Origin of the sequence: Achromobacter agilis (genome assembly GCF_900496965.1) — a bacterium.
GTDB lineage: Bacteria > Pseudomonadota > Gammaproteobacteria > Burkholderiales > Burkholderiaceae_B > Achromobacter > Achromobacter agilis.
The window spans coordinates 1-55,181 of sequence record NZ_UFQB01000019.1 but is presented as its reverse complement, the minus strand read 5'-3'; the positions used below and the strand labels follow the sequence as shown (position 1 = coordinate 55,181).

General features: G+C 68.1%; 55 protein-coding genes and 2 pseudogenes (1 of these 57 running past the window's edge). 28 read left to right on the top strand and 29 right to left on the bottom strand.

The annotated features are described in order from the left end of the window. The 8 genes in view from AGI3411_RS20610 to AGI3411_RS20575 are tightly spaced (at most 16 nt apart) and all read right to left on the bottom strand, a layout consistent with a single transcriptional unit that may run on beyond the window. Positions 1-545, bottom strand: the 5' portion of a protein-coding gene (locus AGI3411_RS20610) for an LpxL/LpxP family acyltransferase (protein WP_208748147.1). Its footprint begins 379 nt before the window's first position; 545 of the gene's 924 nt are visible here — the first part of the coding sequence; it begins with the start codon at positions 543-545; the stop codon falls past the left edge of the window. Further along, positions 542-1,294, bottom strand: coding sequence for a glycosyltransferase family 2 protein (locus tag AGI3411_RS20605; protein WP_129529195.1), 753 nt, complete (start codon positions 1,292-1,294; stop codon positions 542-544). Before AGI3411_RS20605 ends, AGI3411_RS20610 begins: the two co-directional genes overlap by 4 nt. Then, positions 1,291-2,982, bottom strand: coding sequence for an ApeI family dehydratase (locus AGI3411_RS20600; protein ID WP_129529194.1), 1,692 nt, complete (start codon positions 2,980-2,982; stop codon positions 1,291-1,293). Before AGI3411_RS20600 ends, AGI3411_RS20605 begins: the two co-directional genes overlap by 4 nt. 3 nt (positions 2,983-2,985) lie before the next feature. Further along, entirely contained in the window at positions 2,986-3,534 is a 549-nt protein-coding gene (locus AGI3411_RS20595; RefSeq protein ID WP_129529193.1) for a COG4648 family protein, read from the bottom strand. Next, positions 3,531-3,785, bottom strand: a complete 255-nt coding sequence (locus AGI3411_RS20590; protein WP_129529192.1) for an acyl carrier protein — start codon at positions 3,783-3,785, stop codon at positions 3,531-3,533. Before AGI3411_RS20590 ends, AGI3411_RS20595 begins: the two co-directional genes overlap by 4 nt. Positions 3,786-3,801: 16 nt before the next feature. Next, positions 3,802-4,062 (bottom strand): phosphopantetheine-binding protein, encoded by a 261-nt coding sequence (locus tag AGI3411_RS20585; RefSeq protein WP_129529191.1) that lies wholly within the window; start codon positions 4,060-4,062, stop codon positions 3,802-3,804. After that, complete coding sequence (locus tag AGI3411_RS20580; protein ID WP_129529190.1) at positions 4,043-4,906, bottom strand: lysophospholipid acyltransferase family protein; 864 nt, start codon at positions 4,904-4,906, stop codon at positions 4,043-4,045. Before AGI3411_RS20580 ends, AGI3411_RS20585 begins: the two co-directional genes overlap by 20 nt. Further along, entirely contained in the window at positions 4,903-5,520 is a 618-nt protein-coding gene (locus AGI3411_RS20575; protein ID WP_244240402.1) for a beta-ketoacyl synthase chain length factor, read from the bottom strand. Before AGI3411_RS20575 ends, AGI3411_RS20580 begins: the two co-directional genes overlap by 4 nt. A gap of 242 nt (positions 5,521-5,762) precedes the next feature. Between AGI3411_RS20575 and AGI3411_RS20570 the strand changes: the two genes are divergently transcribed. The 12 genes and pseudogenes from AGI3411_RS20570 to AGI3411_RS20515 all read left to right on the top strand — a co-directional run bounded on the left by AGI3411_RS20570 (position 5,763) and on the right by AGI3411_RS20515 (position 15,129). Further along, a complete protein-coding gene (locus tag AGI3411_RS20570; RefSeq protein ID WP_244240401.1) occupies positions 5,763-6,398 on the top strand; it encodes a 4'-phosphopantetheinyl transferase family protein in 636 nt (211 codons plus the stop codon). A 91-nt stretch (positions 6,399-6,489) separates the two neighbouring features. Beyond that, positions 6,490-6,663 (top strand): annotated as a pseudogene (locus AGI3411_RS20565) (nitric oxide dioxygenase); the annotation flags it as partial. Continuing rightward, positions 6,662-7,042, top strand: a pseudogene (locus tag AGI3411_RS20560) (LysR substrate-binding domain-containing protein); the annotation flags it as partial. The pseudogenes AGI3411_RS20565 and AGI3411_RS20560, both read left to right, overlap by 2 nt. Continuing rightward, positions 7,039-8,082 (top strand): AraC family transcriptional regulator, encoded by a 1,044-nt coding sequence (locus tag AGI3411_RS20555; protein WP_129529188.1) that lies wholly within the window; start codon positions 7,039-7,041, stop codon positions 8,080-8,082. The pseudogene AGI3411_RS20560 and the gene AGI3411_RS20555, both read left to right, overlap by 4 nt. A gap of 124 nt (positions 8,083-8,206) precedes the next feature. Beyond that, the gene (locus AGI3411_RS20550; protein WP_129529187.1) at positions 8,207-9,175 is read left to right on the top strand and encodes a Bug family tripartite tricarboxylate transporter substrate binding protein; all 969 of its coding nucleotides are present in this window, start codon (positions 8,207-8,209) and stop codon (positions 9,173-9,175) included. A gap of 147 nt (positions 9,176-9,322) precedes the next feature. After that, positions 9,323-10,378 (top strand): beta-keto acid cleavage family enzyme, encoded by a 1,056-nt coding sequence (locus AGI3411_RS20545; protein WP_129529186.1) that lies wholly within the window; start codon positions 9,323-9,325, stop codon positions 10,376-10,378. Between the two features lie 118 nt (positions 10,379-10,496). Continuing rightward, positions 10,497-11,486, top strand: a complete 990-nt coding sequence (locus tag AGI3411_RS20540; RefSeq protein ID WP_129529185.1) for a Bug family tripartite tricarboxylate transporter substrate binding protein — start codon at positions 10,497-10,499, stop codon at positions 11,484-11,486. Positions 11,487-11,498: 12 nt separating this feature from the next. After that, positions 11,499-11,957 carry a hypothetical protein gene (locus AGI3411_RS20535; protein ID WP_129529184.1) on the top strand — a complete coding sequence of 153 codons (459 nt, stop codon included), beginning with the start codon at positions 11,499-11,501 and terminating at the stop codon, positions 11,955-11,957. After that, positions 11,954-12,319, top strand: a complete 366-nt coding sequence (locus AGI3411_RS20530; protein WP_129529183.1) for a hypothetical protein — start codon at positions 11,954-11,956, stop codon at positions 12,317-12,319. Before AGI3411_RS20535 ends, AGI3411_RS20530 begins: the two co-directional genes overlap by 4 nt. A gap of 107 nt (positions 12,320-12,426) precedes the next feature. Beyond that, complete coding sequence (locus AGI3411_RS20525) at positions 12,427-13,314, top strand: LysR family transcriptional regulator (RefSeq protein WP_129529260.1); 888 nt, start codon at positions 12,427-12,429, stop codon at positions 13,312-13,314. A gap of 145 nt (positions 13,315-13,459) precedes the next feature. After that, positions 13,460-14,098 carry a glutathione S-transferase family protein gene (locus AGI3411_RS20520; RefSeq protein WP_129529182.1) on the top strand — a complete coding sequence of 213 codons (639 nt, stop codon included), beginning with the start codon at positions 13,460-13,462 and terminating at the stop codon, positions 14,096-14,098. 32 nt (positions 14,099-14,130) lie between these two features. Continuing rightward, positions 14,131-15,129: a pyridoxamine 5'-phosphate oxidase family protein gene (locus AGI3411_RS20515; RefSeq protein ID WP_129529181.1), complete on the top strand. Its 999-nt coding sequence runs from the start codon at positions 14,131-14,133 to the stop codon at positions 15,127-15,129. On the opposite strand, the gene AGI3411_RS20510 is transcribed toward AGI3411_RS20515, so the two are convergent. Beyond that, positions 15,126-15,581, bottom strand: a complete 456-nt coding sequence (locus AGI3411_RS20510) for a winged helix-turn-helix transcriptional regulator (protein WP_129529180.1) — start codon at positions 15,579-15,581, stop codon at positions 15,126-15,128. The genes AGI3411_RS20515 and AGI3411_RS20510 overlap by 4 nt on opposite strands. A 125-nt stretch (positions 15,582-15,706) precedes the next feature. Here AGI3411_RS20510 and AGI3411_RS20505 point away from each other — a divergent pair, with 125 nt between their 5' ends. Beyond that, entirely contained in the window at positions 15,707-16,942 is a 1,236-nt protein-coding gene (locus tag AGI3411_RS20505; protein WP_129529179.1) for an MFS transporter, read from the top strand. Here the strand turns inward: AGI3411_RS20505 and AGI3411_RS20500 are convergent. Next, positions 16,939-18,708, bottom strand: coding sequence for an acyl-CoA dehydrogenase (locus AGI3411_RS20500; protein ID WP_129529178.1), 1,770 nt, complete (start codon positions 18,706-18,708; stop codon positions 16,939-16,941). The two genes, AGI3411_RS20505 and AGI3411_RS20500, sit on opposite strands and share 4 nt — an antisense overlap. Before the next feature lie 43 nt (positions 18,709-18,751). Next, on the bottom strand, positions 18,752-20,407 hold the full coding sequence (locus AGI3411_RS20495; protein WP_129529177.1) for an acyl-CoA synthetase: 1,656 nt from the start codon (positions 20,405-20,407) through the stop codon (positions 18,752-18,754). 173 nt (positions 20,408-20,580) lie between these two features. Here AGI3411_RS20495 and AGI3411_RS20490 point away from each other — a divergent pair, with 173 nt between their 5' ends. Beyond that, a complete protein-coding gene (locus AGI3411_RS20490; protein WP_129529176.1) occupies positions 20,581-21,291 on the top strand; it encodes a Crp/Fnr family transcriptional regulator in 711 nt (236 codons plus the stop codon). 10 nt (positions 21,292-21,301) lie between these two features. Here AGI3411_RS20490 and AGI3411_RS20485 read toward each other — a convergent pair whose 3' ends face one another. Together AGI3411_RS20485 and AGI3411_RS20480 are read right to left on the bottom strand one after the other, a co-directional pair. Continuing rightward, a complete protein-coding gene (locus tag AGI3411_RS20485) occupies positions 21,302-22,006 on the bottom strand; it encodes an aspartate/glutamate racemase family protein (protein ID WP_129529175.1) in 705 nt (234 codons plus the stop codon). Next, entirely contained in the window at positions 22,003-22,461 is a 459-nt protein-coding gene (locus AGI3411_RS20480; protein ID WP_129529174.1) for a MarR family winged helix-turn-helix transcriptional regulator, read from the bottom strand. The genes AGI3411_RS20485 and AGI3411_RS20480 overlap by 4 nt, the downstream gene beginning before the upstream one ends. A 229-nt stretch (positions 22,462-22,690) precedes the next feature. Between AGI3411_RS20480 and AGI3411_RS20475 the strand changes: the two genes are divergently transcribed. Together AGI3411_RS20475 and AGI3411_RS20470 are read left to right on the top strand one after the other, a co-directional pair. Then, the gene (locus AGI3411_RS20475; RefSeq protein WP_129529173.1) at positions 22,691-24,976 is read left to right on the top strand and encodes a nitric-oxide reductase large subunit; all 2,286 of its coding nucleotides are present in this window, start codon (positions 22,691-22,693) and stop codon (positions 24,974-24,976) included. A 111-nt stretch (positions 24,977-25,087) separates the two neighbouring features. Next, positions 25,088-25,882, top strand: a complete 795-nt coding sequence (locus tag AGI3411_RS20470) for a formylglycine-generating enzyme family protein (protein WP_129529172.1) — start codon at positions 25,088-25,090, stop codon at positions 25,880-25,882. Between the two features lie 7 nt (positions 25,883-25,889). Here AGI3411_RS20470 and AGI3411_RS20465 read toward each other — a convergent pair whose 3' ends face one another. Further along, positions 25,890-26,711: a Crp/Fnr family transcriptional regulator gene (locus AGI3411_RS20465; protein WP_129529171.1), complete on the bottom strand. Its 822-nt coding sequence runs from the start codon at positions 26,709-26,711 to the stop codon at positions 25,890-25,892. Positions 26,712-26,898: 187 nt separating this feature from the next. Here AGI3411_RS20465 and nirK point away from each other — a divergent pair, with 187 nt between their 5' ends. The 3 genes from nirK to aceE all read left to right on the top strand — a co-directional run bounded on the left by nirK (position 26,899) and on the right by aceE (position 31,222). Next, complete coding sequence (nirK, locus tag AGI3411_RS20460; protein WP_129529170.1) at positions 26,899-27,981, top strand: copper-containing nitrite reductase; 1,083 nt, start codon at positions 26,899-26,901, stop codon at positions 27,979-27,981. Positions 27,982-28,054: 73 nt separating this feature from the next. Continuing rightward, on the top strand, positions 28,055-28,381 hold the full coding sequence (locus tag AGI3411_RS20455; protein ID WP_129529169.1) for a c-type cytochrome: 327 nt from the start codon (positions 28,055-28,057) through the stop codon (positions 28,379-28,381). A 177-nt stretch (positions 28,382-28,558) separates the two neighbouring features. Beyond that, the gene (gene aceE, locus AGI3411_RS20450; protein WP_129529168.1) at positions 28,559-31,222 is read left to right on the top strand and encodes a pyruvate dehydrogenase (acetyl-transferring), homodimeric type; all 2,664 of its coding nucleotides are present in this window, start codon (positions 28,559-28,561) and stop codon (positions 31,220-31,222) included. 8 nt (positions 31,223-31,230) lie between these two features. Here the strand turns inward: aceE and AGI3411_RS20445 are convergent, their stop codons facing one another. Continuing rightward, complete coding sequence (locus AGI3411_RS20445; RefSeq protein WP_129529167.1) at positions 31,231-31,854, bottom strand: LysE family translocator; 624 nt, start codon at positions 31,852-31,854, stop codon at positions 31,231-31,233. A gap of 172 nt (positions 31,855-32,026) precedes the next feature. On the opposite strand from AGI3411_RS20445, the gene gorA reads away from it, so the two are divergent. Next, on the top strand, positions 32,027-33,385 hold the full coding sequence (gorA, locus tag AGI3411_RS20440) for a glutathione-disulfide reductase (RefSeq protein WP_129529166.1): 1,359 nt from the start codon (positions 32,027-32,029) through the stop codon (positions 33,383-33,385). A gap of 1 nt (position 33,386) precedes the next feature. Here the strand turns inward: gorA and AGI3411_RS20435 are convergent, their stop codons facing one another. Beyond that, the gene (locus tag AGI3411_RS20435; protein ID WP_129529165.1) at positions 33,387-34,208 is read right to left on the bottom strand and encodes a DUF72 domain-containing protein; all 822 of its coding nucleotides are present in this window, start codon (positions 34,206-34,208) and stop codon (positions 33,387-33,389) included. A 151-nt stretch (positions 34,209-34,359) separates the two neighbouring features. Between AGI3411_RS20435 and AGI3411_RS20430 the strand changes: the two genes are divergently transcribed. Then, a complete protein-coding gene (locus AGI3411_RS20430) occupies positions 34,360-34,992 on the top strand; it encodes a LysE family translocator (RefSeq protein ID WP_129529164.1) in 633 nt (210 codons plus the stop codon). Next, on the top strand, positions 34,992-35,288 hold the full coding sequence (locus AGI3411_RS20425; protein WP_129529163.1) for a hypothetical protein: 297 nt from the start codon (positions 34,992-34,994) through the stop codon (positions 35,286-35,288). The genes AGI3411_RS20430 and AGI3411_RS20425 overlap by 1 nt, the downstream gene beginning before the upstream one ends. Positions 35,289-35,454: 166 nt before the next feature. Here AGI3411_RS20425 and pdxR read toward each other — a convergent pair whose 3' ends face one another. Beyond that, the gene (pdxR, locus tag AGI3411_RS20415; protein WP_425265362.1) at positions 35,455-36,972 is read right to left on the bottom strand and encodes a MocR-like pyridoxine biosynthesis transcription factor PdxR; all 1,518 of its coding nucleotides are present in this window, start codon (positions 36,970-36,972) and stop codon (positions 35,455-35,457) included. Between the two features lie 82 nt (positions 36,973-37,054). On the opposite strand from pdxR, the gene AGI3411_RS20410 reads away from it, so the two are divergent. Further along, positions 37,055-37,783 (top strand): GNAT family N-acetyltransferase, encoded by a 729-nt coding sequence (locus tag AGI3411_RS20410; RefSeq protein WP_129529162.1) that lies wholly within the window; start codon positions 37,055-37,057, stop codon positions 37,781-37,783. Next, positions 37,774-38,670 (top strand): DMT family transporter, encoded by an 897-nt coding sequence (locus AGI3411_RS20405; protein WP_129529161.1) that lies wholly within the window; start codon positions 37,774-37,776, stop codon positions 38,668-38,670. Before AGI3411_RS20410 ends, AGI3411_RS20405 begins: the two co-directional genes overlap by 10 nt. Here AGI3411_RS20405 and AGI3411_RS20400 read toward each other — a convergent pair whose 3' ends face one another. The 4 genes from AGI3411_RS20400 to AGI3411_RS20385 form a co-directional block, all read right to left on the bottom strand. Next, the gene (locus AGI3411_RS20400; protein ID WP_244240411.1) at positions 38,671-39,555 is read right to left on the bottom strand and encodes a DMT family transporter; all 885 of its coding nucleotides are present in this window, start codon (positions 39,553-39,555) and stop codon (positions 38,671-38,673) included. It lies immediately after the preceding gene. A gap of 56 nt (positions 39,556-39,611) precedes the next feature. Beyond that, complete coding sequence (locus AGI3411_RS20395) at positions 39,612-39,947, bottom strand: thioredoxin family protein (RefSeq protein WP_129529159.1); 336 nt, start codon at positions 39,945-39,947, stop codon at positions 39,612-39,614. 13 nt (positions 39,948-39,960) lie between these two features. After that, a complete protein-coding gene (locus tag AGI3411_RS20390; RefSeq protein ID WP_129529158.1) occupies positions 39,961-41,238 on the bottom strand; it encodes a Zn-dependent hydrolase in 1,278 nt (425 codons plus the stop codon). A gap of 102 nt (positions 41,239-41,340) precedes the next feature. Next, positions 41,341-42,135 (bottom strand): enoyl-CoA hydratase/isomerase family protein, encoded by a 795-nt coding sequence (locus tag AGI3411_RS20385; RefSeq protein WP_129529157.1) that lies wholly within the window; start codon positions 42,133-42,135, stop codon positions 41,341-41,343. A 137-nt stretch (positions 42,136-42,272) separates the two neighbouring features. Here AGI3411_RS20385 and AGI3411_RS20380 point away from each other — a divergent pair, with 137 nt between their 5' ends. Further along, positions 42,273-43,184 (top strand): SDR family oxidoreductase, encoded by a 912-nt coding sequence (locus AGI3411_RS20380; protein WP_129529156.1) that lies wholly within the window; start codon positions 42,273-42,275, stop codon positions 43,182-43,184. Here the strand turns inward: AGI3411_RS20380 and AGI3411_RS20375 are convergent. Further along, complete coding sequence (locus tag AGI3411_RS20375) at positions 43,148-43,873, bottom strand: TetR/AcrR family transcriptional regulator (protein ID WP_129529155.1); 726 nt, start codon at positions 43,871-43,873, stop codon at positions 43,148-43,150. The genes AGI3411_RS20380 and AGI3411_RS20375 overlap by 37 nt on opposite strands. Positions 43,874-43,986: 113 nt before the next feature. Between AGI3411_RS20375 and AGI3411_RS20370 the strand changes: the two genes are divergently transcribed. From AGI3411_RS20370 to AGI3411_RS20360, 3 genes are all read left to right on the top strand, one after another. Next, positions 43,987-45,609, top strand: a complete 1,623-nt coding sequence (locus AGI3411_RS20370) for an acyl-CoA synthetase (protein WP_129529154.1) — start codon at positions 43,987-43,989, stop codon at positions 45,607-45,609. Positions 45,610-45,753: 144 nt separating this feature from the next. Beyond that, positions 45,754-47,610 carry a phosphoenolpyruvate carboxykinase (GTP) gene (locus tag AGI3411_RS20365; RefSeq protein ID WP_129529153.1) on the top strand — a complete coding sequence of 619 codons (1,857 nt, stop codon included), beginning with the start codon at positions 45,754-45,756 and terminating at the stop codon, positions 47,608-47,610. Positions 47,611-47,856: 246 nt separating this feature from the next. Beyond that, positions 47,857-48,486 carry a class I SAM-dependent DNA methyltransferase gene (locus AGI3411_RS20360; RefSeq protein ID WP_129529152.1) on the top strand — a complete coding sequence of 210 codons (630 nt, stop codon included), beginning with the start codon at positions 47,857-47,859 and terminating at the stop codon, positions 48,484-48,486. A 7-nt stretch (positions 48,487-48,493) separates the two neighbouring features. On the opposite strand, the gene AGI3411_RS20355 is transcribed toward AGI3411_RS20360, so the two are convergent. The 7 genes from AGI3411_RS20355 to AGI3411_RS20325 form a co-directional block, all read right to left on the bottom strand. Continuing rightward, positions 48,494-48,991 carry an ureidoglycolate lyase gene (locus AGI3411_RS20355; RefSeq protein ID WP_129529151.1) on the bottom strand — a complete coding sequence of 166 codons (498 nt, stop codon included), beginning with the start codon at positions 48,989-48,991 and terminating at the stop codon, positions 48,494-48,496. After that, positions 48,991-49,725, bottom strand: coding sequence for an ABC transporter ATP-binding protein (locus AGI3411_RS20350; protein ID WP_129529150.1), 735 nt, complete (start codon positions 49,723-49,725; stop codon positions 48,991-48,993). Before AGI3411_RS20350 ends, AGI3411_RS20355 begins: the two co-directional genes overlap by 1 nt. Next, positions 49,718-50,455 (bottom strand): ABC transporter ATP-binding protein, encoded by a 738-nt coding sequence (locus AGI3411_RS20345; RefSeq protein ID WP_129529149.1) that lies wholly within the window; start codon positions 50,453-50,455, stop codon positions 49,718-49,720. Before AGI3411_RS20345 ends, AGI3411_RS20350 begins: the two co-directional genes overlap by 8 nt. After that, positions 50,455-51,423, bottom strand: coding sequence for a branched-chain amino acid ABC transporter permease (locus AGI3411_RS20340; RefSeq protein WP_129529148.1), 969 nt, complete (start codon positions 51,421-51,423; stop codon positions 50,455-50,457). The genes AGI3411_RS20345 and AGI3411_RS20340 overlap by 1 nt, the downstream gene beginning before the upstream one ends. A gap of 2 nt (positions 51,424-51,425) precedes the next feature. Then, entirely contained in the window at positions 51,426-52,316 is an 891-nt protein-coding gene (locus tag AGI3411_RS20335; protein ID WP_129529147.1) for a branched-chain amino acid ABC transporter permease, read from the bottom strand. Positions 52,317-52,572: 256 nt separating this feature from the next. Beyond that, positions 52,573-53,781: an ABC transporter substrate-binding protein gene (locus AGI3411_RS20330; protein WP_129529146.1), complete on the bottom strand. Its 1,209-nt coding sequence runs from the start codon at positions 53,779-53,781 to the stop codon at positions 52,573-52,575. A 133-nt stretch (positions 53,782-53,914) separates the two neighbouring features. Then, a partial coding sequence (locus tag AGI3411_RS20325; RefSeq protein WP_165359228.1) for an amidase occupies positions 53,915-55,181 on the bottom strand: 1,267 nt, incomplete at its 5' end.

The window sequence follows — 55,181 nt, the reverse complement described above, 5'->3', positions numbered from 1 at the left end:
TCCAGTTCGCTCACCTGGATCATGCGCAGCCCGCCGCCGGCCTCGTTGAGCAGGCGGTTGAAGTGGGCCGCGTGCTTGTCGTGCACCAGCACGTTGAGCTTCAGGGCGCCGGTCCGTTGCGCCAGCGCGCGGCATACTTCGATATTGCCCAGGTGCGAACCGACCAGGATCTGGCCGCGGCCCTCGCCCATTTGCCCGTGCAGGCCGTCCGGGTCGGCGATGTCCAGATCGGCCAGGGTGATCTTGCCCTGCCACACGTCGAGTTTGTCCAGAATCGCGTGGGCGAATGCCAGGTACTGGCGATAGACGGGCATGCTGCGCGGCAGCGCGACGGGCATGTCGTCGGATTGCGCCAGCCGGCGTTGGTATTCGGCAATGGCCCGCCGTGCGCGAGCGCCGGAAACATAGAAATACAGGACCACCGCCCAGACCACGGGCGCCACGGTGCGCCGGCCCAGGTTGCGCGCGGCCCAGGCCGTCAGGCGCATGAATACGAGGCTGCCGCGTTCGGGCTGGTCCGCCCAGTGCCGATCCATGGCGCTCATGGCCGCGAACCTTTCGCCAGCCGGCGCCACAGCAGCGCGGGCGAGCGGGCAAGCATGCCGAAGAATAGGCGCGCGTGCATGCGGCTGATCAGCACGTTGTCCCGCACGCCTTTGAAGTGCGAGATACCGCCTTCCGGGTAGGCCACGCGCGTCGGCAGCCAGACCATGGCGACGCCGCGCCAATGCAACCGCACCAGGATGGCGATGTCGAAGTCCATGCGTTGGCCGACGTGCGTATCGTCGATCACGGGCAGTGCCTGGGACAGGGGGTAGACGCGGAAGCCGCACATTGCATCGGGGATATCGGCCGAGAGCGTATTGATCCAGACCCAGATGCGGGTCAGCCAGCGGCCATACAGGCGGCTGCGCGGCACGTCGTCGCCGTATACGGGCAGGCCGCAGATGACGGCTTGCGGCCTGGCGCGAGAGGCGTCCGCGAAGGCGGCTGCGTCGGGCAGGGCATGCTGCCCGTCCGCATCCACCTGCAGGGCGTGCGTGTAACCCAGGGCGGCCGCGGTGCGCAGCCCGTCTTGCACCGCCGCGCCTTTGCCGCCGTTGGACGCGCGCCGCAGCAGGTGCGTGCGGGGCTGCGCCGCCAGCGCATCGAGCGCGGCCGCGCAGCCAGGCTCCGATCCGTCGTCCACCAGCACGCAAGGCAGTCCTTGCGCGGCGAGCTGCGCATGCACGGCGCCCACCGTGGCGCCGTGGTTGTACACGGGAATGACCGCGCAGAGCCGATACGTGGTCATGGCTGGCCACCCTCCAGAATGCGGCCCGATGAGCAGGGCGCGCCGTCGACCGTGAAGGCGAAATGCAGCTTGCGTTTGGCGGCGTCCCATTTGAGCGCCAGGGTGGCAACGTCGCCAGGACGGAGCAGCCGCTGGAACTTCAGGACCTCCATGCCGGCAAAGCGCAGGCCGGGGCAGAGATCCCGTTGCGCCAGCGACATCGCCCAGCTGATTTGCGCCACCCCGGGAACCACGGGGGCGGAAGGGAAATGGCCGGTGAAATAGGCGAGATCGTAAGGAATTTCGAGCGTGTAGCGGCGCTCGCCGTCCGCCTGGCCGGGCAGCGCCAGCGCATCCGGGACCAGCGGGCGGGGGCCCGCAGCGGCTTCGAATTCCCGCCGGGGCAGTTTGCCCTGTGCATTGGCGGGCAATTGCGGAAAGAAGCGCCAGGTGCGGGGAATGGCCAGCGATTCGAAGCCCGCGGCCAGATGCGCCCGCAATTCGCTGGTCAGCGCTTTGCGACCCTGGTTGCGCAGGGCGTGCAAGCCTTTGGCCGACAACGCGATCAGGGCGGCAAGGCGCGGCGCGCCCGCGATCCCGCCCAGGCGGGCTTCCGTGACGTAAGGGTGCCGCGACAGCGCCTGCTCGAGCATCGGCAGCGAGATGCGCTTCTCTTCGATCTTGACGATGCGGTCCAGGCGGCCGAGCAGCCGGAATCCGCCAGCGGCGAGTTCCGCGCCATCCGCGGTTTGTTCTTCGGCGGCGTCGACCCAGGGGGATTGCACGCGCAGCGCGCCTTCGGCGCTCAGGCTGACGGCGACGCCCGGCAGCGGACGCCAATCCTCGGCGCCCTGGCGCCAAGCGACGGCGCCCGTCTCGGAACTGCCGTAGATCTCCGTGGGGCGCAGGCCCAGGTGCCGCTCGATATGGTCGGATATCTCGGCGGGCAGTTCACCGCCCGAGGAGTGGATGCGGACCAGCCTGCCGCGCAACGCCGCCCAGTTCAGCCGTTCTCCCAGGCGCCGCAGCAGCGCGGGGCTAGCTATCCAGGTAAAGGAGGGATGGCGCAGGCTGGCTTGCTGCAGGTCTTCCGGGTAGATGCGTTGGACGCGGTCGAGCATGCGTCCCGCGGAAAGCGGCCACAGCACCCTGAAGGGCAGGCCGTACATATGCTGCGCCGATACGCTGCCCAGCACGGGCGTGCGCGCGTCGGGCCACTGCTCCTGCAGCGCGCGGACTTCGTTCATCAACTGCCGCCAGGTCTTGGCAATGTGCTTGGGCTGGCCGCTGGAACCGGAGGTGCACAGCACCAGCTCCTGCGAGGGATCCAGTTCGGCGGGCGCCAGCGGCGCATGGCCTTGGAGGTCCGCCAGCCGCCATTGCCGTTGCATCGGCACGGGGAGGTCGGTATCGGTCAGCCAGGCATCCACCGTGGCGTCAAGCACGGCGCAGGTATGTGCCTGGGCATCGCCGGGGAGCACCGCGGCCACGCCCGCGCGCCAGCAGGCAAGAAGCGCGATCGCCATCTGGGCGGCATCTTCGAACCAGAGCGCGACCCGACGCAGCGGTTTGGCTTGCAAGGCGCCAGCCGCCAAGAGGCAGGCATGCGCGAAGGCGCTGCGCGCCAGGAGCGGCTCGTCGGCGACGGGAATGTCGGCGTCACCGGGCGGGGCCGGTAGCAGGAGATGCGTCAGGGGAATCCAGGCCATGGTTCAAGCCGCTTTGGCGGCGGCGGGGCGCAGAATCCGTTCGCCGGCAAACAACAGGCCCATCAGTCCGTAGCTGATGGCGCCGTTGTAGGCGACCCACCAGCTCCAGGGCGCCCAGGCCGCCAGCGCCGCGGCCATGGCGCCGTTCAAGGCGAAGAAAGCGCACCACACGCGCGTGACGTTGCGGGTATAGCGCACGCCCTCGGGCGGCAGGTCGGGATGCCGCAGGCGGGCCAGTTGCTCGATCACGGGCCGGCCCGCCTTCAGGCTGGCGCCGAAGATTGCCAGCATCATGCCGTTGACCAATACCGGGTACCAGCGCAGCCCGGCTTCCGAATCCCAGATCGCCAGGACCAGGCAGAACACGACCGCCACGGCGGGCAGCAGGCGCGAACCGGGCTGCGCGGCGCTTGCGGTCAGGCCGCGCGCCAGCCATAGGAGCGCCAGGGGTAGGGCCACCCAGGCCACGCTCGCGCGCCCCAACGCCGCATGGACGACGAAGGGGTAGGCGATGCCGGCCAAGGCCAGGACGGCTGCCACGCCGCGTTTCATGCGGCAGGGTCCTGCTTTTGCCACATGGCTTCCACCACGTCCTCGATGGTGCGCACCGAGCGGAAGTCGTTGGCGTCGAGCTTGCGGCCGGTCTGGCGGCGGACCTGGTCGATGAGATCGATGGCGTCGATGCTGTCGATTTCCAGATCGGTGTACAGGTTTGCTTCGAGCGTGATGCGTTCTGGTTCGATCTCGAACAGTTCGATCAGCACGCCGCGCAGCGTATTGAAGATTTCCTCGCGGGTATGCATCGTGACTCCGTATGCGTTAATCGTGGCGCTGCGCGCTGACAAAAGACGCCAATTTGGCGATGCTGGTGAAATGTTCGCGCATGTTCCTCGTTTCCGGATCGATGGTGATGCGGTAGCGCTTTTGCAGCGCAAGGCCCAGCTCGAGCGCGTCTACGGAATCCAGTCCGAGTCCGTCGCCGAACAGATGGGCGTCGCGGTCGATGTCCTCGGGCGTGATGTCTTCCAGCCCCAGGGATTCGATGACGAGGGTTTTCAGTTCAAGTTCCAGTTGATTCATCCTGCTTGGACTCCGCATTCACCGCTATGGGTGATTGTTTGTTCATTGAGGCGCCAGGGGGCGCGGTGCGAGCCAGTTCGGTATCGAAATAGGCGTGCAGGTAATCGTTCATCCTGCGTCCGGCGATCGGCAGCGGGTGCGCATCGAGCCAGGTGGCGGGATCGATGTCTTCGCCGACATGAATGACATAGCGCATCCGGCAAGGCGGAATCCGGTACCAGGGTTCGCCTTTGGTCAGGCTGCGCGGATTCATGCTGATCACGACCGGCGTCACGACGCGCGCGCCGCGCAGCGCGATGGCGCAGGCGCCGCGATGGAACCGCGGCATGGTGTCGCGCGGCGTGCGGGTGCCTTCGGGAAAGACGATCAGGGTTTCGCCGTTGCGCAGCACGTCGGCGGCGCGGTCGAACATGTCGAAGCTTTCGTCGTTGGTGATGTAGCGGGCGTTGGCGATCGGCCCGCGGGTAAAGGGGTTCGTGGCCAGGCTGTGCTTGACGATGCAGTTGGCATTCTTGACGTGGCCCACCAGAAAGACCACGTCCAGCAGCGAGGGGTGGTTGGCCAGTATCATCTGCCCGGGTTGGCCCAGGCGCTCGGCGCCCCTGAATTCCACGGTCAGAATGCCAACGCGCACCATGAAGCGGATGAACAGGCGGAACGTCCGGTTCAAGGTCCAGCGGGCGCGGCGCTGGCGGTCCAGCGTGTCGCCGGGCAGCAGGCGCTGCGACGGGAAAACGAATGCGCGCAGCAGAACGCCGCCCAGCCCGAACAGGGTGAACGCCATGCCAGTGGCGACGAGCCGCCAGAGCCAGAAGTCCTGCCGGTGATGCGTGGTGCTCGTCATGCCATGCGTGTCCAGGTCCACTGGCGGGCAGGGTTCGCGTGCCGCCAGGCGTGCGTGCGCAGCAACAGATGGCGCAGCAGGTTCAGGGGATTGGGCCAGATCTGGGATTCATCGGCGGCCGGGGCTGCCTGCGGCGCATCCATGGCCAGCGTCCAGCCGGTGCCGGCGCGCAGGCGGAGCGCGACCGCATAGGAGCACGGCACGTCCGGCGTCCAGGGAGAATAGGGAACTGGAGGCAGTTCTTCCGCCAGCACCACGAGCACGTCTTCATGGCCCTGGGCCAAGAGCATGGAGGCTTCGACAATGGCGTGTTCGAGGCCGTCATCTTCCACGGACAGGGCGACGGATTCGGCCGTTTCACGGCGTATGATCGACCACTGCGCGGCGATGGCGTTATGCACGGACAAGCCGAACGCGGTAGGGGAAAGCGGCTCGTCCGCCGCCAGCGATTGCAGGAGCCCGAAGTTCCGGCTGGTTTCGCCATGCCGGGACGCGTAAACGAGCGGCATGCCCGGACGTTCTTCGGCCATGGGCCACGCGCACGCAAAGACGCCGCGCGCCAAGGCGCTCAGGCGGCGGCGTTGCAGGGGGGGCAAGAAATCCAGGGTGGGCACGTTCTGATTCCCGAAGGGGCAGAACGGATGTTCCGCCCAGTCCAACCAACTTTCGGGGCTATCGATTCCTGGTGTCCAACCTTGCCATTGCGCGATTGAAAACGTCAACATAGCGCGCGATTCTACTACGGCAAAATAGTGCGATTTTGATTTATATAGTTACACAAGATGCATTTTTACCGAGTAACTGTATTTATATTTACTTAATTTTACTCTTTTGCATGAGAATTCAGGAACTTTTAATGTGGTGGGCCGATAGGCGGGCCGCGGAGCAATATCGAATACACGACTTGTCCGAGGACGATCTCCGGCGGGCGCGGGCGATACGAAGCTCGAAAGCGCTGGACGATTGGCAGGTCAGCCGCGCCCTGCTGCGCGATATCCGGATGGAACTCGCCCCGGGCGGCGTCACCTCGCTCAGCCACAGCGGCGGCCATGCGGTCTGCGCGTCAGGTCCGGCGGCAAGCGCGCTGGGCGCCGACCTGGAGCGGATCCGCTTGCGCGATGTGCTGAGGCTGGCGGAGTGGGTCTGCTCGCCCGCCGAACAGGAAGTGCTTGCCCGCCTGGAAGGACCGGGCCGGCTCGAGCACTTCTATTTGTTGTGGACCCTGAAGGAAGCCTTCATCAAGGCGGCGGCGCTGGATTTTCCGGCAGATATGGCAGCGGTTGGCCTGGCCGGCCCGGAGGGCAAATGGCGCCTGCGCGCACCGCCCGGGCAGTGGCAAGCCTGTTCGTACCGGCTGGGCGCGGAATGGGTCGCCTCGGTAGTGTGGCACGCCGCGGCGGATCGGGCTATCCGTCCGGCCTGGCGAACTGCAACCGGCTGTGTGTTGCCGGCAGTTACCGTTTTGGGAGAGTGGGCGTCGGACGAGGCTTGAATTCTTGTCCGGGTTTTCCATTAGGATTTTAAAAGATGTATTATAAATATATGTTTAATGGCGAACACGATCGCACCACAAGGAGCAGTAGATGTTGAGTCCCCAAATCCGCGCCCTGGTCAAGGGCACGGCTCCCGTCCTCAAGACGCATGGCGTCGCCTTGACCCGGCACTTCTATGCCCGCATGTTCCAGCACAATCCGGAGCTCAAGCACGTCTTCAACCAGGGCCACCAGGCAGGTGGCGAGCAGCAGCAGGCGCTGGCCGGCCCAGGCGGCCCGGCAGGGCAAGCGCGCGCCCGCGCTGGTGACCGTGCGCTGGCGCGATTCTCCGCTGTACGAACAGGGCTGGCAGGACTGGTGCGAGGCGGCCGGGCTGCCGGCCTGGCGCCGGCCGGCGGCGGTGCATGCCTACGAAGAGGAGCACTACGCCTTGCAGGCCGCCATCGCCGGGCAGGGCCTGGTGCTGGCGAGTTCGGTGATGGTGTCGGACAGTGTGGGCGCGGGCACGCTGGTGGCCTGCCGTCCGGAAGTGCGGGTGGCGGGCGCCGCCTACTCGGCGCTGTGCGCGCCCGGCCGTGAACGCCATCCGCCGGTCAAGGCGTTCCTGGCGTGGCTGCGCAAGGAATTCGAGGCCGAGTCATGAGGCAGATCCCCCAGCTGATGCGCAGCGGCAGCCTGAGCGGCTATGTGGAACTGGTCGAATCGCTGGGCCGCGACCCCTATGCCTTCATGAAAGCGGTGGGGTTGCAGGCGCAGTTCCTGGATGATCCGGAGATGCTGATTTCCAGGGACGCCGTGCGCGAGTTGCTGGAGATCACCGCCCGCGCCACGCGGACGGAAGACCTGGCGTTGCGCATGGCGGCCCGGCGCAAGCTGTCTGCGCTCGGCCCCATCAGCCTGGTGCTGAGAGAGGAGCCCACGCCAAGGGCGGCCATCGATACCCTGTGCCGCTACTTGCGGCTGGTGAATGCTTCGCTGAGCATCCGCGTCGAAGACACGGGCAACGTGGTGGTCATCCGGGAGGATCTGCTGCCGACGCCTGGGCTGGCGATGCGCCAGTCGGTCGAGCTTGCCGTGGGCACCATGTTCCGCATCCTGAGCGAATTGATCGGGCCGCGTTGGCAACCGCTGGACGTCTGTTTCACGCATCGTCCGCCCGTGGACGTCTCCGCGCATCGGGCCTTCTTCAGGCGCGGCGTCAAATTCAATCAGGAGTTCAATGGCCTGGTGTGCCTGGCGAGCGATCTGTCCAGGCCGCGCGAACCCGGCGACCAGGTGGCGGCAGGCCTGGCAAGGAAATACCTGGAAGCGGCGCTGACGGATCGCGGCGAAAGCGCCCAGGAAACCTGCCGCCGGATCATATTGGCGCTGCTGCCGACCGGCGCCTGCAGCGCCCCGGAGGTTGCGCGGTTCCTGCACATCGACCGCCGCACGCTGCACCGCCGGCTCGACGCGGAAGGGCTCAGTTTCAGCCGCTTGCTGGACCAGGTGCGTTCGGACCTGGTCAGGCACCATTTGCGCGAGAGCGACCTGCCGCTTGGCGAGGTGGCGGAGTTGCTGGGCTTCGCGGGGCCCAGCAGTTTCAGCCACTGGTTCCATGGCCTGTTCGGCTGCAGCGCCACGCAATGGAGCAAGCAGGCTCTGTCCCAAAATAGCAAATTTATGTCCCAAAATGGCAAGTGATCGCGCCGTGCGCGTCAGATACTTGTGTCCATAGGCCAGATAGTGCGCAGCCCCGGTCCGCAGCAAAGCTGAACCGGATACCAGGCAGCCGGTGCATCTGTCCAATATAAGAAAGGAGACAAGCATGAGACTGCAGCGATTTGCACGGCCCGCATTGGCGTTGATCGGATGGTCGTTGGCGTTCAGCGCCTGGGCGCTGGGCGACAAACCTTTGCGAGTCATCGTCCCGGGGCCGGCGGGCGGCACGGTGGATATCGCCGCCCGCGTGATCGGACAGCAGATGTCCGTGGACATCGGCCGGCCCGTCATCATCGAAAACCGGCCAGGCGCAACCGGGTCCATCGGACTCAGCGCCATGCTGAAGGCCGACCCCGACGGCGATACGATCGCGCTCGGGCCGAGCAACATGCTGGTCGAGGCCCCGCAAGTGATGAAGGTGCCCTATGACCCGCTGGCGGACATCGTCACCATCGCCAGAGTGGCCTTGACGAGCTACGCGCTCGTGACCGCCGCGAATTATCCGGCCAAGGATTTCCAGAGCCTGGTCGAGCACTTGAAGACGCGCAAAGGCAAATCCTCCTTCGCCAGCTACGGAACGGGCACGGTGTCGCAGTATTCGGGGCTGATCTTCAGCAGCCAGACCGATCTGGACATGCAGCACGTGGCGTATCTCGGATCCCCGCCGGCGCTGCAGGACGTGATCGGCGGCCAGGTCGACATCATGTTCGATGGCATGGTGACTTCCTTGCCTCTGATCAGGAGCGGCAGGCTGCGCCCCTATGCCGTGGCCGGGAAGAACCGGTCCAGGTATCTCCCCGACGTGCCGACGATGAGCGAACTGGGCTATCCGGAGATCCAGTTCCAGGGGCAGGTGTGCTTCTACGGTTCCAGCAAGCTCCCGCCCGAAGTCCTGGCGAAGCTCCAGGCGATCATCGGCAAGGCGGCGAGCGTGCCCGCCGTGCAGCAGAAGCTGAGCGACGTGGGCCTGGAGCCTGACGTAAGCACCGATACGGCGGCGCTGCTGGCTGAAAACAAGCAGCTGTTCCAGCGCAACGCCGCGATCGTCAAGAAGTTCGACATCCGGGCGAACTGACCCGCCCGAAACCTTTCCCGTGCGTCGCAACGGCGCGTGCCCGCGCGCGCCGGTATCGCCGCGCGCGTCCGATGCCGCATTCCATCCGTTTTCCAAGCAGTCCGGCATACGCCTTCCTTTTCCATTTCCAGTCGGAGCACCTTCGCCATGAACTTTCTTGACGGCCACCTGTATCCCGAGAACCAGCAGCCCCTGATCATCACGGCCGCGCCCTACGCGCCGGGCTGGATTCCTTCGGACTTTCCGGAAGACATTCCGATCACGATGCAAGAGCAGATCCAGAAGGCGGTGGACTGCTACGAAGCCGGCGCCACCGTGCTGCATCTGCACGTGCGGGAAGCGGACGGCAAGGGCAGCAAGCGCCTGTCCATGTTCAATGAACTGATCGCGGGGGTGCGCGAAGCCGTGCCCGAAATGATCATCCAGGTAGGCGGCTCCATCAGCTTTGCGCCGGAAGAGGGCCAGGCGGCCAAATGGCTGAGCGACGACACGCGGCATATGCTGGCGGAACTCGACCCGAAGCCCGATCAGGTCACAGTGACGGTCAACGCCACGCAGATGAACGTGACCGAGCATGCCGGCATCGACGACTTCAATGGCGTGTCTCGTGGATTCCCGCAGCTCTATTCCACCTACAAGGACATGATCGTGCCCGCCAATCCCAGCTGGGCCGAGGAGCACATCCGGCGTTTGACGGCCGCGGGGATCCAGAGCGAGTTCCAGGTCTACAACATCAACAGCTTCGAAACGATCGAGCGGATGATCCGCCGCGGCATCTACAAAGGCCCCTTAGTGATGAACTGGGTGGCCATCAGCGGCGGCATGGACCAGGCCAACATCTACAACCTGGCCAACATGCTGCGCGCCGTGCCCGACGGCGCGGTGGTCACGGTGGAAAGCTCCGTGCTCAACGTGCTGCCCATCAACATGATCGGCATCGCCCTGGGCCTGCACGTGCGTTGCGGCATCGAAGACGTGCTCTGGAACCAGACCCGCACGGGCAAGATGAGTTCCGTCGAGCAGATCAGGCAATTGGTGCGTATCTCCGGCGAGTTCGGCCGTCCTATCGCAACCGCGCAGCAGGCGCGGGACATCATGAAGGTCGGCGTTTTCTACGAGACGGCGGAAGAGACGCTGCAGGCCAACGGCTTCGCGCCCAACCGCAACGGCGGCAACCAGGGCTTCCTGCGCAAGCCGGCCTGACGCCGCCGAAGCAGGCTGTTCGACCTTCCGGGCCCGGCCCGCGCATCGCGCGGCCGGCAAGGCCGGCCGCTGCGTGCATCGCCGCGGTAGCCGGCAATCCGAATCATGGGATGGATGGATGATGGCATCATTGACCCGCAGGCAACTCTTACTCGGCGCGGCGGCAACGCTGGCCGCCCGCCTGGCCGGCGCCCAGGGCGCCAAAGACTGGCCGGCGCGGCCCGTCAAAGTGATCGTCCCCGGCGGCGCGGGCGGCGTGCTGGATACGCTGGCGCGGCAACTCTACGCCCGGCTCCAGGAAACGCTGGGCCAGCCCTTCGTCATCGAGAACCGCCCGGGCGCGAACGGACTGATCGGTTCGGCCGCGGTCAAGAACGCTGCGCCGGACGGCTACACAATCTTGCACAGCACGGCGTCGTCCATGGTGATGGCCGAGGCCTTGAATCCCGCCATTCCAATCAAGGCCTTGCGGGACCTGGAGCCCGTGGCGCTGTCTTCCGTGGGCGGCGTGCTGCTCGTGGCGCATCCTTCGGTGCCGGCCAGGACGCTTCCCGAACTGGTCGAGCTGCTGCGCGGCGATCCCGACAAATACCCCTCTTATGGAAGCTGGGGGATCGGCTCGAACGGGCACCTGACGATGGAGTGGATCAAGCAGCGGGCGGGCCTGCGCATCAATCACGTGTCTTACAAGACCACGCCCGCCTTGCTGGCGAATATCGTGTCGGGCGAGCTTCCCATCGGTTGGCTCGATGTCGTGTCTCCGCTGGGCTTCGTCGCGCAGGGCAAATTGCGCGTCATCGCCTTGACCGGCACGGTGCGCAGCCCCAGGCTGCCCGAGGTCGAAGTCTTGTCCGAGCAGGGCTATCCCTTCACCGCCGCGGGCTGGCAGGGCATTTTCGCGCCGAAAGGCACGCCTGCTGAGATCGTGGAACGCCTGCATGCCGTCATCAACCATGAGCAGGTGCAGCCCGCGTTCAGGGACGCGCTGCGCCAGGCGAATGTGCCGCCGGCCGAGGCTGTGAGCCGCCAGGCCTTCGTGCAGACGATAAAGGACGACCTGACGGCCTGGAGGAAGGTCGTCGTGGACGGGAACATCCAGCCGGAATGAGGCCGAAAGACCATGAATATCGCTTCTCATGCAGACAAGATCGGGCGCCTGTTGCGGCTGCGCGACCGGCTCGACCCCCTTGGGGATTTCGAGCTCTGGTACTGGACCAGCCTGACGGCGGGGACCAATATCTGGAACGCCTCGCTGCACGCGGCGGGGCTGACCAGCGAGGACCGCGCGTTTGCCACGATTCCGGGCGTGCACGTCGTGCCTCAGGCCGATGGAAGCTGGCGGCGAGAGCTGCGCGGTCCGGGCGATGTGAGCCATGTCGGCTGGCCGGCGATTCCCGGGCGCATGCCGGAGCCGGTGCGGCGCCTCGAGGCCGCGCTGCATGCGCTGGAAGCGCATCGCGATCCCTGTCTGCGCGGCGACCGCGTGCCGACGCAGGCGATCGTCGATGCCTGCGATGCCGCGCTATCCCAGGCGATCGCCGTCTATCGGGCTCTGGTCCGGCCGCAGGCGGGCACATGACCCCGGAAAATCACCGCGCCAAGGCGGAACGGATAGAGCGGTCGCTCGCCCGGCTCACGGATCTGGATTGGGAGATCCGGATCGAGGCGGCGATGCTGGCGGGCACGCACTGGGCCAATTACGTGCTGCACAGGACCGGCATCAGCGAGCGCGCGGAAGACATGGTGCACGCATCCATGTGCATGGTCAGCGTGCTTCGCAAGTACAGGCTTGCCGAGCCGGCGCTGATTGCGCAACTCGAAGAGATCGAGGAGTTGCGTCCCTTGTACGTCCGCGGAGACATGGAAGGGGGCGCCAGCGCAGCGACCAGGGCGCTGGAGCTGCTGCTCGCGATCGGGGCGCGGGCACGCGCGCTTGCCTGAACCGATCGCCGGGGCAGCGGCAGGATTGACGGGCGCCGACCGGCGCTTCTAATATCGTCCCGAAATTGCCGCATTGCAGGCCGCGAACCGTGAACCGCTTCCATGAAATGACCGTATTCCTGGCGGTGGCCGAGGCGCAGAGTTTCGCCGCCGCCGCCCGGCGCCTGGAAATGTCGGCGCCCACCGTCACGCGCAGCGTGGCGGCGCTGGAGCGGCGGCTGGGCGCCTTGCTGCTCGTGCGCACCACGCGCAGCCTGCGCCTGACTGAGGCCGGCCAGCGATATGCCGCCGACTGCCGCCGCATCCTGGAGGAAGTGGAGCAGGCCGATGATGCCGCGGCCGGCGCCATGGCCGCTCCGCGCGGCGCGCTCAGCATCACCGCGCCGGCCCTGTTCGGCGAACTGCACGTCATGCCGGCCGTGCTGGGATATTTGCGCGCGCACCGCGAGGTCTCGGTGCGCACGCTGCTGGTGGACCGTGTGGTGAACCTGCTGGACGAAGGCATCGACGTGGCCGTGCGCATTGGCGCCTTGCCCGATTCGTCCCTGACGGCCGTGCCGGTGGGCCAGGTGCGCCGCGTGGTGTGCGCCGCGCCCGCCTTCCTGCGGGAACATGGCGTGCCGGAAGACCCGGACGCGTTGCAGCGCTACTGCACGATCACCGCGGCGCTGGAGGGGCGGGGCCCGCATTGGCGTTTCCTGCAGGACGGCGAGGCCAGGCGAGTGCGGGTGGACTCGCAGCTGACGGTCACCTCGTTCCAGGCCGCCGTGCTGGCGGCCCGCGAGGGCTGGGGCCTGACGCAGGTCGTGTCCTACCAAGTGGCGCCGCACCTCGCCAGCGGCGCCTTGCAGGTGGTGCTGCGCGACTTCGAATTGCCGCCGCTGCCGGTGCACGTGGTGTATCCAGAAGGCCGCAAGAGTTCGGCCAAGGTGCGCAGCTTCGTCGACTTCTGCGTCGAGGCCCTGCGCCGCGATCTGGCCGCGCTGCCGGCCTAGGGCGGGCGCACGCCGGAGCCGGCCTCGCGCGGGCGCCGGCCGGCTTTCTTTCATTGGGCGCAAGAGTGTCTTGCCGCGGCTGGCCGTTCTCCCGCGGCCGGCGCCGGTCCAAGATGGGGCCTGTCTCCAACCCGGAAGAAACCCCATGCAAACCGCCCAGCCTGTCTCCCTGACGTTCTACAGCTTTCCGCTGTCCGGCCATGCCCATCGCGTGGCGCTCATGCTGTCCCTGCTGGCGGTGCCGCACAGGAAGGTGGACGTGGACCTGCGCGCAGGCGAGCACAAGCGTCCCGCCTTCCTGGCGCTGAATCCGTTCGGGCAGGTGCCGGTCATCGATGACGGTGGCGTCGTGGTTACCGATTCCACGGCGATCCTGGTGTACCTGGCCAGGCGCTACGGCGGCCGGGCGTGGCTGCCGGAAGATCCCGCGGACGCGGCCGCGGTGCAGCGCTGGCTGTCGGTCGCTTCCGGTCCGCTCGCGAGCGGGCCCGCCGCGGCGCGCCTGGTCACGCTGTTCGGCGCGCCCTACGAGGTGGAGAGCACGCTGGCCCGCGCACACGCCTTGCTGGCGGTCATGGAGGGCGAGCTGGCCGGCCGCGCTTTCCTGGCGGGCGCCGCGCCTTCCATCGCGGACGTCGCCTGTTATGCCTACGTGGCGCACGCGCCGGAGGGCAACGTGTCGCTGGAGACGTATCCGCGGGTCCGGGCGTGGCTCGGCCGCATCGAGGGCCTGCCGCGCTTCGTGCCGATGGCGTCTTCGCCCGTGGGCCTGCTGGCCGCCTGACGCCGGCCCCTTTGGCCGCAAGGAGCGCGATCATGCCGACAACCGAAACGATCCTCGACACACCGTCGCCCTGGCACGCCGGCGAAACCCTGCTGCAGCGCCACGCGGGCGTGGCGGAACGCATGGAAATGGCCGGGCGCAAGGTCATCCGCGATTACATGCCCGACCAGCACCGCGAATTCTTCGCGCAGTTGCCGTTTCTGGTGGCGGGCGCGGTGGATGCGCAGGGCGACCCCTGGGCCGGCGTGCTGGAAGGGTATCCCGGTTTCGCGGCGTCGCCCGATCCGCGCGTGCTGCGCGTGGCCGCGGTGCCCGACGCTGACGATCCCCTGCTGGCCGGCCTGGGGCCGGACCGGCCGGTGGGCGTGCTGGGTATCGAGCTGCACACGCGCCGCCGCAATCGCGCGAACGGCCGCATTGCGGCCTGGGACGGCAAGCGCTTCGACGTGGCCGTGGCGCAGTCCTTCGGCAACTGCCCCCGATACATCCAGACCCGGGATTTTCATTTTTCCCGTTCGCCCGCCTTGCGCTTCGCCGGCGCCCCGCGGGAGCGCGACGGGCTGGACGCCCCGGCCCGCGCGCTGATTGCGCGGGCCGACACCCTGTTCGTGGCGAGCTACGCGGACGCGGGCGAACGCGCTGTCGACGTGTCGCACCGCGGCGGCAAGCCCGGCTTCGTCCGCGTGGACGGCAATGTGCTGACCATTCCCGATTTCTCGGGCAACCGCTACTTCAACACGCTGGGCAATCTGGTGCTGAACCCTCGCGCCGGGCTGCTCTTCATCGACTTCGAGCGCGGCGACGTGCTGCAGCTTTCGGGACGCGCGGAGGTGATCCTGGACAGCCCGGAGATCGCGCAGTTCGAGGGTGCCGAGAGGCTGTGGCGGGTGCATGCGCGCCGCGTGGCATTCCGGCCGGGCGCGCTGGCCTTGCGCTGGCGCTTCGACGCGTATTCGCCGGCGTCGCTGGCGACGGGGCAATGGCCGGCCGCGGATCTGCGCGAGCCGCCCGAGGGTACGGACGGGGCTTAGCCCGCCGCCGCCGTCTTCTGCACGACCGCGTCCTCCGGGCCGATCAGGCGGCCATCCTGCGCGCGGACCTCCAGGCGGCGCACCGGCTGGCCGCGCTTGCGGTCGATCAACGTGGAATGGGCCTCGGCCGGCGCGTAGTAGTGGTCTTCGCCCCATTGGCGCAGGCCGACGATAACCGGGAAGAGGGCGCGGCCCTTGTCCGTCAGCACGTATTCCTGGTAGGCGCTGCCGTCCGAGGCGGGGGCCACGGCCAGGATGCCGTGCGCGGCCAGCGTGCGCAGGCGGTCGCTGAGAATGTTCTTGGCCACGCCCAGGCTCTTCTGGAATTCCCCGAAACGCCGCAGTCCGTCGAAGGCATCGCGCACGATCAGCAGCGACCACCAGTCGCCGATCGCGTCCAGCGAGCGCGCCACAGGGCAGGCGGCGCCTTCAAGGCTTGTGCGTTTAACCATGTCGGGTCCTTGCGGTAGGGAGGTCGATGACGGACGGCAACGGCTGAATGTGCATTTTTCGGTTGCATTATAAAACCGTAAAACCTAGTATTCTGGTTTTGTAATGAAACCACCAGGAGCCCATCGTGCCCGCCTCATCCGACCCATCCGTCCCCGAACCCGCCGCCGGCACACCCCGTTCGCTGGTATTGCTGCTGGCGGTGGCCTGCGCCCTGAGCGTGGCCAACGTGTATTACGCGCAACCCCTGCTCGATGCGATCGGCCGGGAGTTCGGCCTGGCCGAAGGAGCGGTAGGCATCGTCGTGACCGCCACGCAACTGGGCTGTGCGTTGGCGTTGCTGTTCGTGGTGCCGCTGGGCGACCTGCTCGACCGCCGCCGCCTGATGATCGGGCAGCTCGCGTTCCTGGTGCTGGCGCTCGCCGCTGTGGCGCTGGCCGCAAATACGCCGTGGCTGCTGATCGGCATGGTTGCGCTGGGCCTGCTGGGGACGGCCATGACACAGGGCCTGCTGGCGCTGTCGGCCGCCCTGGCCGCGCCGGGCGAACGCGGCCGCGTCGTCGGCGCGGCGCAGGGCGGCGTGGTGATCGGCCTGCTGCTGGCGCGCGTCCTGGCCGGCGTGGTGGCGGATGCGTGGGGCTGGCGCGCGGTGTACGTGGTGTCGGCGGCGCTGGCCGCCGTGCTTGCGGTGGTACTGGCCCGCCGCCTGCCGCAGCGCCGTCTGCCCACGGTGGACCTGGGCTATTGGGCGCTCCTGCGTTCGCTCTACGCCTTGATCGCGAACGAGCGTGTCCTGCGCGTGCGCGGCACGATTGCCTTGCTGATGTTCGCCGCGTTCAGTGCGTTCTGGACGGCGCTGGTGCTGCCTTTGAGCGCGCCGCCGCATTCCCTGACGCATACGGCGGTGGGCGCGTTCGGACTGGTGGGCGTGGTAGGGGTGGTGATGGCCGCGCGCGCCGGGCGGCTGGCCGATAGCGGGCATGGCGAACGCACGACCGCGGCGGGCCTGGCGCTGCTATGCCTGTCCTGGGTGCCGATCGCCTTCCTGGAGCAGAGCCTGTGGATGCTGGCGCTGGGCGTGCTGGCGCTGGACGTCGCCTTGCAGGCCCTGCACGTCACCAACCAGGCGATGATCTTCTCCATCAGCGCGCAGGCGCATAGCCGCCTGGTGGGCGGCTACATGATGTTCTATGCCGCGGGCAGCGGCCTGGGTTCGATCGCCGCGACGGCGGTGTATGCGCAGGCCGGCTGGCTGGGCGTCTGCGCGCTTGGCGCGGGCATCAGCCTGGCGGCGCTGCTGTTCTGGGCGGCGACGCTGCCGCGCGGCGCGATGGCCCGCGCGGCATCCCAGGGAGAGGGCTAGGGCTGGACGGCGTAGTCCTTGGCGCCCAGCACCACGGCCGCCAGGCCGGGCGCCTGGCTCAGCTTGTGCAGCGCGTAGCACTGCGCCGTGGCGATTTTGGCGTCATGGAATGCGGGGTCGTCGCCGCGGTGCGCCACGCTGGACAACAGCGCGCGGGCCATTTGCCATCCCGCCAGCGTCGTGCCCGCCAGCAGCAGATAGGGCACGGCGGCGCCGAAGACGGCGTTGGGGTGGCTGGCGGCGTTGGCCAGGATGAAGTCGACGGCGTCGGACAACGCCGAGCCGGCGCGGCGCAGGGGCGCCAGCATGAGGCTGGCGGCGGGATGGGCGCTGGCTTCCAGCGCTTCCTCGGTCTGGCGGACTTCCGCCAGCAGGGCGCGGGCGACCGCGCCGCCATCGCGCAGGGTCTTGCGGCCGACGAGGTCGTTGGCCTGGATGGCGGTGGTGCCCTCGTAGATGGTGAGGATGCGGGCATCGCGGTAGTACTGCGCGGCGCCGGTCTCTTCGATGAAGCCCATGCCGCCGTGCACCTGTACGCCCAGGCTGGCGACGTCGATCGACATCTCGGTGCACCAGCCCTTGACGATGGGCACCAGGAATTCCTGGACGGCCAGGTGGCGCTTGCGCGCTTCGCCGTCGGGGCTGGCGTGGGCCAGGTCGGCATGGCCGGCGGTGACGTAGGCCAGCGCGCGGCCCGCCTCGGTCAGCGCACGCATGGTGCCCAGCATGCGGCGCACATCGGGGTGCTGGATGATCGGCACGGCGTCGCGCGACGAGCCGTCCACGGGGCGGCTCTGCACGCGCTCGGCGGCGTAGGCCAGCGCATGCTGGTAGGCGCGGTCGGCGATGGCGATGCCCTGCACGCCCACGGCGTAGCGGGCGGCGTTCATCATGATGAACATGGCGTCCAGGCCGCGGTTCTCCTGGCCGACCAGATACCCCAGCGCGCCGCCGGCGTCGCCGAACTGCAGGGTGGCGGTGGGGCTGGCCTTGATGCCCAGCTTGTGCTCGATCGACACGCACTGGACGTCGTTGCGCGCGCCCAGCGTGCCGTCCTCGTTGACCAGGAACTTGGGCACCAGGAAAAGGGAAATGCCCTTGACGCCTTCGGGCGCGTCGGGCAGGCGGGCCAGCACCAGATGCACGATATTCTCGGCCAGGTCGTGTTCGCCGTAGGTGATGAAAATCTTGGTGCCGGAGATGCGGTAGGTGCCGTCGCCGACCGGCTGCGCGCGGGAGCGGATCATGGCCAGATCGGAGCCGGCTTGCGGCTCGGTCAGGTTCATGGTGCCGGTCCACTGGCCGGTGATCATGGGGCCGATGTAGCGCTTGCGCAGCTCGGGCGAGCCCGCGGTCATCAGCGCTTCGATCGCGCCGTTGGTCAGCAGCGGGCACAGCGCGAACGACAGGTTCGCGGCGTTCAGCATTTCAGAGCAGGGCGAGCCGATCAGGCCGGGCAGGCCCTGGCCGCCGTATTCGACGGGATGCGTCATGCCTTGCCAGCCGGCTTCGGCGTACTGGCGGAAGGCTTGCTTGAAGCCGGGTGCGGTGGCCACCGCGCCGTCGTGCCAGGCGCTGGGCTCGAGGTCGGCGGGATGGTTCAGCGGCGCCAGCACGTCGCCGGCGAAGCGCGCGGATTCCTCCAGCACCGCCTGGGCGGTGTCGGGCGTGGCTTCCTCGAAGCCGGGCAGGGCGGCCACTTCCGGCAGGCCGGCAAGATGGTTCAACACGAACAGCATGTCTTTCACGGGGGCTTGGTACGTCATTGCGTCGGAGCTCCTGGATGGGGTTGGGGCGCGGGCCGGGGAATCAAGCGGTCTTGCCGGGGTCGGCCACATCGATGGCCTTGGTTGCGCCCACGGCGGCGCGCAGTTCGAATTTCTGGATCTTGCCGGTGGAGGTCTTGGGCAGCTCGCCGAAGCGCACCGCCCGGGGCACCTTGAGGCCGGGCAGCAGGAGCTTGCAGTGCGCGATGATCTCTTCGGCGGTGGCGGTGCAGCCCGGTTTCAGTTCGACGAAGGCGCAGGGCGTTTCGCCCCACTTGGGATCGGGCATGGCCACGACGGCCGCCGCCGCGACGGCGGGGTGGCGGTAGAGTGCGTCTTCCACTTCGATGCTGGAGATGTTCTCGCCGCCGGAGATGATGATGTCCTTGCTGCGGTCTTTGATGCGGACGTAGCCGTCGGCCGTCATCACGCCGAGATCGCCGGTGTGGAACCAGCCGCCCGCGAACGCGGCTTCGGTGGCGCGTTCGTTCTTCAGGTAGCCCTTCATGCAGATGTTGCCGCGGAACATGACCTCGCCCACGGTTTGTTCGTCGGGCGGCACCGGCTCCATCGTGTCCGGATCGCGCACCGACACGCCGGCCTGCAGGTGGTAGCGCACGCCCTGGCGCGCGGTGAGCAGCGCGCGCTGCTCGTCTTCCAGCGCGTCCCAGGCATCCTGGCGCGCGCAGACGGCCGCCGGGCCGTAGACTTCGGTCAGGCCGTAGACGTGGGTCAGTTCGAAGCCGATGTCGCGCATCTTGGCGATGACCGCCGGCGCGGGCGCGGCGCCGGCCACCATGGTGCGCACGGTGTGCCGGATGCCGTCCCGCAGCTCGGCCGGCGCGTTGGCCAGCGCGCTTTGCACGATGGGCGCGCCGCAATAGTGGGTGACGCCTTCGTCCCGGATCAGGTCGAAGACCGTCTTGGGGTCGAACTTGCGCAGGCACACGTTTACGCCCGCGCGCGCAGCGATGGTCCAGGCGAAGCACCAGCCGTTGCAGTGGAACAGCGGCAGGGTCCACAGGTAGACCGGGTGCTTGGGCATGTCCCATTCGAGGATGTTGCTGATCGCGTTCAGGTACGCGCCGCGATAGTGATAGACCACGCCCTTGGGGTCGCCGGTGGTGCCGGACGTGTAGTTCAGCGCGATGGCGTCCCATTCGTCCTCGGGCGGCTGCCAGTTGTAGCGGGCGGGGGCCGCCGCCAGGAAGGCTTCGTAGTCGACGGCGCCGGGCAGCGAGGCGGGCGCCGTTTCCAGGTCGTGCACCGAGATGATTTTCAGGTGGGGGAATTCGGCGCGGGCGCGCTGGGCGACTTCGCCGTATTCCGTGTCCACGATCAGCGCGCGCGCCTCGCCGTGGCCCAGCATGAACAGCACGCCCGGGGTATCGAGCCGCGTGTTCAGGGTATTGAGCACCGCGCCCAGCATCGGCACGCCGAAGTGGGCTTCGACCATCGCGGGGATGTTGGGCAGCATCACGGCAACGGTATCGCCGCGCCGGATGCCCGCCTGCGCCAGCGCGCCGGCCAGCCGTTGCGCGCGTTCGTAGGTCTGGGCCCAGTTGCGGCGCACCTTGCCGTGGACGACGGCCAGCCGCTGGCCGTAGACTTCGGCGGCGCGGGCGATGAAGTCCACGGGCGTCAGGGCTGTGTAATTGGCGTCGCGGCGCGCGAGGCCTTGGTCGAACATGCCGCTCATTGCTGTCTCCTGCGGGGCGCGTTCGCGCTCCTGTTTCTTTATGCGGGAATGGCGGTTCCTGCGCCAGCCCCGTCTCTTGCCCTAGCGTATCGCCAGCCTGAAAATACAGTCTGTCGCCTGCATGACAGACTGCCGGCAGGCCCACCACCCCCCTGTTTTACACGGTTCTTTCCATGTCCGACGTTTCAAACATCGTTTCCGCCGGCGAACTGGCGGACTTGTTCCGCGCCCGCGCCTGGTTTGGCGCGCTGGAGGCCTCGCATCAGGATCTGGTGCTGGCCACATCGCGCGCCGAACGCGTGGACAGCGGGGCGTGGATCGCGCGGCGCAATGCGCCCTCGGACTACTGGCTGGGCGTGCACACGGGGCTGCTGAAACTGGCCATCTACAACGAGTCGGGCCGCAGCTGTACGTTCTCGGGCGTGCCGCCGGGCGGGTGGTTCGGCGAGGGCAGCGTCATCAAGCGTGAATTGCGCAAGTACGACGTGGTGGCCATCCAGCCGTCGGTGGTGATGCTGGTGCCGTCCGCCACCTTTCATGCGCTGCTGTCGGCCAGCCTGCCGTTTTCGCATTTCGTCATCGGCCAGCTGAACGACCGCATGGGCGAGTTCATCGCGTCCATCCAGAATCACCGCCTGCTGGACGCGAACGCGCGGGTGGCGCAATCGCTGGCCCAGCTTTTCAACCCGCGGCTGTATCCGTCCACCGACCTGACGCTGGCGATTTCGCAGGAAGAGCTGGGCTACCTGACCGGCCTGTCGCGGCAGCGGGTCAACCAGGCGCTGCAGGCCCTGGCCGACCTGGGCATCCTGGCGCTGGCCTACAACCAGATCAAGGTGCTGGACCTGGACCGCCTGCGGCAATACGGGCTGGACCAGATCTGACCGCGCGGGATCAGCCGGCGCGCAGGGCGCGGGCCAGCGCCGCCCGCGCCAGGATGCGGGTGGAATCCAGGGTGGGCAGCGCACAATTGCCGTCGCCCAGCACCAGCGGCAGTTCGGTGCAGCCCAGCACCACGGCGTCGCAGCCGGCATCGCGCAGGCGCTCGATAATGCCCTGCAGCCGCGCCACCGAGTCTGGCTTGAAAACCCCATAGACCAATTCGTCCATGATGATGCGGCCCAACGCCGCCCGGTCGTCTTCCGGCGGCCGCAGCCAGTGCAGCCCGCGTTCTTCCAGCTTATCGGGATAGACACGGCTTTCCACCAGCCAGCGCGTGCCCAGGAGGCCGATGCGGCGGTAGCTTCGCGCCGCGGCCTGCGCCGCGACTTCCCCCGCGATGTGCAGCCACGGCAGCGGCGAGCGCGGCAGCACGTGGCCGAGCGCCTGGTGGATAGTGTTGTCTGGGCAGATCAGGAAGTCCGCGCCGGCGCGCGCCAGCTTGTCGGCGGAGGACAGCATCAGCGCGCCGATGCCCGGCAGGTCGCCGCGGTCCAGGCAGGCCACGTAGTCCGCCAGCGAGTGCGTGTGCAGTGAAATCTCCGGGTGGGCGTGCGGCCCCAGGCGCTGCGCGCCTTCCGCGCACAGGGTGCGGTAGCAGAGCGCGGCGCCTTCTGCCGAGCAGGCGACGATGCCGACGTGCAACGGGGTGCCGTTCATTCCGCGGGTTCCTTGTTCAGCGCGCGCACGTGGCGGGCAATGAGGCGGAAGCCGTCCGCCATAGCGGCCTGCTGCGCGGGAGGCAGCTGCGACAGGAACAGCTCGTCCACGGCGGGCCCGTAGACCTTCCACATTTCCCGCCGCAGCGCGCGCCCCTTGGGCGTGAGCCGGGCGTAAGTGGCGCGCCGGTCTTCATCGGAGCGGTAGCGTTCGACCAGCTCCTCGGCTTCGAGACGGTCCATCAGGCGGGTCAGGTTGTAGCGCGCGATCACCATGCGCTCGGCGATCTCGAACATGCGCGCGGCGCCTTCGGGCGCCCGTTCCAGTGCCCAGAGCGCGTCGTACCACGCCAGCGGCGGCAGGCCCGCCGCGGACAGGCGCTTTTCGATTTCCTCGGCCACAAGCGCGTGGGCGGTGAGGAAGAGGCTCCACGCATCCGGCTTGCCCGTTGCCATGCGATCGGCTCCTTGAAAGAGGGGAAATGTGGCGGGATTGTAAGAGGGAGGCGCCCCTATGGTGTGGTCAAAAAAACCCTGCGATAGTGATTTATACCCTGCCGTGGTGCGGTCAAAAAAACCCTGGTGCGAATAGTCCATTGATTTGACGGGGATTTTTTCTGGCACGGAATTCGCATAAGGGAACGTACCCCACTAACCGCAAGCAACACTGGAGGGCGTTCCCATCATGGGTCCGTATCGGAAGTTATGGTTCACGCTGATCGCCGTGCTGGCGATCACATTCGCATTGCTGGGCTTCTACGGCGGTGAAGTCTACCGCCAGGCTCCGCCGATTCCCGGCCAGGTCGTCACGGCCGACGGCGCCCGCCTGTTCGGCCGCGACGACATCCTGGACGGCCAGACCGCCTGGCAATCGGTCGGCGGCATGCAACTGGGATCGGTCTGGGGGCACGGCGCCTACCAGGCGCCGGACTGGACGGCCGACTGGCTGCATCGTGAACTGACGGCATGGCTGGACCTTGCCGCGCGCGACACGCATGGCAAGGACTACGCCCAGCTGGCCGCGCCCGAGCAGGCCGCGCTGCGCGAGGCGCTGAAAGCCGAGTACCGCGCCAACCGCAGCGACGCCGCGACCGACACGCTGACGGTCAGCCCGCGCCGCGCGCGCGCGATGGCGCAGACCGCCGCCTACTATGAGCAGCTGTTTTCCGATGCGCCGGCCCTGCACGGCAGCCGCGAAAGCTTCGCCATGAAGGAAAACACGCTGCCCGACGCCGCGCGCCGCACGCAGCTCACGCACTTCTTCTTCTGGACGGCCTGGGCCGCGGCGACCGAGCGCGAAGGCATGCCGGTCACCTATACCAACAACTGGCCGCACGAACCGCTGATCGGCAACACCCCCAGCGCCGAAAACGTCATGTGGTCCATCATCAGCGTGGTGGTGCTGCTGGCGGGCATCGGGCTGCTCGTATGGGCCTGGGCCTTCTTGCGCGGCAAGGAAGAAGAGGAGCCCGCCGCGCCCGCGAAGGATCCCCTGACTACGTTCGCGCTGACGCCGTCGCAGCGGGCGCTGGGCAAGTACCTGTTCCTGGTCGTTGCGCTGTTCGGGTTCCAGGTGCTGCTGGGCGGCTTCACCGCGCACTACACGGTCGAAGGGCAGAAGTTCTACGGCATCGATGTGTCGCAGTGGTTCCCGTATTCGCTCGTGCGTACCTGGCACATCCAGAGCGCGCTGTTCTGGATCGCTACCGGCTTCCTGGCGGCGGGCCTGTTCCTGGCCCCGCTCATCAACGGCGGGCGCGATCCGAAGTTCCAGAAGGCGGGTGTCGACATTCTGTTCTGGGCGCTGGTGGTCGTAGTGGTCGGCTCCTTCGTCGGCAACTACCTGGCGATCGCGCAGATCATGCCGCCGGACCTGAACTTCTGGCTCGGCCATCAAGGCTATGAATACGTGGATCTGGGCCGTCTGTGGCAGATCGGCAAGTTCGCCGGCATCTGCTTCTGGCTCGTGCTGATGCTGCGCGGCATCGTGCCCGCGCTGCGCACGCCGGGTGGCGACAAGAACCTGCTGGCGCTCCTGACGGCGTCGGTGGGCGCGATCGGGCTGTTCTACGGCGCCGGCTTCTTCTACGGCGAACGCACGCACCTGACGGTGATGGAGTACTGGCGCTGGTGGATCGTCCACCTGTGGGTCGAGGGCTTCTTCGAAGTCTTTGCCACGACCGCGTTGGCCTTTATTTTCTCGACCCTGGGCCTGGTGTCGCGCCGCATGGCCACGACCGCCAGCCTGGCCTCGGCCTCGCTGTTCATGCTGGGCGGCATTCCGGGCACCTTCCACCACTTGTACTTCGCGGGCACGACCACGCCCGTGATGGCGGTGGGCGCGAGCTTCTCGGCGCTGGAAGTGGTGCCGCTGATCGTGCTGGGCCACGAGGCCTGGGAAAACTGGCGCCTGAAGTCGCGCGCCGTGTGGATGAACGATCTGAAATGGCCGCTGATGTGCTTCGTGGCCGTGGCGTTCTGGAACATGCTGGGCGCGGGCGTTTTCGGCTTCATGATCAACCCGCCCATTTCGCTCTACTACATCCAGGGCCTGAACACGACACCGGTGCACGCGCACGCGGCCCTGTTCGGCGTGTACGGCTTCCTGGCGCTGGGCTTCACCCTGCTGGTGCTGCGCTACATCCGTCCTCAGTATGCGCTCAGCCCCGGCCTGATGAAGCTGGCGTTCTGGGGGCTGAACCTGGGCCTGGCGCTGATGATCTTCACCAGCCTGCTGCCCATCGGCCTGATCCAGTTCCACGCCAGCGTCAGCGAGGGCATGTGGTACGCCCGCAGCGAAGCCTTCATGCAGCAGGACATCCTGAAGACCCTGCGCTGGGGCCGCACGTTCGGCGACGTGGTCTTCCTGCTGGGCGCGCTGGCGATGGTGCTGCAGGTCATCCTGGGCCTGCTCAGCGGCAAGCCCGCCACCAGCGAGCCGCGCCTGCAGGCCCGGCCCGCCCGAGGCTGAGGCCCCGGCCCCGTCCTCCTTGCGCCAGCGCAAAGAGGACGGGAGCGGCGGCCGGTTCAATGGAGGCAGGTCCCGGGGCGCTCCGCCCCGGGCGCAACCGGAGTCCGATCCGTGCGCCGCCTTCCGATCGCCGCGTTTCTCTTATTGTTGACCGCATGCGGGCCCGCCGAACGGGCCCCTTCGCCGTTGCCGGAGGTGCTGCGGCTGCCGGCGGGCGAGGTGGCCTACCAGCCGCCGGGCGAGGCGCTGCGCGCCGGCCGGCCCGTGACGCCCGTGCCGCTGATCGCCCGCTATCCGCACGGGCTGTCCATCATGAAACGCCAGGTCAGCCAGGCCGAATACGCTGCCTGCGTCCAGGCGGGCGGTTGCAAGCCGCTGGACGCGGCGCAACGCCAGGCCGCCGCGCCCGACCTGCCCGCCGTGGGCATCAGCTGGACCGACGCGACGGCCTATGCCGTCTGGCTTTCCGCGCGCACCGGCCAGCGCTGGCGCCTGCCCACGTATCCCGAATGGATCTATGCGGCCGGCGAGGCCTACCGCGAGGCGCTTCGGCTGCCTGATAGCGACGATCCCGCCCAGCGTTGGCTGGCGGAATACGATGCCCAGAGCCAGCGCCAGCAGGAAGACACGGATGTGCTGCCGTTCGGCGCCTTTGGCGTCAATGACCGGGGGCTGATGGACATGGCCGGCAGCGTCTGGGACTGGACCAGCGACTGCCATGCGCGGCGCATTCTCGATGCGCCGGACGGAGACGCGGACGCGGGCCGGAATTGCGGCATCCGCGTCGCGGCGGGGCGGCACATCGCCTATCTGCCGGACTTCATCCGCGATCCGAAGAGCGGCGCCTGCTCGGTCGGGACGCCGCCCGCCAACCTGGGTCTGCGGCTGGTGCGGGAAGAAGGCTAGGCCAGCGCTACGCGGCGCTTTGCGCAGGCCCGCGACCGGGCGCGCGAGCGGGGGGCTGCGCGCGGGCAGGCTGGGCCGCCTTGGCCGGCGCGCCGTCGATACAGGACGCGCAGCCCGAACAATCCATGGCCGCCTGGACGTGGCCCGACACGCGGGCCAGCGCGGCGGGCGAGCGCAGCACGATGCGCTTGCGGCTGCTGTCGACGATGCCGCGCTGCCTCCAGTCGCTGAGCAGGCGGCTGACGGTATGCAGCGTGGTGCCGGTCATTTCGGCGATGTCCTGGCGCGTGATCGGAAAGCCGATGCCGATGCCGCCGGCGGTCGGCTGCCCCGAGCTTTCGACCAGGCGCAGGATCGTGCGCGCCACGCGTTGCTCTACCTCGTCCGTCGACAGCTCCTGGATGCGCAGGTGCGCGTCCTGCAGGCGCTGGCCCATGGTCTGCAGCGCCATGGCGCTCAGTTGGGGATGGTTGCCGACGAAGCGCTCCCAGAGCGCGTCCGGCCAGGCCAGGCACACGCTTTCCAGCACGGCCTCTACCGTGGCGGGATAGCGCGATTGGCGCATGGCGCGGGCCAGGCCGAACATGTCGCCCGGGTTGACGTAGCGCACGACGACCTGCTCGCCTTCGGCGGTGAGCTGCGCCACTTTCAGGCGGCCGCTGAGCAGCACGAAGAAGTGGGAGGCCATTGCGCCCTGGCGGTAGGCGATGGCGCCGGCGACCAGCCGGCAGGGTTGCGCGCCGCGCAGCGCGGACTTCAACTGCGCATCGGACAAGGGTTTGAAGAGTTCCAGGTTGCGCAACAGCGCGTGGCAGAGCGGCGACGGCATGGCGGTCCTAAAAGACGGAGGGATCTCCACGGACCCATGGTGACACCGCCGCCATGCGATGACAATGCGTGCGGCGCGCGGGCTTGCTCCGGAGTTTGCGCTACAGCAAAGAGCGGGGACGCCGCGGGTTTTTCAATAGGGCTGCCGGCTTTTCCGGCAATTGAAACACCCCGATAAGGAGCTGGATATGAACGCATTACGGCCCACCTTGCTTGCTGCGGCGCTGGCTTTCACGATGGCGGCAACGGCCGCGTTCGCGCAGGACGCCGACAAGCTGCCGCGCGCCAAGGTCACTCTCGTCGCCCCGCCCATGGTCCACCCGCACGAACAGGCCACGAAGTCGGGGCCGAAGGTGGTCGAATTCGTGATGAACATCGAGGAAAAGAAGCTGGTCATCGACGACAAGGGCACGACGCTGCAGGCCATGACGTTCAATGGTTCCATGCCCGGCCCCACGCTGGTGGTGCACGAAGGCGACTACGTCGAACTGACCCTGGTCAATCCCGCCACCAACGCGATGCCGCACAACGTGGACTTCCATGCGGCCACGGGCGCGCTGGGCGGCGCGAAGCTGACCAACGTCAATCCGGGCGAACAGGCCACGCTGCGCTTCAAGGCGGACCGCAGCGGCACCTTCGTCTACCACTGCGCGCCCGAGGGCATGGTGCCCTGGCACGTCGTGTCGGGCATGAGCGGCACCCTGATGGTGCTGCCGCGCGACGGCCTCAAGGACCCGCAGGGCAAGCCCCTGCGCTATGACCGTGCCTACACGATCGGCGAATTCGATCTCTACATCCCCAAGGACGAAAACGGCAAGTACAAGGATTACCCCACGCTGGCCGAAAGCTATGGCGATACGGTGGAAGTGATGCGCACGCTCACGCCGACGCACATTGTGTTCAACGGCAAGGTCGGCGCGCTGACCGGCGCCAACGCCCTGACGGCCAAGGTCGGCGAAACCGTGCTGCTGATTCATTCGCAGGCCAACCGCGATACGCGGCCGCACCTGATCGGCGGCCATGGCGACTGGGTCTGGGAAACCGGAAAGTTCGCCAATCCGCCGCAGAAGGATCTCGAGACCTGGTTCATCCGCGGGGGTTCCGCGGGCGCCGCGCTCTACACCTTCAAGCAACCGGGCGTATACGCATACCTGAACCACAATCTGATCGAAGCCTTCGAACTGGGCGCGGCCGGACACATCAAGGTCGAGGGCAAGTGGAACGACGATCTGATGAAGCAGATCAAGGCGCCCGGCCCGATCCCGCGCTGACTGGCGGAGCCGGAAGGATGCTTCCCGGCATCCGTCCGGCGCCTGCCGCGATACTTTCCGACGGAGTTCTGCCATGTCCAATTTTCATCGAATCGCACTGGCGGCGGCCCTGGCCGGCCTGCCCGTTCCATGGGCGCAAGCGGAAACGCTGGCCGCTGCCAATCCTGCCGGCGAAAAACTCTACAAGTCCGCCTGCGTCGTGTGCCACGCCAGCGGGGTGGCCAACGCGCCCAAGCTGGGCGACAGGCAAGCCTGGTCGCCATTCATCGCGCAAGGCGCGGATGCGCTGCTCGTCACCGTGCTCAAGGGCAAGGGCGCGATGCCGCCGCGCGGCGGCTCGTCCGCCGACGAGGCGACGCTGCGCGCCGCGGTGGAATTCATGATGAGCGCGGCGAGATAGGAGCGCAGGCCCGCGGCAACGCGCTCTGCCGGGGTTTCCGATTTTTGATTGCACTTGCAATTATCAAAAAACCTCCATACGATTGCAATTGCACATGATGCAATTGCAACTCACAATGCGAAATGCCGGTAACCGTGACTGACGGGATGCCGCCATCGCGCCCACCAGGAGGACGCCATGCAAACCCCGATCGACCCCGCCGACGCCGACCCGCAGGAAACCCAGGAATGGTTGGAGGCCATGCAGGCCGTGCAGGTCTATGAAGGCGGGCCGCGCGCCCATTACCTGCTCGACCGGCTGATCGATCAGGATCGCGCCGCCTGCGGCGGCTATGCGGCGCCGATGGTCACGCCCTACGTCAACACCATCGGTTTGCCGCGGCAGGGAGCCTTCCCGGGCGACGTGGGCATCGAGCTGCGCCTGGACGCCTATCTGCGCTGGAACGCCATGGCCATGGTGCTGCGGGCGGGCAAGACCTCGGGCGTGGGCGGGCACATCGCCACCTACGCCTCGGCCACGACGCTGTACGAAACCGGGTACCGGCACTTTTTCCGGGCCGCGGCCCCCGGTTTCCTCGGCGACATGCTCTACATCCAGGGGCATTCCGCGCCGGGCATCTACGCCCGGGCCTATCTGGAAGGGCGCGTCTCGGAGGACGAGCTGGACCGCTTCCGGCGCGAGACCGGCGGGGGCGGGCTGTCGTCCTATCCGCACCCGCGCACGATGCCGTCGTTCTGGCAGTTTCCCACGGTATCGATGGGGCTGGGGCCGCTGATGGCGGCCTACCAGGCGCGCTACATGCGTTATCTGGAGGATCGCGAGCTTATCCCGGCGCAGGGCCGCAAGGTGTGGGGTTTCCTGGGCGACGGCGAGCAGGACCAGCCCGAAACGCTGGCCGCCGTGGCGATGGCGGGCCGGGAACGGCTGGACAACCTGATCTTCGTGGTGAACTGCAACCTGCAGCGCCTGGACGGTCCGGTGCGCGGCAACGCCAAGATCATCCAGGAACTGGAGAGCGTGTACCGGGGCGCCGGCTGGAACGTCATCAAGGTGATCTGGGGCGGCGGCTGGGACGAGCTGCTGGCCCAGGACCACGACGGCCGCCTGCGCCGCCGCATGATGCAGTGCGTGGATGGGGAATACCAGGTGTTCAAGGCGCGCGGCGGCGCCTACGTGCGCGAGCACTTCTTCGGCGCGGATCCGCCGCTGCTCGAACGCGTGGCGCACCTGAGCGACGAGGAGATCGGCGCGCTGAACCGGGGCGGGCACGATCACGCCAAGGTCTACGCGGCCTATGCCGAAGCGGTGGCGCACACGGGGCGGCCCACCGTGATTCTGGCCAAGACGGTCAAGGGCTACGGCATGGGCGCGGCGGGCGAGGCGGCCAATACCAATCACCAGCAGAAAAAGATGGCGGACCCGGCGGTGCGCGCGTTCCGCGACCGCTTTGCGATTGGCGTGCCCGACGAGCAGCTGGAACGCATCCCTTACATCAAGCCGGCGCCCGGCAGCGCCGAGCAGGCGTACTTCGACGCCGCGATCGCGCGCGCGGGCGGGCACCTGCCCAGGCGGCTGCCCGGCCCCGGCCCGCTGGCGACACCGCCGCTGGAGGCGTTCACCGCCCACCTGAAGGGCAGCGACGGCCGCGAGTTCTCGACGACCATGGCGTTCGTGCGCGTGCTGGCCCAGCTGCTCAAGGATCAGTCGATCGGCCAGCGGGTGGTGCCCATCGTGCCGGACGAGTCGCGCACCTTCGGCATGGACGGCATGTTCCGCCAGGTAGGCATCTATTCGCACGTGGGCCAGCTCTATACGCCGCAGGACGCCGACCAGCTCAGCGTCTACCGCGAGGACCGCAAGGGGCAGATCCTGCAGGAGGGGATCAACGAGTCGGGCGCCATGTCGTCATGGATCGCCGCCGCCACCGCCCACAGCACGCACGGCGTGGCCACCATTCCGTTCTACATCTTCTATTCGATGTTCGGCTTCCAGCGCGTGGGCGACCTGGCCTGGGCGGCGGGCGACATCCGCGCGCGCGGCTTCCTGCTGGGAGCGACGTCGGGGCGCACCACGCTGGAGGGCGAAGGCCTGCAGCATGACGACGGCCACAGCCACGTGCTGGCGTCCGTCATTCCGTCCTGCGTGGCCTACGATCCCGCCTATGCCTACGAGATCGCCGTGATCCTGCAGGACGGCATGCGCCGCATGTACCAGGACGAAGAGGACGTCTTCTACTACCTGACACTGATCAATGAAAAGACGGCGCATCCGCCCATGCCCGAAGGCGCGGAGACCGGGATCGTGCGCGGGATATACCGCCTGCGCGAGGGCGCGGCCGGCGCCGCGCGGGTGCAATTGCTGGGCAGCGGCGCCATTCTGGGCGAAACGCTGGCGGCGGCGGATCTGCTGCAGCGGGATTTCGGCGTGCCGGCCGATGTGTGGAGCGTGACCAGCTATTCGGAATTGCGCCGCGACGGCCAGGAGGCCGAGCGCTGGAGCCGGTTGCACCCGCTGGAGGACAGGCGGCGCGGATATGCGGAAATGGTGCTGGCCGGCAGCGCGGGTCCGGTGGTGGCCGCCACCGACTATATGAAGACGGTGGCCGAACAGATCCGTCCGTTCATGGCGGACCGCCGCTACGTGACGCTGGGCACCGACGGCTTCGGCCGCTCGGATACGCGGCAGGCCTTGCGCGCCTTCTTCGAGGTAGACCGCCATCATATTGCGCTGGCGGCGCTGAAAGCGCTGGCGGACGATGGGCTGATCCCGCGCGAACGGTCGGCCGAGGCTATCGTCCGGTATGGCATAGACCCGGAGGCCGCGTCCGCGGCCTTGCCCTAGCGGGCCGCCTAGGCGCGGCGCGCCAGTAGCGCCCAGACCCCGGCGGCGGAGAGCAGGGCGCCGCCGCCCAGGTTGAAGCCGCGCTGCGCCCGGGGCGACGCGAGCAGCCGGCGGGCGGATCCCGCGAATACCGCGTAGGCGGCGGCATTGATGCCGGCGCAGGCGACGAAGGTGCCCGACAGTATCCAGAGCTGGCGCGTCACGTCGCCCGCGGGGTCGATGAATTGCGGCAGGAAGGCCACGAAGAAGATGATGCCCTTGGGATTCAGCGCGGTCACCAGGTAGGTATTGGCGAACAGTTTCCAGCGCGAGCCCGCGGCGCCGGCCTTGGGCAGCAGGGCCGGCGAGACGCCGGCGCGCAGCAGCTTGAAACCGAGGTACAGCAGGTACAGGCCGCCCACGGTCTTGACGACGGTGAACCAGAACGCGGACGCCGCCAGCAGCGCGCCCAGGCCGACCAGCGACAGCGCCAGCGCGGTGGAATCGCCCAGCGCCACGGCAAGCACCAGCGGCAGCCGGGCGCGCTTGCCGTGGGTGAGGGAATAGCTGATGACGGTAAGTATCGTGGGGCCGGGCAGCATCACGAGCAGGGCGGACGCGCCCAGGAAGGCCAGCCAGGTTTCAAGCGACATGGGTTCGGCTCCGGAGAGAGGCGGCGGCGCGAGGCGCCGGCCTGCGGCCCACTGTATAGCAATCGCGGCCGCCTGGATACCGCGTCCGGCCGGACCGGCGCCCCAGGTAGTGTTAAATACAGCTTTCCCGGACAGTGAACGCGGGCCCTGGCGGCCGCGCGAAGGAAACATCATGGCATTTGATTTTGATTTGTTTGTGATCGGCGCGGGTTCCGGCGGCGTGCGCGCGGCGCGCTTCGCGGCCGGCTTCGGCGCGCGCGTGGCCGTGGCGGAAAGCCGTTACCTGGGCGGCACCTGCGTCAACGTGGGCTGCGTGCCCAAGAAGCTGCTGGTCTATGGCGCCCATTACAGCGAGGATTTCGAGCAGGCGCAGGGTTTCGGCTGGAGCGCCGGGCAGCCCACGTTCGACTGGCCCGCGCTGATCGCCAACAAAAACCGCGAAATCGAGCGTCTCAACGGCATCTACCGCAACCTGCTGGTCAACAGCGGGGTGACGCTCCTGGAAGGGCACGCCCGCATCCTGGACCCGAATACGGTCGAAATCAACGGCAAGACCTATCGCACCGCCCATATCCTGGTAGCGACCGGCGGCTGGCCCCAGGTGCCCGACATCCCGGGCAAGGAACATGCCATCACCTCGAACGAGGCCTTCTTCCTCAAAGAACTGCCGCGCCGGGTGCTGGTGGTGGGCGGCGGCTACATCGCGGTGGAGTTCGCCTCGATCTTCAACGGCATGGGCGCGCAGACCACCCAGGCCTATCGCGGTCCGCTGTTCCTGCGCGGTTTCGACCAGGGCGTGCGCGAGCACCTGCGCGACGAACTGGTGAAGAAGGGTATCGACCTGCGCTTCAACACCGAGGTGGTCCGCATCGACAAGCAGGCCGACGGCTCGCTCGCCGCTACCCTCAAGGATGGCTCGGTCGTCGAGGCCGATTGCGTGTTCTACGCCACCGGCCGGCGCCCGATGCTGGACAACCTGGGGCTGGAGAATACGGCGGTCAAGCTGAAGGACGACGGCTTCATCGAGGTCGATGACGAATACCGCACGGCCGAGCCGTCCATCCTGGCCATCGGCGATGTGATCGGCAGGGTGCCGCTGACGCCCGTGGCGCTGGCCGAGGGGATGGCGGTCGCGCGGCGCCTGTTCCGCCCCGAGGAATACCGGAAGGTGGATTACCGCTTGATTCCCACCGCGGTGTTCAGCCTGCCGAATATCGGCACGGTGGGCATGACGACCGAAGAGGCGCGCGCAGCCGGCCATGAGGTCAAGCTCTTCGAAAGCCGTTTCCGCCCCATGAAGCTGACCCTGACCGAGTCGCAGGAAAAGACGCTGATGAAGCTGATCGTCGACGCCAAGACCGACCGCGTGCTGGGCGTGCACATGGTGGGCCCGGACGCGGGCGAGATCGTGCAGGGCATCGCGATTGCCCTGAAGGCGGGCGCCACCAAGCAAGTGTTCGACGAGACCATCGGCATCCACCCCACGGCCGCCGAGGAGTTCGTCACCTTGCGCACGCCGGTCGCGCAGTAGGCTACAGGCGCTGGATCAGCGCGCGCGCCGCCGCTGGCGCGCGCTCTTTCGCGCCGTTGATGAAAAAGGCATACACGTCGCCGGGCCGCGCCGCGGCGCCCGGGGCGCCGATGCGCGGCAGGTCCGCCGGATCGATCCCGCGCGCCCACGCGCGCAGGCGCTCCGCCCAGGCGTCCAGCGCCTTGGGCGCATAGCCCGCCTTGTAGGCGGCGCTGGCGCGCATCAGCCGCGCATACACGAACCCGGCCGTGCGGTCGGCCATCGAGGGGTAGTCCTCGCTGTCCGTGAACACGGTGGCCGCGCGGTGGCGGCGGGCCAGCTCCAGGTAGGCTTCGCAAGCGAAACTGGGGTGGCGCACGTCCAGCACGTGGCGTAGCGGCAGCCCGTCCACCTGCTCCGGCAGCAATGCCAGGAAGGCGCCGAAGTCTTCGGGGTTGAAGACCTTGGTGGGGGCGAACTGCCACACGATCGGGCCCAGCTTGGGGCCCAGCTCCGCGATGCCGCCCCGCACGAAGCGGTCGACCGAGTCCTTGGCGCCCGCCAGTTCCCGGCGGTTGGTCGCGTAGCGCGACGCCTTCAGCGAAAAGACGAATCCCTCCGGCGTTTCGTCGCGCCACTTGGCGAACGTGGCCGGCTTCTGGGTGCTGTAGTACGTGCCGTTGATTTCGATGGTGGTGAGCTGGCGGCTGGCATACTCCAACTCCCGCGCATGGGGCAGGGTTTTGGGGTAGAAGGTGCCGCGCCAGGGGGCGTATGTCCACCCCCCTATGCCAATCCGGATGGCGGGCGCGCCGCTTTCCGGGGACGGTTGGGAATGCTGCATGTCCGGACACTCCATGCAAACGAACGGAACAACTGTATCGCTGGCGCCACTCGCCCGTAAACTCCCGTCGGAAAAATTCTCTGTTCCGATACAGATTTGGGCTAAGGTGTAAATTCACGATTCCACTTGCCCGCGGCTGCGCCGGCCCATCATGCCTGACCTTACCCACCTCCTGACGTTCGCCCTGGTTGCCCTGGGCATGGTGCTCACTCCCGGGCCCAACATGATCTACCTGGTCTCCCGTTCCATCTCGCAGGGCGCCCAGGCCGGGCTGATCTCCCTGGGAGGCGTGGCGGTCGGCTTTATTTTCTATGTGTGCTGTGCGGCGTTCGGCATCACGGCGCTGCTGATGGCGGTGCCCTATGCGTACGACGCGCTGCGGATCGGCGGCGCGGTGTACCTGCTGTACATGGCGTGGCAGGCGATCCGCCCCGGCGGCCGTTCGCCGTTCCAGGTGCACGACCTGCCCAAGAGCAGTCCGCGCGCCCTGTTCACGATGGGGCTGCTGACCAACCTGCTCAATCCCAAGATCGCGATCATGTACGTGTCGCTGCTGCCGCAGTTCATCCAGCCGGAGCGCGGCAGCGTGTTCACGCAGTCGCTGGCGCTGGGCATGACGCAGGTCGTGGTCAGCCTTTCCATCAACGCCCTCATCGCCATCATGGCCGGATCCATTGCCGGCTTCCTGGCGGGCCGCCCGTTGTGGATGGTCGTGCAGCGCTGGTTGATGGGCACGGTGCTGGCCGGGCTGGCGGTGCGCATGCTGACGGATTCGCGCCGCTGATGCCGGCGGGCGAAGGCTTTTTCGCATCGCTGGGCGGCATGCTCGGCGAAGCGCTGCGCAGCCTCGTCGCGGGGCTGAAGTGGCTGCTGGGCGGCTTCGCCAGCGCGCTGGGCGATTTCTATTCGGGGCTGGCCGGCGCGATGGGCATGAGCCCGTCGATATTCAATCTCGTCCTGCTGGCGCTGGGGCTAATGTTCCTGTGGGGCGCGGTCAAGGCGCTGTTGCGCCGCTCAATCATCGGCTTCCTGTTCTGGCTGTTCATGGCGCTGCTGGTGCTGGGCGGGCTGAGCGGCTAGCGCCTCTCCCAGCGCTTCCCGCAATCGTTCGATTCGGCCCTGCCGCTGCTGGCGCATAGGCAGGCGAGCGGCATCGCCTTTCCGGGCGCAGCCATGCTGCTGAACGATGGCTTCGAGAAGGTCCGCTTCACCGCGCCCAGGCTGTCGGTGCATGCCGACTGGCTGATCATGGTCCGCTACGGACGCGCTTGAGCCCCAGCGCGATCTCCCGGATCCGCCGCACCAGCGTGGGGAAGCGCTCGGCCCCCGTATTGCCGTAGCCGATCACCAGGCCGTTGTCCTGCGGCCGGGGCGACATCGCGAACGCGGACAGGGCACTGGGGTTCATGCCCACCCTGCGCGCCTGCTGCACGATGTCCCGGTCCGGGTAGGCCGGCGGCAGCCGCACCGTGAGGTGCAGCCCGCTGTGCCCGCCCAGCACTTCGTGATCGATTCCCAGGTGGGCGGCCAGCGCGTCGCGCAGGGCGGCCTGCCGTTCGCGGTACAGGCGGCGCATGCGTCCAAGGTGCCGCGAGAACTGGCCGTTCTCGATGAAGGCCGCCATGGTCAGCTGTTCCAGCCGGTGGCCGCCGCGCAGCATTTCGATGACGGAGGGCATGGCTTGCGCGGCGATGGCCTCGGGCAGCACCAGGAAGCCCAGCCGCAGGGCGGGGAACATGGTCTTGCTGAAGGTGCCGACGTACAGCACGGGCGCGTCGGCCACCAGGCCCTGCATGGCCGCGATGGGTTCGCCCTGGTGGCGGAATTCGCTGTCGTAATCGTCTTCGATGATCCAGGCGCCGGCCTGCCGGGCCCGTTCGATCAGGTCCAGCCGGCGCGTCAGCGACAGGACCGCGCCCGTGGGATATTGGTGCGAGGGCGTGGTCTGGATGAGCCGGGGCGGGCGGTCGCGCCAGGCGCTGTCGGGGATGACCATGCCGTCCGCGTCGACTCGCAAGGCCACTACGTCCAGGTCGCCGCCGTGGAAGGCGGACTTCGCGCCCCGGTAGCCGGGCTCCTCCAGCCAGGCGATGTCGCCAGGATTGGTCAGCAGCTGCACGCAGAGCGCCAGCGCGCCTTGCGCGCCTTCGGTGATCACGATGCGGGACGCGTCGCAGCGTACGCCGCGCGACACGCGGAGATACTGGGCAATGGCTTCGCGCAGGGCGGGCTCGCCCACGGGATTGCCGTAGCCCAGGGCGGTGGCGGGCGCGGCCTGCAACGCGCGGTCCTGCGCGCGGCGCCAGGCGTTGATCGGGAACTGCGTCAGGGCCGGCGTGCCGGGCGTCATGGGCAGCGAGCCGTCGTGCGCGTTGCGCGTGACGACGATGCGCGCGAGCCGCCTGGCGGTGGCGGGGGCCCTGGCGGGCGGCGCCGCGGCATGCTTGGCGGCGCCGGCGGCGGCCGACAAGGGCGCGACCCGCGTGCCCTGGCGGTCGGCGATGACGAAGCCTTCCGCCGTGAGTTGCTCGTAGGCGATGAGCACCGTATTGCGGGAGATCTCCAGCTCTTCGGCCAGCGTGCGCGACGAAGGCAGCTTGCCGCCGGCCGGCAGTTGCCCGGCCAGGATGGCCTGCTTGAGGCGCTGGATCAATTGGCGCTGGCGCGGCAAGGCGCTGGGGCCGCGCGTGAGCGGGCTGGCGAGCAGGGCGGAGGCGGTCATCATGGCCCTATTAAATTCCAGGATCGTGGTGCTTTTTATCATGCCACGATTCCGATATCGTGAGGCCATGCAGATTGCGTCCGCCAATGCCGGCGGCGCGTGCCAACCGAAGAGGCCCAGCAGCATGCAACCTCGCGTCAACGCCTTTGAGCAACCCATCGGCCCGGAAATGCCGGGCTGGACGGCGCGCCCGCGCCCGCCGGCGACGCCGGTGTCCGGCCGCTATTGCCGGCTGGAGCCGCTATCGGCCGAGCGCCATGCGGCGGATCTGTACCAGGCGTTCAGCCTGGCGCCGGACGTCAGCGACTGGACCTATATGTCGGTCGGCCCTTTTGCCAACGAGGCCGCGTATCGCGCGTTCGCGGAAAAGGTCCAGGCGGGCAGCGATCCGATGCACCATGCCATCATCGACCTGCAATCGGGCCGCGCCATCGGCACCCTGGCCCTGATGCGCATCGATCCGCCCAATGGGGCGATCGAGGTCGGCTTCGTGTCGTTCTCGCGCCAGCTCAAGCGCACGCGCATCGCCACCGAGGCGCAGTTCCTGCTGATGCGCCGGGTCTTCGACGAGCTGGGCTATCGCCGCTACGAATGGAAGTGCGACAGCCTGAACGCGCCGTCCCGTGCGGCGGCCGCCCGCCTGGGCTTCGCGTTCGAGGGCATCTTCCGCCAGGCCACGGTCTACAAGGGGCGCAGCCGCGATACGGCGTGGTTCTCCATCGTGGACGGCGAATGGCCCGCTCTGCGCGCGGCCTACGAGCGGTGGCTGAGCCCGGACAATTTCGACGCCGAGGGCGGGCAGCGCCAGGGGCTTGCGGCGCTGATCGCCAGGGAAAAGGCCGCGTGCGCCTGATCCCCGTCGCGCTGGCCCTGTTCTGGGGGCTGAACTGGCCGGCGGTGAAAATCATCCTGGCCATCGTCCCGCCGTTCACCCTGCGCGTGCTGGGCCTGGGCAGCGGCGCCCTGTTGCTGTTCCTGCTGGCCCGCGTGAAACGGCTGGACCTGCTGCCCCCGCGCGCATCGTGGCCGGGCATCGTGGTGGGGGGCTTTCTGGCGGTCGCGGTCTTCAACCTGGCCGTGGCCTGGGCGCAGCTCAGCACCAGCACCTCGCGCGCCGCGGTACTGACCTTCACCATGCCAATGATGTCGGCCGTGCTGGCGTGGGCGGTCCTGGGCGAACGCCTGGACCGGCGCCGGGCGCTGGCGCTGCTGCTGGGCGCGGGCGGGGTGTCCATCCTGGCCTGGCCGGTGCTGCGGGCGGTGTTCGGCGAACACGACCTGGCCGCGGCCAAGGGCCTGGCTTTTCCGCTGATCGCCGCGTTCGGCTGGGCCGCGGGCACGGTCTATCTGAAAGGCTGGCCCGTGGCCGGCCACCGCATCGTGATCACCGCGTGGCAGCTGGTCGTGGGGGCGGCGTGCGCCCTGGCGGGCGTGCTGGTCTCGGGCGAATCGTTCCCGCTGCAGGGCTGGAGCCTCCGCGTGGTGGCGGCGTTGTCGTTCCATATCGTGCTGGGCACCGCCGTCGCGTACTGGCTCTGGTTCGTCCTGAGCGAACGGGTCAGTGCCACGGTGGCGACCCTGACCACCTTGATGGTGCCGGTGGTCGGGGTGCTGGGCGCGATGGCGCTGGTGGGCGACCGGCCCGCCCCGCTGGACTGGTGGGGGTTCGGCATGGTGCTGGCGGGAGCGGCCCTGATCGTTCTGAACCTGGATGCGGCGCCCGGGCGGCGCCGGGCCTGATCAGCGGGCGCGCCGCAGTTTTTCGCGCAGCAGTTCGGCGCCGCTGACCAGCGTGATGCCGGCCAGCACCAGCACGGCGCCGAGCACGAAGGCGGCGTCCAGCGGCTCGTCCAGGATGAGCACGCCGAAACTGACGCCGAACAGCGGCGTCATGAACGACAGGATCGACAGGCGCGACGCCAGGTAGCGGCGCAGCAGCCAGAACCATGCCAGATAGCTGGACAGGGCCACCACTACGGCCTGGAACCCGACGCTGAGCACGGCCGCCGGCGTATAGTGGAAGCCGTCGCTGCCGGTGGCCGCGGCAAACCCCAGCAGCCCGACCGCCGCCGCCGCCATTTGGTAGAACAGGGTCTTTGCGGGCGCCGCCTCCGACAGCGAGGTCTTGCGGATCGCCACGGTGGTGGCGCCCCACAGCAGGCCCGCGATCAGGCCCATCGCATCGCCCAGCAGCATGTTGGGAGCGCCGGCGAGCCCCTCGGGCTGGCCCTTGCCCAGGAACGCGACGGCGATGCCGCAGAACGCGACCGCCACGCCGAGCCACTGCAGCGGCTTCATGCGCTCTTCGGGCAGCAGCCAGTGCAGCCCGAGCGCCGCGAAGATGGGCGCGGTGTACAGGAACACGGACATGTGCGAGGCGGTGGTGTAGACCAGCCCCTGCGCCACGAACAGGAATTCCGCGGCGAACAGCAGCCCCACGATCAGGCCGGGCACGGCGGTGCCGTCGCTGAAGGCGCGCGCGCCTTCGCGCCGCCACACGACCACGGTCAGCACCAGCGCGGCGAAGGCCGAGCGCAGGCCGATCTGCATGATGGGCGCCACGTCGCTGGCGACCAGTTTGATCGCGATCTGCTGGAATCCCCAGCAGACGCATAGCAGCAGCATGGCGCCGGTGGCCAGCGAGTCCAGCGGCTGGCGCAGGGCCCTGGGGGCGGGGGTGTTCACGGCAGCTCGGCCGGATAGCTGTCCAGGGCCAGCCCGATCTGCTGGCGCAGATCCCATTGCGCCAAGGTTGCCTGGACGGGGCCGAAGAAGGCGCCGTCGCGGGTCACGAACATGGCGGGCAGATGGAAGACCTCGTAGCGTTCGACCAGGCCGCGGTTGTCGCCGGCGTCCACCCAGCACAGACGTTCCACCGGCAGCTCCAGCTGCGGCAATTGTTCGCGCGCGACGCGGCAGTTGCCGCAGGTGCGGCTGTGGAAGACCAGTAGCGATAGGCCGGGCGCGTCCAGGAGGAAGCGGTCGGCGGTGCTGTCGTTGAGTTCTATCTGTTCCATGGGCATAGGGTGTTCAGGCGCCGCGCAAGACCCGGTCCAGCGCCAGCACCGACTGGTACAGCACTCGGGTGCCGTCCAGCAGCTGCGCGGGCTCGATCCATTCTTCGGGGCAGTGGCTGCGGCCGTTGAGGCAGGGAATGAAGATCATGCCGATGGGGCCGGTCGGCGCCATGTAGACGGCGTCGTGGCCCGCGCCGCTGGGCAGGCGCATCGACGCGTAGCCCAACTGGTCGGCGGCGGCCTGCACGGCGTCCATCACCAGCGGCGTGCAGTCGGTGGGCCGGGCGCGGCTCAATTGCGTGAAGCTTGCCGTCAGGCGCAGCGCCTTCAGGTCCTGCGCCACGCCGGCCATCAGGGTTTCAGGGAAGGCGTCCAGCACGGCGTCGCTGTCGCTGCGCATTTCCAGCGTCAGCTCGACCAGGCCGGGCACGGCGTTGGCCGCGTTGGGCGTCATGGACAGGCGGCCCACCGTGGCCACCACATAATGCGGATTGCCGCTGGCGGCGCTGGCTTGGCGGCTGGCGGCATCGATGATGCGGGCGGCGCCCACCAGCGCGTCGCGGCGGATGTCCATGGGCGTGGTGCCGGCGTGGTCGGGCTGGCCTTCCACGGTGATCAGCACGCGGCGGATACCGACGATGTTGGTGACCACGCCTATCGGCAGGCCGCGGTTTTCCAGCACGGGGCCCTGTTCGATGTGCAGTTCGACGAAGGCGGCGGTTCCGCCGGCGCCGCGCAGCGGCGCGTTCAGCGCTGACGGGTCGCCGCCGATGCGGGCGATGCCCTGGGCCAGCGTTTCGCCCTCGGGATTCCGGGCCGCCAGCATGTCGGCGGTCAATTGGCCGGACAGCGCGCGGCTGCCCACGCACGAGATGCCGTAGTCGCTGGGTTCCTCGGACAGGAAATCGATGACTTCGAAAGGATGCTCCAGCTGGACGCCGTGCTCGCGCAGACTGTGGGCCACTTCGATGCCCGCCAGCACGCCGATGATCCCGTCGAAGCGGCCGCCGCGCATGACGGTGTCGCAGTGCGAACCGGTAGCGATGGGCTTGCGCGCGGCGTCGCGGCCGGGCAGCGTGCCGATCAGATTGCCGCCGGCGTCCAGGCGCGTGGCCAGGCCGGCGGCTTCGAATTCGCCGCGCAGCCAGGCGCGGGCGCCGTCGAACAGCGGCGAAAACGCCCGCCGCGTCCAGGGCATGTCGGGCAGGGTGAATCGGGACAGGGTTTCGACGCGAGCCCAGAGGCGCTCGGCGTTCAGAGGAGGAAATGCGGGAGGGGTGGCTTGCGGCATGAGACTTCCTGAAGGGCGCCTGCGATTATGGCACGCGCCGCAGCGGGGGCCGCGGCGCGGCTTCGGGCACGCCGCGGGCCGGTTTCCCGGGAAAGGGCCGCGCTAAGCGCCTTCGCGCCAGGAAGGCTCGCGTTTTTCCAGGAAGGCGGCCACGCCTTCCCTGGCTTCGCCGGTGCTGCGGATGGCCGCGATGCGTTCGACCGTGTCAGCGATCAGCGCCGCGTCTATCGGCCGGCCGGCGAAATCGCGGACCAGCCGCTTGCTGGCCTGCACGGCGCCCGGGCCGTTGGCGCACAGCGCGCGGCAGACCGCTACGGTTTCTTCCGCCAGGCGCTCCGGGGGAACGACCTGGTGCACCAACCCCAGGCGCAGCGCGGTGGCGGCGTCGAAGCGTTCGGCCGTCAAGAAGTAGCGATTGGCGGCGCGTTCGCCCATGGCGCGGATCACATAGGGGCTGATGGTGGCGGGCAACAGGCCCAGCCGCGTCTCCGACAGGCAGAAATGGGCGTGGTCGGCGGCGATGGCGATATCGCAGGCCGACAGCAGCCCCATCCCGCCGGCGTAGGCGTCGCCGTTGACGCTGGCCACCACCGGCTTGGGGCAGGACCAGATCGCGTGCAGCATGCCGGCCAGCCGCCCCGCGTCCTCGCGATTGGCGGCATCGGTCAGGGTGGCCATCTTGCGCATCCAGTTCAGGTCGCCGCCGGCGCAGAACGCCTTGCCCGCGCCGGTCAGCAGCAGCACGCGGACCTGGGCGTCGTCGGCGGCGGCCCGGACCGCGTCAGTCAGGCTGGCGATCAGTTCCTCGTCGAAGGCATTGCGCATGTCCGGGCGGTTCAGCGTCAGGCGGGCGATGGCGCCGTCACGGGCGACGTCCAGCGGGGCTTGCATCGTCATGCGGGATCTCCTGTTTTGTTGATCAAGGCTCAATAAGGCGCGTGAGCTGGTGGAGCGATTCTAGGAGGAATTTGGCCGTTCCGCGATGCCTGTTGAACGAATATTGAGTTATCCTCAAAAAAATAATGGAGCGAGACATGGAATCACACGCAGGCGGACGCGCCGCCGACCAGCGCTACGCGTCGGTTTTCCGGCCGGGTCTTTTCGAAGGCAGGACGATCCTCGTGACGGGCGGGGGCAGCGGCCTGGGCCGCTGTACCGCGCATGAATTGGCGGCCCTGGGGGCGAACCTGGCGTTGGTCGGGCGCAAGCTCGACAAGCTGCAGGCGGCGGCAGAGGAGATCGCGCGGATCTACCCCGAAGCCGCTGGCCGGGTCAGCGTGCACGCTTGCGATATCCGCGACGAGGCTGGCGTGCGCGGCGCGGTTGCCGACGCGCTGGCCCGGCACGGCGCGATCGATGGCCTGTTCAATTGCGCGGGCGGGCAATTCCCCGCGCCGCTGGACCGCATCAGCTTCAACGGCTGGAACGCGGTGGTCCAGAACAACCTGCATGGCACCTTTCTGATGGCGCGCGAGGTCTACACTCAGCACATGCGCCAGCACGGCGGCGCCATGGTGAACATGCTGGCCGATATCTGGGGCGGCATGCCGGGCATGGGCCATTCGGGCGCGGCCCGCGCCGGCGTCTGGAACCTGACCGAGACGGCCGCCTGCGAATGGGCGCATGCGGGCGTGCGCGTCAACGCGGTGGCGCCGGGCTGGATCGCCTCCAGCGGCATGGACAGCTATGACGAGGCATACCGCGCGGTGCTGCGCGAGCTGAAGACCAAGGTGCCCCTGCAGCGCTTCGGGACCGAAGCCGAGCTGGCCGCGGCGGTGGTCTTCCTGCTGTCGCCGGCGGCCGCTTTCATCAATGGCAGCGTCATCCGCGTGGATGGCGGCGTGCCCAACGCGCGGCATTCCTGGACGTTGCAGCCCGCCGAGCGCGGGGAAACCTACAACGGCTTCCCTCAGTACGTGCCGCCGTCCCTGTTCTCCGACGACTGAAGGCGATGCAGGGCATCCCGCACGTCGCCGCGGAACTGAGCGAGCGCCAGCGCGTCCTGCGCGGGCGGCTGCAGGGCCTGCCACAGGAAGCCGACCAGCTGGTCGGCGGTGGCGCCCACGTCTACCCGAGCGCCCCGCAGGATGGCGTCCCACAACACGTGCTCCATCGGCCCGTAGACGGCCGAGCGCAACAGCCGCAAGGGCATGTCGCGCCGGATGTCGCCGTCCGCCTGGCCCTGGGCCAGGATGCGCATGAGCGGCGCGGTATAGCGGCGCTGCAGCGCCGCGTAGACCTCGCCGAAGTCATCGTTGCGCGCCCGCCCCTCGGAGAGAATGAAGGCGCACAGCCCGGATCCTTCCGCCAGCAGGTGCCGCAGGTGCGCATGCACCAGGTAATGCAGCTGCGCCCGCGCGCCATGCACGCGAGGCAGGTCGTCTTCCACTTTGGCGATGATTTCGTCGTACCAGTCGCTGATGACCCGCACGCACAGTTCGCGCTTGCCGCCGAAATAGGTGAAAACCGTGGCTTCGGACACGCCCAGCCGCTGCGCGATCTCCGTGGCCGTGGCGGCCTGGAAGCCCGCTTCGGAAAAGACCTGGCGGGCGATGCGCAGGATGTCCCGGATGCGCTGCTCGGATTTGGCGCTGGCCGGCGGACGGCGCATCGGTACGGTGGCGGCTTTTTCCATGCGGGGAAGGGCGACGAGGCGGTGGGCGGGGGCTTATTATTGAGCCTGGGTCAAGTTTGTGGCAAGACACGCGATCCGGGCACTTTCCACACGAACAACATCAGAGACAAACCATGCTGTCCAGAGCCGATTCCTACACGCAGCTTGCGTCCCAATTCCAATGGCAGGTGCCGGCGGCCTACAACATCGGCGTCGATGCCTGCGACAAGTGGGCCGACGGCAGCGGCCGGCTCGCGCTGATCTACGAGAAAAGCGACGGCGCCCAGTCGCGCTATACCTTCGACCAGATCAAGGCGCAGTCCAGCCGCCTGGCGAACAGCCTGGAGGGCCGCGGCATCAAGCGCGGCGACCGGGTGGCCATCTACCTGCCCCAGGCGCCCGAGACGGCGGTGACGCACATCGCGGTCTACAAGATGGGCGCCGTGGCGGTGCCGCTGTTCACCCTGTTCGGGGTGGACGCCATCCAGTACCGGCTGGCCAATAGTGGCGCGGCCGCGCTCGTGACCGACGCGGCCGGCTGCCGCAAGCTGCGCGAGATCCGCGCCAGCCTGCCCGACCTGAAGGTCGTTTACTGCATCGACGACGAAATCGTGGACGACGCGGTGCCGTTCCATGCGGCGCTGACCCAGGAGTCCGAGGAATACTCGCCCGTGGCGACGGCGGCGGACGATCCGGCGGTCATCATCTATACCTCGGGCACCACCGGCAAGCCCAAGGGCGCGCTGCACGCGCACCGCGTGCTGCTCGGCCACCTGCCGGGCGTCGAGATGTCGCACGAGTTCTTCCCCGAGAACGCCGCGCTGATGTGGACGCCGGCCGATTGGGCCTGGATCGGCGGGTTGCTGGACGTCTTGCTGCCCGCCTGGCACCACGGCGTGCCCGTGCTGGCGCGCCGCTTCGAGAAGTTCGACGGCGTCAGCGCCCTCGAACTGATGGCGCGCCACGGCGTGACGCATACCTTCCTGCCGCCCACCGCGCTGAAAATGATGCGCGGCGTGGCGCAGCCGCCCGGCGCGCCCGCCCTGGCGCTGCGTTCGGTGGCCAGCGGCGGGGAATCGCTGGGCGCGGAACTCATCGACTGGGGCCGCCGCGTGCTGGGCGTCACCATCAACGAGTTCTACGGCCAGACCGAGTGCAACATGCTGGTGTCGTCGTGCTCGTCGCTTTTCGATCCCGTCATCGGCGCCATCGGCCGCGCCGCGCCCGGGCACCGGGTCGCGATCGTGGATGACCGGGGCGCCGAAGTGGCGGATGGACAAGAAGGCAACATCGGCGTATTGCGGCCCGACCCAGTCATGTTCCTGGGCTACTGGAACAACCCGCAGGCCACGGCCGAGAAATTCGCCGGCGACTACCTCCTGACCGGCGACCTGGGCGTGCGCGACGAAGCGGGTTTCATCCGTTTCGTCGGCCGCAACGACGACGTCATCACCAGCGCCGGCTACCGCATCGGACCGGGCCCCATTGAGGACTGCCTGATTGGCCACCCGGCCGTGCGCATGGCGGCCGTGGTGGGCGTGCCCGATGCCGAGCGCACCGAGATCGTGATGGCCTACGTGGTATTGAACGACGGCTTCCAGGGCGACGACGCGCTGGTGAAGTCCCTGCAGGCCCATGTGCGCACCCGCCTGGCGGCGCATGAATATCCGCGCGCCATCCGCTTTGTAACCAGTTTGCCGACCACCGCCACGGGCAAGATCATCCGCAAGGAGCTGCGCGATGGCCGCTACGCGTGAGCGGTCTCAACCCGTGACAATGTCGTCCATGTGGATGGGTTGACGGGCAGCCGGCCGCTGCAAGTATGATGGCGCAAATTGCTACGGCCCCAATCAAATTGGGGCCGTAACACCATTAGCCTTACTAGTATGGAGATAACCCCGATGAATAAGCCTTTGGATGGGGGATTGGCAGCCTTGAACGTGCCCGCCTATGTCAAGCACCGCGGTCTGATCGACTGGGTGGCGAGCTTCGTCGCGCTGGCCAAGCCTGACCACGTCGTCTGGTGCGACGGGTCCCAGGAAGAGTACGACCGGCTTTGCGAACAGATGGTCCAGTCGGGTACCTTGCGCAGGCTCAACCCCGCCAAGCGGCCTAATTCCTACCTGGCCTGGTCGGACCCTTCCGACGTCGCCCGCGTGGAAGACCGTACCTTCATCTGTTCCGACCGTCCCGAGGACGCCGGCCCCACCAACAACTGGGCGGATCCCGCCGAGATGCGCGACACGCTCAACGGCCTGTTCGACGGCGCCATGCGCGGCCGCACGCTGTACGTGGTGCCGTTCTCGATGGGCCCGCTGGGATCGGACATCGCCCACATCGGCGTGGAACTCTCCGACAGCCCCTACGTGGCGGTGAACATGCGCATCATGACGCGCATGGGCAAGCAGGTCTACGACGTGCTCGGCACCGACGGCGAATTCGTGCCGTGCGTGCATTCGGTGGGCAAGCCCCTGGCCGCCGGCGAGGCCGACGTATCCTGGCCGTGCAACCCCACCAAGTACATCGTCCACTTCCCCCAGAACCGCGAGATCTGGAGCTTCGGCTCGGGCTACGGCGGCAACGCGCTGCTGGGCAAGAAATGCTTCGCGCTGCGCATCGCCTCCACCATGGGGCGCGACCAGGGCTGGCTGGCCGAACACATGCTGATCCTGGGCGTTACCTCGCCCAAGGGCCGCAAGTACCACGTGGCCGCCGCGTTCCCCTCCGCCTGCGGCAAGACCAACTTCGCCATGCTGATCCCGCCTCAGGGCATGGACGGCTGGAAGGTCACCACGATCGGCGACGACATCGCCTGGATCAAGCCCGGCCCGGACGGCCGCCTGCACGCCATCAACCCGGAAGCCGGCTACTTCGGCGTGGCGCCGGGCACCAGCGAGCAGACCAACTTCAACGCCATGGCCACGCTCAAGGCCAACGTCATCTTCACCAACGTGGCGCTCACCGATGACGGCGACGTCTGGTGGGAAGGCATGACGGACACGCCGCCAGCGCACCTGACCGACTGGCAGGGCCAGGACTGGACGCCCGCCATCGCGCGCGAAAGCGGCCGCAAGGCCGCGCATCCGAACGCGCGCTTCACCGCGCCCGCCGCGCAATGCCCGTCCATCGACCCCGAATGGGAAAACCCCAAGGGCGTGGTCATCGACGCCTTCATCTTCGGCGGCCGCCGTTCCACCACCGTGCCGCTGGTCACCGAAGCCCGCAACTGGGTCGAGGGCGTCTACATGGCCGCCACCATGGGGTCGGAAACCACCGCCGCGGCCGCGGGCCAGCAGGGCGTGGTGCGCCGCGATCCCTTCGCCATGCTGCCGTTCTGCGGCTACAACATGAGCGACTACTTCAATCACTGGCTGAAGCTGGGCAAGCAGCTGGAAGCCGCCGGCGCCACGTTGCCGCGCATCTACTGCGTCAACTGGTTCCGCAAGGGTCCGGACGGCAAGTTCGTCTGGCCCGGCTTCGGCGACAACATGCGCGTGCTGCGCTGGATGCTGGGCCGCATCGACGGCCAGTCCAAGGGCGTGGACCAGGTATTCGGCATTTCGCCCAGCTACCAGGACATCGACTGGACCGGCCTGGAATTCAGCCCGGACAAGTTCGAGCAAGTCATGTCCGTGGACGCCGCCGCCTGGCGCGAGGAGCTCGCCTTGCACGACGCGCTGTTCAGCCAGTTGGAACAACGCCTGCCCGAAGACCTGCCGGCCACCAAGGCCAAGATCGAAGGGCGGCTGGCGGCCTGAGCGCGAAAGTGCCGGATGGGCAGACCGGCACAGTCGAGTCGTGGTGTCAGACACCCTGCGTGGCGCCTGCGCAATCCGCAGTGCCTCTCACCAGGGTGTCAGGCACTGGCCATGTCGGTGTCTGACACTCCACGACCGCCCGTCATGCTGAGTCAGTGTCTGACACTCCACGACCTGCTGAGTCAGTGTCTGACACCCCCCCCTCCCAAAGCAGATCCCACGCCGCATTTCAGGCACAATCGCCTGATGAAACTCGACTCCGAAGACCTGGCCAAGATCAGTGCATTGACCTTGGCGCACTACCAGGAAAACGCCGAATCGTTCGAGGCCGGCACGCGCGATCACGATGTCAGCCAGAACATTGCCGCGCTGCTGCGCCATATCGAGGGCGAACCTCCCTGCGACATCCTGGATCTGGGCTGCGGCCCGGGCCGCGACCTGAAGACGTTCACGGCGCTCGGCCATCGGGCGGTGGGCCTGGACGGCACGCCGCGTTTCGTCGAAATGGCGCGCCAGGCGAGCGGGTGCGAGGTCTGGTTGCAGGACCTCCTGCAACTGTCCCTGCCCGCCGGCCGGTTCGACGGCATCTTCGCCAACGCCGTGCTGTTCCATGTGCCCGGGCAGGAGCTGCCGCGGGTGTTGCGGGAATTGCGCGCCGCGCTGAAGCCGCGCGGCGTGCTGTTCAGCTCCAATCCGCGAGGCGGCAACCAGGAAGGCTGGAACCGCGGCCGTTACGGCGCCTACCATGATCTGGAGGGCTGGCGCGGCCTGCTGACGGACGCGGGCTTCGAGGAGCTCGAGCACTATTACCGGCCGCAGGGCCTGCCGCGCGAACAGCAGCCCTGGCTGGCCAGCGTCTGGCGGCAGACGGCGTAGCGCGGGCTCAGGCCGCGCGGATCACCCAAGGCGCGTCCGGCAGCGGCACCAGTTCGCAGTCCACCTGCGCGCCGGCGCGCTCCAGCACTGCGAACTCCCCGTCGGCCAGCGCCATCAGCGGATGGTGCCAGACGTCCCGGCGCAGGGTGATGCCCACGCCCGGCCCCGCCAGGAACGCGCGCAGCGTGGCCGTGTCGGGCGCGTCCGCGCCCAGCGCGACCAGCACCACGTACGGCGTGGCGGCCAGCGGCAGGAAAGTCTGGCTGCCCAGCCGGTGGCGTTCCAGTACCTGGGCGGCGAAGGGCAGGGCGATCGCCCGGGCCCGGAAAACGGAGAGCGATGGCCGGCCCCCGCCGTCCAGGAGGTCGGGTTCTTCCATTTCCACCCGCAGCGAGGTGCCGTCATTGATGGCGCGGCCGCCCCGGCCCGCGCTGGTGACGACTTCTCCGTAGGGGGCGAACGCCTCGGCCGACAGGGGTTGCGCCAACAAGGTCCGCGTGTCCATCAGAAATTGATCCCCAGCCATTCGCGCACCTGTTCGTGCAGGTCGCCGGCAAAATCCTCGGGCGAGCCCGAGGCGGTGATTTCACCCAGGCTCAGCACGTAGATGTGGTTGGACATGGCCACGACGCGGCGCACGTTGTGGTCCACCAGCAGGATCCCCATGCCCGCGTCGGCGAACGCGCGGATCCACTGGAACACCTCGGCCGCCACCCGCGGCGCCAGCCCGATGCTGGGTTCGTCGATCAGGCAGACCTGGGGCTGCACCATATAGGCCTTGGCGAACTCCAGCGACTTCTGCTGGCCGCCCGACAGATTGCCGGCCTGGTCCTTGAGCTTCTCTTTCAGCACCGGGAACCGCTCCAGCGTGTCGGCAAAGCGCGGCTCGATCACGTCCCCATAGCGCTTGTGGCGGCCTTCCAGCGGCAGGCGCAGGTTTTCCTCCACGGTCAGGTAGGGGAACAGGCTGGATTCCTGCGGGATGTACCAGAGGCCATCGTCGATCATGCGGTGCGGCGCCTGGCCCGAGATGTCGCGCCCGGCCCGCGTGACGCGGCCGGACTTCGGCGGCAGGAAGCCGCAGATGGCTTTCATGAGCGTCGATTTGCCCGCGCCGTTCAACCCGATCAGGCCGCTGATGCGGCCGGCCTCCACCGTCAGCGATACGTTGCGCAGCACGTCGATGTCGCCCAGGTAGCCGGCGGTGACGTCTTCCATGGCCAGCAGCGTGTCAGGCATGGCTCTGCTCCTCTTGTCCCTGCTCGCCCAGGTAGGCCTCGATCACCGCGGGCTCGCGCAGCACTTGTTGCGTCGGGCCGTCGGCCAGCACGCGGCCCGCATTCATGCACACCGAGCGCGGGCACAGGTCCACGACCACCGGCATGTCGTGGCTGACCAGGATGAAGGTCTGGCCGCCTTCATTGCGGCGGCGGATGAACGTCGACATGGTCTCCTTCATGACGGGGTGCACCGCGGCGAAGGGTTCGTCCAGCAGCGCCACGCGCGGCGGCACCATGAAGCAGGCGCCGAATTCCAGGAGCTTCTTCTGCCCGCCCGACAGCTGCCCCGCGTCCAGGTGCGCGACGTGGCCCAGCTTGAGCTCTTCCAGCAGTTCCAGCGCGCGCCGGCTGGCGCCGGCCTCGTCCAGCCCCATCGCCAGCCCGCATACGACCAGGTTGTCGTAGGCGCTGACCCGGTTGAAGACGCGGGTCATCTGGAACATGCGCAGCACGCCCAGCCGGGTGAGGCGGGTGGGATTCAGGCCGATGATGCTGCGGCCGTCCAGCTTTACGTCGCCCGCGTCCGCCGCCAGGTGGCCGGACAACACGTTGAGGAGCGTGGTCTTGCCCGAGCCATTGGGGCCGATCAGGCCCAGCAGTTCCCCGTCGGCCACGTCCATGCCCGCGCCGTTCACGGCGAGCAGGCCGCCGAAGCGTTTCTGTATTCCGGATATCTGCAGCAGTGCCATCAGGCCCCCTTGGCGTTGCCCGAACGGCGCAGCACGGCGCGGCGCGCCAGGCCCCACAGCCCTTCGCGGAAAAAGCGCGCGAACACGATGACCAGCAGCGCGAACACGATCATCTGGATGTTGCCGACGTCGCGCAGCAGTTCGGAGGCGACATACACCAGGACCGCGCCCAGCAGGGGGCCGACCAGCGTGCCCATGCCGCCGATCACCACCATCGCGATCACCATGCCGGTCTGCGCCACGATGCCGAGCTCCGGGCTGACCAGTTGCGCGAACGTTCCGTACAGGCCGCCGGCGAATCCGCAGATGGCGCAGCTGACGAGGAAGGCCAGCGTCTTGTAGCGCACGACGTCGATGCCCCGGCTGGCCGCGCCGATTTCGTCGTCGCGGATCGCCTGGAGAAAACGGCCCGGCCGGGCGCGCAGCAGCAGGAAGATCAGCAGCGTGACCGCGGCCAGCACGGCCAGGAACAGATAGTAGTTGCCGACCCGGCTTTCCAGCAGCGCGGGCACGTGCAGGCCCTGGTCGCCCCGGGTGAAGTCGATGGAGTTGTAGATCACCAGGCGCACGATCTCGGCGAAGGACAGCGTGGTCAGCGCCAGGTAGGGGCCGGACAGGCGCAGCACGATGCGGCCCAGCACCAGCCCGATCAGCCCCGGCACCACCGCGGATAGCGGCAATCCGAGCCACAGCGGCACGTTCCAGTGGTAGGCCAGCAGGCCGGTCGTGTAGCCGCCCAGCATGGCGAAGGCCGCCGGTGCCAGCGAGAACTGGCCCGTGTAGCCCGCCAGCAGGTTCCAGCCGGAGGCCAGCATCGCGAAGTACATGCTGACGATCAGCACGCCAAGCCAATAGGGCGAGGAAATGCCCAGGGGCAGCAGCGCCAGCACGGCCAGGAACGCCAGCGACAGGCGCATTTCCTGGCTGAGCTTGTTGCGCAGCAGGTTGGGGTGGGCAAGCGGATCCATGGTCAGACCTCCCGCGCGCGTTCGCCGAACAGGCCCTTGGGCCGGAACAGCAGGATCAGGATCAGTAGCGCCAGCCCGAAGGTGTCGCGGTAGTCGTACGACAGGTAGACGGCGCCGAAGCTCTCGAGCACGCCCAGCGCCAGCGCCGCCAGGATGCTGCCGGGGATCGAGCCCATGCCGCCGATCACGACGATCACATACGATTTGATGGCCGGGAACGCGCCCACGTCCGGCGCGGGATTGATGACCGGGGCCAGCAGCGCGCCAGCCAGCGCCGCGAGCACGCCGGAGGCCATGAAGATGATGCTGCTGGCGCGCGCCGTATCGATGCCGGCGATGGAGGCGCCCAGCCGGTTCTGTGCCACCGCCTGGACCTGCCGGCCCCACAGCGAGCGCTTGATGAAGAGGGCCAGCCCGACCAGCAGCACGATGGACAGGCCCGCGGTGATCAGCTTCTGCCCGCTCATCATGAAGGGGCCGACGGCCATGCGCGTCACGTCCGAAAGTGCCGGGCCGCGCATCGGATACGGGCCCACGACCTTGTCGACCAGATTGATCAGCAGCAGCGACAGGCCGAAGGTGACGACCACGGCGTACTCGTCCTTCATGAGGCCCCACGAGCCGTAGCCCGCATACAGCGGACGCATCAGCCAGCGTTCCGTGGCCCAGCCCAGGGCCGCGCCGGTGGCCGCGGCGACGGGCAGCGCCAGCCAGGGCGGAACGCCCAGGGCCAGCGACACCAGGGTGTAGGTATAGGCCCCTACCATGTAGAACTCGCCGTGCGCGAAGTTCACGATCTTCAGGATGCCGAAGATCATGGTCAGGCCGACCGCCATCAGCGCGTAGAACAGGCCGATGATCAGGCCGTTGACGAAAAGGTCCAGTGCCAGCACTCGATGCTCCCCGACGCCGGGGCAGACCCCCGGCGTTCATTGAGGTTCAGGATGGATGCGGGTTGCCCCATAGTGCGTGGGGGCAACCTTTTTGCCGCCGGGCCGCCCCAAGGCAAAAAGCGCCCCCTCGGGGGGCAGCAAGCGCGCGGAGCGTGCGCAGCGTGGGGGCAACCTTTTTGCCGCCGGGCCGCCCCAAGGCAAAAGGCGCCCCCTCGGGGGGCAGCAAGCACGCATAGCGTGCGCAGCGTGGGGGCCATCATTGTTTTGGCTTGACCACTTTGTCGATCTGCAGCGGCTGGCCCGAAGCCTGGATCAGCGTGGTCTTGCTCAGGGGCTGATCCACTTCGGTCAGCTGGTAGGTGACGTACGGAATGTCGACCCACTGCTGGTACGTGTAGCCGGGTTGCTGCGAGAAGCTGAACTTGCCGCGCACGCCCTCGAACTGCATGCCTTGCAGCGTCTTGATAATGGCGGCGCTGTCGGTCGACTTGGCTTCCTCGATCGCGCGGGCGATCAGCAGCACCGAGTCGGCGGCCTGGAAGATCAGGCGGTTGGGTTCGGTCTTGGCCTGCTTCTGGTAGGCGGCCCCGACGTCCAGGCCGAGCTGCGGCATGGGCATTTTCGGGTGGTACAGGCCGAACGCCAGCATGTACTTGCCGGCTTCCTTCACGTTCTTCCAGAAGTCGGGGTAATCGGCGATGCCGGCGCCGTCGTAGAACCAGGTCTTGGCGCTGGGCGCCACGCCTTGTTCATATAGCTGGTTCATCAGGATGTACGCGGCGGGGGGCAGCATGATGTTGACCACCAGCTCGGGCGGACTGCCGCGCAGCGGCAGCACCGCCGGCGTGAAGTCCTTGCCGGCGCGGTCCAGCGCCACGTACTTGTACTGGGTTTGCGGCGCGGCCTTCTTGAGGAATTCGCCCAGCAGCTTGGCCTGGCCGATGCCGTAGTCCGTGTTCTCGGCAAAGGCGACCACGCTCTTGACCTTCAGCGCGGCGATCGTGTCGGCCATGGCGCTGGAGACGCGCGTGTTGTAGTTGGCCGGGTTGAAGACTTCCGGGTAGCCCTTGCTGCGCACGTCGTCGGACCAGCAGTTGGTGTTGACGTACGGCACCTTGTAGCGGTGCGCCACTTCGATCTCGGCCAGGCAGACCGAACTCTGGTGGCCGCCGGTGATGGCGACGACCTTGTCGCGCGAGATCAGCTTCTCGGCCGCGGCGCGGCCCTTTTCAGGGATGCCCTGGTTGTCTTCGTAGACGATCTTCAGCGGGCGGCCCAGCACGCCGCCTTTGTCGTTGATCATCTTGGTGATGATTTCCACGCCATCCTTCACCTGGGTGCCTTGCACCACGGAGCCGGGCGGGGATTGGGCAATGCTCACGCCGATGACGATGGGGTCCGCCGCTAGGGCGGAGGAGGCAAGAACGACCGCGGATACGGCTGCGGCAAAGCGAAGCAGTTTCATCGTTGTTTCCTTTGGAAAGGAGCTGCGGCGATGCCGTCGTCCGCGAGGGCGAACGGTGTCGGCGGTCGGGGAACGTCGTTTGTTTTTTAATCCTGTAGTACCGGTCTGACCAGTTAGTGTTTACCAGCATGCATTAGTCGGCAAGCAGCGCCTCCACACGCGCGCCGGCATTCAGCACGCGCCAGTCGGCGCCGCGCGCGCCGGCGATCTGCAGGCCGATCGGCAAGCCGTTGCGGCCGTTGCCGCAAGGCAGTGTCAGGGCGGGCATGCCGGTCAGGTTGAAGGGCATGGTCAGCCCGGTGACCGCGGTATGCAGCGGCACTTCCTGGCCGCCGATGACGACGCCGCCCGCGCCGGAACGCGGTGGCTCGATGCGCAGGGTGGGCGTGACCAGCACGTCCACCGATTGCATCGCCTGGTCGAACATCCGCGCCAGCTGGGCGCGGCCGCGCTGCGCCCGCGTATACCAGGTGGCGGGAAAGAACTGCCCGATCTCCAGCCGCACCCGCACATCGGCGCCCAGGGTCTCGGGCTGGTCGATGAGGCGGCGCCAGTGGATATCGGTGGCCTCGCTGCACAGGGTTGCGAATTGCAGCGCCGCGCTGTGTTCGACGCCGGGCAGGTCTATCGGGACCAGGATGGCCCCATCGGCCTGCATCAGGGCCAGTGCGCGGTCGACGGCCTGCGCCACGTCGTCGGCCAGCGGGGCGTAGAAGTAGTTGCGCGGCACGCCCACGCGCAGCCCGCTCAGCGCGCCGACGCTGACGGTGCGTTCCGCCTGGCCCGCCATGATAGAGAAAGCCAGCGCCGCGTCCGCCACGCTGGCCGCGATCGGGCCCAGGTGATCCAGGCTGGCGCCCAGCGCCTGCGCGCCATCGCGCGAAACGGCGTCGAAGGTGGGCTTGAAGCCGACCACGCCGCAGCAGGACGCGGGAATGCGGATGGAGCCGGCCGTATCGGTGCCGATGGCCAGGCGGACGATGCCCGCGGCCACCGCCGCGGCGGATCCGCCGCTCGATCCGCCCGCGGTGAAGCCCGCCGCCCGTGGATTGCCCACCCATCCGTAGTGCGGGTTTTCGCTGGTGATGCCGTAGGCCAGTTCGTGCAGATTCGTCGTGCCGACCACGAGCGCGCCGGCGTCGCGCAGCCGCGCGACCGACAGCGCGTCGCGCAGGGCGGGCGGCGGCTTCAGCCCGCCGCTGCCGTTGGTCTGGGAGAAGCCCGCCACCTGCATCAGGTCCTTGACGGCGAACGGCACACCCATCAGCGGCATGGCGGCGCCTTCGCGCAGCTTGCGGGCCGCCGCCGCGGCGGCGCCGTCCAGCGCCGGCGTGTCCGACAGGGCGATGAAGGCGTTCAGGCCGACCTGCTGGCGCGCGGCGGCCAGCGCGGCCTTGGCG

Coding starts and splice junctions, on each gene's coding strand:
- AGI3411_RS20595 (WP_129529193.1), bottom strand. CDS start 3,534: ATGAAACGCGGCGTGGCAGCCGTCCTGGCCTTGGCCGGCATCGCCTAC.
- AGI3411_RS20425 (WP_129529163.1), top strand. CDS start 34,992: ATGCCGGCGGGCGAAGGCTTTTTCGCATCGCTGGGCGGCATGCTCGGC.
- AGI3411_RS20475 (WP_129529173.1), top strand. CDS start 22,691: ATGGGTCCGTATCGGAAGTTATGGTTCACGCTGATCGCCGTGCTGGCG.
- gorA (WP_129529166.1), top strand. CDS start 32,027: ATGGCATTTGATTTTGATTTGTTTGTGATCGGCGCGGGTTCCGGCGGC.
- AGI3411_RS20355 (WP_129529151.1), bottom strand. CDS start 48,991: ATGGACACGCGGACCTTGTTGGCGCAACCCCTGTCGGCCGAGGCGTTC.
- AGI3411_RS20555 (WP_129529188.1), top strand. CDS start 7,039: ATGAGGCAGATCCCCCAGCTGATGCGCAGCGGCAGCCTGAGCGGCTAT.
- AGI3411_RS20455 (WP_129529169.1), top strand. CDS start 28,055: ATGTCCAATTTTCATCGAATCGCACTGGCGGCGGCCCTGGCCGGCCTG.
- AGI3411_RS20370 (WP_129529154.1), top strand. CDS start 43,987: ATGCTGTCCAGAGCCGATTCCTACACGCAGCTTGCGTCCCAATTCCAA.
- AGI3411_RS20480 (WP_129529174.1), bottom strand. CDS start 22,461: ATGGCAACGGGCAAGCCGGATGCGTGGAGCCTCTTCCTCACCGCCCAC.
- AGI3411_RS20540 (WP_129529185.1), top strand. CDS start 10,497: ATGATGGCATCATTGACCCGCAGGCAACTCTTACTCGGCGCGGCGGCA.
- pdxR (WP_425265362.1), bottom strand. CDS start 36,972: ATGATAAAAAGCACCACGATCCTGGAATTTAATAGGGCCATGATGACC.
- AGI3411_RS20350 (WP_129529150.1), bottom strand. CDS start 49,725: ATGCCTGACACGCTGCTGGCCATGGAAGACGTCACCGCCGGCTACCTG.
- AGI3411_RS20365 (WP_129529153.1), top strand. CDS start 45,754: ATGAATAAGCCTTTGGATGGGGGATTGGCAGCCTTGAACGTGCCCGCC.
- AGI3411_RS20485 (WP_129529175.1), bottom strand. CDS start 22,006: ATGAACGGCACCCCGTTGCACGTCGGCATCGTCGCCTGCTCGGCAGAA.
- AGI3411_RS20345 (WP_129529149.1), bottom strand. CDS start 50,455: ATGGCACTGCTGCAGATATCCGGAATACAGAAACGCTTCGGCGGCCTG.
- AGI3411_RS20390 (WP_129529158.1), bottom strand. CDS start 41,238: ATGCCGCAAGCCACCCCTCCCGCATTTCCTCCTCTGAACGCCGAGCGC.
- AGI3411_RS20385 (WP_129529157.1), bottom strand. CDS start 42,135: ATGACGATGCAAGCCCCGCTGGACGTCGCCCGTGACGGCGCCATCGCC.
- nirK (WP_129529170.1), top strand. CDS start 26,899: ATGAACGCATTACGGCCCACCTTGCTTGCTGCGGCGCTGGCTTTCACG.
- AGI3411_RS20515 (WP_129529181.1), top strand. CDS start 14,131: ATGCCGACAACCGAAACGATCCTCGACACACCGTCGCCCTGGCACGCC.
- AGI3411_RS20410 (WP_129529162.1), top strand. CDS start 37,055: ATGCAACCTCGCGTCAACGCCTTTGAGCAACCCATCGGCCCGGAAATG.
- AGI3411_RS20605 (WP_129529195.1), bottom strand. CDS start 1,294: ATGACCACGTATCGGCTCTGCGCGGTCATTCCCGTGTACAACCACGGC.
- AGI3411_RS20520 (WP_129529182.1), top strand. CDS start 13,460: ATGCAAACCGCCCAGCCTGTCTCCCTGACGTTCTACAGCTTTCCGCTG.
- AGI3411_RS20375 (WP_129529155.1), bottom strand. CDS start 43,873: ATGGAAAAAGCCGCCACCGTACCGATGCGCCGTCCGCCGGCCAGCGCC.
- AGI3411_RS20380 (WP_129529156.1), top strand. CDS start 42,273: ATGGAATCACACGCAGGCGGACGCGCCGCCGACCAGCGCTACGCGTCG.
- AGI3411_RS20495 (WP_129529177.1), bottom strand. CDS start 20,407: ATGAGCGGCATGTTCGACCAAGGCCTCGCGCGCCGCGACGCCAATTAC.
- AGI3411_RS20590 (WP_129529192.1), bottom strand. CDS start 3,785: ATGCATACCCGCGAGGAAATCTTCAATACGCTGCGCGGCGTGCTGATC.
- AGI3411_RS20500 (WP_129529178.1), bottom strand. CDS start 18,708: ATGACGTACCAAGCCCCCGTGAAAGACATGCTGTTCGTGTTGAACCAT.
- AGI3411_RS20550 (WP_129529187.1), top strand. CDS start 8,207: ATGAGACTGCAGCGATTTGCACGGCCCGCATTGGCGTTGATCGGATGG.
- AGI3411_RS20510 (WP_129529180.1), bottom strand. CDS start 15,581: ATGGTTAAACGCACAAGCCTTGAAGGCGCCGCCTGCCCTGTGGCGCGC.
- AGI3411_RS20525 (WP_129529260.1), top strand. CDS start 12,427: ATGACCGTATTCCTGGCGGTGGCCGAGGCGCAGAGTTTCGCCGCCGCC.
- AGI3411_RS20580 (WP_129529190.1), bottom strand. CDS start 4,906: ATGACGAGCACCACGCATCACCGGCAGGACTTCTGGCTCTGGCGGCTC.
- AGI3411_RS20445 (WP_129529167.1), bottom strand. CDS start 31,854: ATGTCGCTTGAAACCTGGCTGGCCTTCCTGGGCGCGTCCGCCCTGCTC.
- AGI3411_RS20435 (WP_129529165.1), bottom strand. CDS start 34,208: ATGCAGCATTCCCAACCGTCCCCGGAAAGCGGCGCGCCCGCCATCCGG.
- AGI3411_RS20535 (WP_129529184.1), top strand. CDS start 11,499: ATGAATATCGCTTCTCATGCAGACAAGATCGGGCGCCTGTTGCGGCTG.
- AGI3411_RS20400 (WP_244240411.1), bottom strand. CDS start 39,555: ATGCTGCTGCTATGCGTCTGCTGGGGATTCCAGCAGATCGCGATCAAA.
- AGI3411_RS20360 (WP_129529152.1), top strand. CDS start 47,857: ATGAAACTCGACTCCGAAGACCTGGCCAAGATCAGTGCATTGACCTTG.
- AGI3411_RS20330 (WP_129529146.1), bottom strand. CDS start 53,781: ATGAAACTGCTTCGCTTTGCCGCAGCCGTATCCGCGGTCGTTCTTGCC.
- AGI3411_RS20430 (WP_129529164.1), top strand. CDS start 34,360: ATGCCTGACCTTACCCACCTCCTGACGTTCGCCCTGGTTGCCCTGGGC.
- AGI3411_RS20395 (WP_129529159.1), bottom strand. CDS start 39,947: ATGGAACAGATAGAACTCAACGACAGCACCGCCGACCGCTTCCTCCTG.
- AGI3411_RS20545 (WP_129529186.1), top strand. CDS start 9,323: ATGAACTTTCTTGACGGCCACCTGTATCCCGAGAACCAGCAGCCCCTG.
- AGI3411_RS20600 (WP_129529194.1), bottom strand. CDS start 2,982: ATGGCCTGGATTCCCCTGACGCATCTCCTGCTACCGGCCCCGCCCGGT.
- AGI3411_RS20465 (WP_129529171.1), bottom strand. CDS start 26,711: ATGCCGTCGCCGCTCTGCCACGCGCTGTTGCGCAACCTGGAACTCTTC.
- AGI3411_RS20585 (WP_129529191.1), bottom strand. CDS start 4,062: ATGAATCAACTGGAACTTGAACTGAAAACCCTCGTCATCGAATCCCTG.
- AGI3411_RS20340 (WP_129529148.1), bottom strand. CDS start 51,423: ATGGATCCGCTTGCCCACCCCAACCTGCTGCGCAACAAGCTCAGCCAG.
- AGI3411_RS20490 (WP_129529176.1), top strand. CDS start 20,581: ATGTCCGACGTTTCAAACATCGTTTCCGCCGGCGAACTGGCGGACTTG.
- aceE (WP_129529168.1), top strand. CDS start 28,559: ATGCAAACCCCGATCGACCCCGCCGACGCCGACCCGCAGGAAACCCAG.
- AGI3411_RS20570 (WP_244240401.1), top strand. CDS start 5,763: ATGTGGTGGGCCGATAGGCGGGCCGCGGAGCAATATCGAATACACGAC.
- AGI3411_RS20530 (WP_129529183.1), top strand. CDS start 11,954: ATGACCCCGGAAAATCACCGCGCCAAGGCGGAACGGATAGAGCGGTCG.